This is a genomic window from Curtobacterium sp. VKM Ac-2884, assembly GCF_015350945.1.
Taxonomy (GTDB): Bacteria; Actinomycetota; Actinomycetes; order Actinomycetales; family Microbacteriaceae; genus Curtobacterium.
Genome location: NZ_JADKSA010000002.1, coordinates 651,505 through 708,854, shown reverse-complemented (window position 1 = coordinate 708,854; position 57,350 = coordinate 651,505). Strand labels below are relative to the sequence as shown.

The 57,350-nt window shown below is 70.5% G+C and carries 49 protein-coding genes and 1 tRNA gene (2 of these 50 only partly in view); 23 read left to right on the top strand and 27 right to left on the bottom strand.

What is annotated here, in order from left to right; translation table 11 throughout:
* From ITJ60_RS07990 to ITJ60_RS07975, 4 genes are all read left to right on the top strand, one after another.
* Positions 1 to 391, top strand: the 3' portion of a protein-coding gene (locus tag ITJ60_RS07990) for a helicase-associated domain-containing protein (RefSeq protein ID WP_194647536.1). 1,373 nt of this gene lie to the left of the window's left edge; only the last 391 of its 1,764 coding nucleotides appear in the window; its start codon lies off the left edge, out of view; its stop codon occupies positions 389 to 391.
* Between the two features lie 48 nt (positions 392 to 439).
* On the top strand, positions 440 to 2,137 hold the full coding sequence (locus tag ITJ60_RS07985; RefSeq protein WP_123293312.1) for a DNA repair helicase XPB: 1,698 nt from the start codon (positions 440 to 442) through the stop codon (positions 2,135 to 2,137).
* A gap of 51 nt (positions 2,138 to 2,188) precedes the next feature.
* Positions 2,189 to 2,884, top strand: coding sequence for a response regulator transcription factor (locus ITJ60_RS07980; protein WP_017888045.1), 696 nt, complete (start codon positions 2,189 to 2,191; stop codon positions 2,882 to 2,884).
* A gap of 65 nt (positions 2,885 to 2,949) precedes the next feature.
* A complete protein-coding gene (locus ITJ60_RS07975; protein WP_194647535.1) occupies positions 2,950 to 4,674 on the top strand; it encodes a sensor histidine kinase in 1,725 nt (574 codons plus the stop codon).
* Between the two features lie 547 nt (positions 4,675 to 5,221).
* Here ITJ60_RS07975 and groL read toward each other — a convergent pair.
* The 6 genes from groL to ITJ60_RS07950 form a co-directional block, all read right to left on the bottom strand.
* Positions 5,222 to 6,844 carry a chaperonin GroEL gene (gene groL, locus ITJ60_RS07970; RefSeq protein WP_111085221.1) on the bottom strand — a complete coding sequence of 541 codons (1,623 nt, stop codon included), beginning with the start codon at positions 6,842 to 6,844 and terminating at the stop codon, positions 5,222 to 5,224.
* 261 nt (positions 6,845 to 7,105) lie between these two features.
* Positions 7,106 to 7,309 (bottom strand): cold-shock protein, encoded by a 204-nt coding sequence (locus tag ITJ60_RS07965; protein ID WP_111085222.1) that lies wholly within the window; start codon positions 7,307 to 7,309, stop codon positions 7,106 to 7,108.
* A gap of 181 nt (positions 7,310 to 7,490) precedes the next feature.
* Complete coding sequence (locus tag ITJ60_RS07960; protein ID WP_194647534.1) at positions 7,491 to 8,093, bottom strand: LytR C-terminal domain-containing protein; 603 nt, start codon at positions 8,091 to 8,093, stop codon at positions 7,491 to 7,493.
* Positions 8,090 to 8,431 (bottom strand): DUF3263 domain-containing protein, encoded by a 342-nt coding sequence (locus ITJ60_RS18830; RefSeq protein ID WP_123341001.1) that lies wholly within the window; start codon positions 8,429 to 8,431, stop codon positions 8,090 to 8,092. Before ITJ60_RS18830 ends, ITJ60_RS07960 begins: the two co-directional genes overlap by 4 nt.
* 97 nt (positions 8,432 to 8,528) lie before the next feature.
* Entirely contained in the window at positions 8,529 to 9,608 is a 1,080-nt protein-coding gene (locus ITJ60_RS18825; RefSeq protein WP_228509888.1) for a DUF2332 family protein, read from the bottom strand.
* A complete protein-coding gene (locus ITJ60_RS07950) occupies positions 9,608 to 10,081 on the bottom strand; it encodes a GNAT family N-acetyltransferase (RefSeq protein ID WP_194647532.1) in 474 nt (157 codons plus the stop codon). The genes ITJ60_RS18825 and ITJ60_RS07950 overlap by 1 nt, the downstream gene beginning before the upstream one ends.
* Before the next feature lie 65 nt (positions 10,082 to 10,146).
* On the opposite strand from ITJ60_RS07950, the gene msrB reads away from it, so the two are divergent.
* Together msrB and ITJ60_RS07940 are read left to right on the top strand one after the other, a co-directional pair.
* Complete coding sequence (msrB, locus tag ITJ60_RS07945) at positions 10,147 to 10,554, top strand: peptide-methionine (R)-S-oxide reductase MsrB (protein ID WP_194647531.1); 408 nt, start codon at positions 10,147 to 10,149, stop codon at positions 10,552 to 10,554.
* 37 nt (positions 10,555 to 10,591) lie between these two features.
* A tRNA-Thr gene (locus ITJ60_RS07940) sits at positions 10,592 to 10,667 on the top strand.
* 199 nt (positions 10,668 to 10,866) lie between these two features.
* Here ITJ60_RS07940 and ITJ60_RS07935 read toward each other — a convergent pair.
* Positions 10,867 to 11,898, bottom strand: a complete 1,032-nt coding sequence (locus tag ITJ60_RS07935; RefSeq protein WP_194647530.1) for an aldo/keto reductase — start codon at positions 11,896 to 11,898, stop codon at positions 10,867 to 10,869.
* Positions 11,899 to 11,979: 81 nt separating this feature from the next.
* On the bottom strand, positions 11,980 to 12,759 hold the full coding sequence (locus ITJ60_RS07930; protein WP_111085229.1) for an alpha/beta fold hydrolase: 780 nt from the start codon (positions 12,757 to 12,759) through the stop codon (positions 11,980 to 11,982).
* Positions 12,760 to 12,793: 34 nt separating this feature from the next.
* Between ITJ60_RS07930 and ITJ60_RS07925 the strand changes: the two genes are divergently transcribed.
* Positions 12,794 to 13,492, top strand: a complete 699-nt coding sequence (locus ITJ60_RS07925) for an NAD(P)H-hydrate epimerase (protein WP_194647529.1) — start codon at positions 12,794 to 12,796, stop codon at positions 13,490 to 13,492.
* A gap of 26 nt (positions 13,493 to 13,518) precedes the next feature.
* On the opposite strand, the gene ITJ60_RS07920 is transcribed toward ITJ60_RS07925, so the two are convergent.
* Positions 13,519 to 14,661, bottom strand: coding sequence for a glycerol dehydrogenase (locus ITJ60_RS07920; RefSeq protein WP_131921918.1), 1,143 nt, complete (start codon positions 14,659 to 14,661; stop codon positions 13,519 to 13,521).
* Positions 14,662 to 14,772: 111 nt separating this feature from the next.
* Here ITJ60_RS07920 and ITJ60_RS07915 point away from each other — a divergent pair, with 111 nt between their 5' ends.
* On the top strand, positions 14,773 to 15,666 hold the full coding sequence (locus ITJ60_RS07915) for a neutral zinc metallopeptidase (protein WP_194647528.1): 894 nt from the start codon (positions 14,773 to 14,775) through the stop codon (positions 15,664 to 15,666).
* A gap of 3 nt (positions 15,667 to 15,669) precedes the next feature.
* Here the strand turns inward: ITJ60_RS07915 and ITJ60_RS07910 are convergent, their stop codons facing one another.
* Positions 15,670 to 16,620: a DsbA family protein gene (locus tag ITJ60_RS07910; RefSeq protein WP_194647527.1), complete on the bottom strand. Its 951-nt coding sequence runs from the start codon at positions 16,618 to 16,620 to the stop codon at positions 15,670 to 15,672.
* A gap of 264 nt (positions 16,621 to 16,884) precedes the next feature.
* Here ITJ60_RS07910 and ITJ60_RS07905 point away from each other — a divergent pair, with 264 nt between their 5' ends.
* Both ITJ60_RS07905 and ITJ60_RS07900 read left to right on the top strand, forming a co-directional pair.
* A complete protein-coding gene (locus ITJ60_RS07905; protein WP_123293301.1) occupies positions 16,885 to 17,985 on the top strand; it encodes an ABC transporter ATP-binding protein in 1,101 nt (366 codons plus the stop codon).
* An 88-nt stretch (positions 17,986 to 18,073) separates the two neighbouring features.
* On the top strand, positions 18,074 to 19,384 hold the full coding sequence (locus tag ITJ60_RS07900) for a DUF4032 domain-containing protein (RefSeq protein ID WP_123671506.1): 1,311 nt from the start codon (positions 18,074 to 18,076) through the stop codon (positions 19,382 to 19,384).
* A gap of 261 nt (positions 19,385 to 19,645) precedes the next feature.
* On the opposite strand, the gene rlmB is transcribed toward ITJ60_RS07900, so the two are convergent.
* Genes rlmB through ITJ60_RS07880 form a run of 4 tightly spaced genes read right to left on the bottom strand, consistent with a single transcriptional unit; the run spans position 19,646 to position 23,827 of the window.
* Complete coding sequence (rlmB, locus tag ITJ60_RS07895; RefSeq protein WP_194647526.1) at positions 19,646 to 20,656, bottom strand: 23S rRNA (guanosine(2251)-2'-O)-methyltransferase RlmB; 1,011 nt, start codon at positions 20,654 to 20,656, stop codon at positions 19,646 to 19,648.
* A gap of 28 nt (positions 20,657 to 20,684) precedes the next feature.
* Positions 20,685 to 22,094 (bottom strand): cysteine--tRNA ligase, encoded by a 1,410-nt coding sequence (gene cysS / locus ITJ60_RS07890; protein WP_194647525.1) that lies wholly within the window; start codon positions 22,092 to 22,094, stop codon positions 20,685 to 20,687.
* 18 nt (positions 22,095 to 22,112) lie between these two features.
* Positions 22,113 to 23,303 carry a 2-C-methyl-D-erythritol 4-phosphate cytidylyltransferase gene (gene ispD / locus ITJ60_RS07885; RefSeq protein ID WP_194647524.1) on the bottom strand — a complete coding sequence of 397 codons (1,191 nt, stop codon included), beginning with the start codon at positions 23,301 to 23,303 and terminating at the stop codon, positions 22,113 to 22,115.
* 41 nt (positions 23,304 to 23,344) lie between these two features.
* The gene (locus ITJ60_RS07880) at positions 23,345 to 23,827 is read right to left on the bottom strand and encodes a CarD family transcriptional regulator (RefSeq protein WP_017888066.1); all 483 of its coding nucleotides are present in this window, start codon (positions 23,825 to 23,827) and stop codon (positions 23,345 to 23,347) included.
* A gap of 209 nt (positions 23,828 to 24,036) precedes the next feature.
* Between ITJ60_RS07880 and ITJ60_RS07875 the strand changes: the two genes are divergently transcribed.
* Positions 24,037 to 24,501: a hypothetical protein gene (locus ITJ60_RS07875; RefSeq protein WP_148086805.1), complete on the top strand. Its 465-nt coding sequence runs from the start codon at positions 24,037 to 24,039 to the stop codon at positions 24,499 to 24,501.
* A gap of 91 nt (positions 24,502 to 24,592) precedes the next feature.
* Here ITJ60_RS07875 and ITJ60_RS07870 read toward each other — a convergent pair whose 3' ends face one another.
* Both ITJ60_RS07870 and ITJ60_RS07865 read right to left on the bottom strand, forming a co-directional pair.
* Complete coding sequence (locus ITJ60_RS07870) at positions 24,593 to 25,273, bottom strand: response regulator transcription factor (RefSeq protein ID WP_111085241.1); 681 nt, start codon at positions 25,271 to 25,273, stop codon at positions 24,593 to 24,595.
* A complete protein-coding gene (locus tag ITJ60_RS07865; RefSeq protein WP_111085243.1) occupies positions 25,270 to 26,436 on the bottom strand; it encodes a sensor histidine kinase in 1,167 nt (388 codons plus the stop codon). Before ITJ60_RS07865 ends, ITJ60_RS07870 begins: the two co-directional genes overlap by 4 nt.
* A 146-nt stretch (positions 26,437 to 26,582) precedes the next feature.
* On the opposite strand from ITJ60_RS07865, the gene phoU reads away from it, so the two are divergent.
* Positions 26,583 to 27,251, top strand: a complete 669-nt coding sequence (phoU, locus tag ITJ60_RS07860) for a phosphate signaling complex protein PhoU (protein WP_123293296.1) — start codon at positions 26,583 to 26,585, stop codon at positions 27,249 to 27,251.
* 31 nt (positions 27,252 to 27,282) lie between these two features.
* Positions 27,283 to 27,822 carry an AAA family ATPase gene (locus ITJ60_RS07855; RefSeq protein WP_194647523.1) on the top strand — a complete coding sequence of 180 codons (540 nt, stop codon included), beginning with the start codon at positions 27,283 to 27,285 and terminating at the stop codon, positions 27,820 to 27,822.
* A gap of 188 nt (positions 27,823 to 28,010) precedes the next feature.
* On the opposite strand, the gene ITJ60_RS07850 is transcribed toward ITJ60_RS07855, so the two are convergent.
* Positions 28,011 to 28,757 (bottom strand): phosphoglyceromutase, encoded by a 747-nt coding sequence (locus tag ITJ60_RS07850; protein ID WP_194647522.1) that lies wholly within the window; start codon positions 28,755 to 28,757, stop codon positions 28,011 to 28,013.
* 45 nt (positions 28,758 to 28,802) lie between these two features.
* Here ITJ60_RS07850 and ITJ60_RS07845 point away from each other — a divergent pair, with 45 nt between their 5' ends.
* A complete protein-coding gene (locus ITJ60_RS07845) occupies positions 28,803 to 29,579 on the top strand; it encodes a class I SAM-dependent methyltransferase (protein ID WP_123340904.1) in 777 nt (258 codons plus the stop codon).
* 100 nt (positions 29,580 to 29,679) lie between these two features.
* Here the strand turns inward: ITJ60_RS07845 and ITJ60_RS07840 are convergent, their stop codons facing one another.
* The 3 genes from ITJ60_RS07840 to ITJ60_RS07830 all read right to left on the bottom strand — a co-directional run bounded on the left by ITJ60_RS07840 (position 29,680) and on the right by ITJ60_RS07830 (position 31,786).
* Positions 29,680 to 30,765, bottom strand: coding sequence for a YgfZ/GcvT domain-containing protein (locus ITJ60_RS07840; RefSeq protein ID WP_194647521.1), 1,086 nt, complete (start codon positions 30,763 to 30,765; stop codon positions 29,680 to 29,682).
* Positions 30,765 to 31,367 carry an FABP family protein gene (locus ITJ60_RS07835; protein WP_123293291.1) on the bottom strand — a complete coding sequence of 201 codons (603 nt, stop codon included), beginning with the start codon at positions 31,365 to 31,367 and terminating at the stop codon, positions 30,765 to 30,767. Before ITJ60_RS07835 ends, ITJ60_RS07840 begins: the two co-directional genes overlap by 1 nt.
* A gap of 137 nt (positions 31,368 to 31,504) precedes the next feature.
* Positions 31,505 to 31,786: a hypothetical protein gene (locus tag ITJ60_RS07830; RefSeq protein ID WP_131877491.1), complete on the bottom strand. Its 282-nt coding sequence runs from the start codon at positions 31,784 to 31,786 to the stop codon at positions 31,505 to 31,507.
* 150 nt (positions 31,787 to 31,936) lie between these two features.
* On the opposite strand from ITJ60_RS07830, the gene ITJ60_RS07825 reads away from it, so the two are divergent.
* The 3 genes from ITJ60_RS07825 to ITJ60_RS07815 are packed head-to-tail and all read left to right on the top strand — an operon-like array spanning position 31,937 to position 35,519.
* Positions 31,937 to 32,620: a winged helix-turn-helix domain-containing protein gene (locus tag ITJ60_RS07825; RefSeq protein ID WP_123293289.1), complete on the top strand. Its 684-nt coding sequence runs from the start codon at positions 31,937 to 31,939 to the stop codon at positions 32,618 to 32,620.
* Positions 32,620 to 33,459, top strand: coding sequence for a mycothiol synthase (gene mshD / locus ITJ60_RS07820; protein ID WP_194647520.1), 840 nt, complete (start codon positions 32,620 to 32,622; stop codon positions 33,457 to 33,459). Before ITJ60_RS07825 ends, mshD begins: the two co-directional genes overlap by 1 nt.
* Before the next feature lie 56 nt (positions 33,460 to 33,515).
* Entirely contained in the window at positions 33,516 to 35,519 is a 2,004-nt protein-coding gene (locus ITJ60_RS07815; RefSeq protein WP_194647519.1) for a serine/threonine-protein kinase, read from the top strand.
* 90 nt (positions 35,520 to 35,609) lie between these two features.
* Here the strand turns inward: ITJ60_RS07815 and ITJ60_RS07810 are convergent, their stop codons facing one another.
* Genes ITJ60_RS07810 through ITJ60_RS07800 form a run of 3 tightly spaced genes read right to left on the bottom strand, consistent with a single transcriptional unit; the run spans position 35,610 to position 44,061 of the window.
* A complete protein-coding gene (locus ITJ60_RS07810) occupies positions 35,610 to 39,863 on the bottom strand; it encodes an FtsK/SpoIIIE domain-containing protein (protein ID WP_194647518.1) in 4,254 nt (1,417 codons plus the stop codon).
* A gap of 32 nt (positions 39,864 to 39,895) precedes the next feature.
* Entirely contained in the window at positions 39,896 to 41,308 is a 1,413-nt protein-coding gene (locus tag ITJ60_RS07805; protein WP_194647517.1) for a hypothetical protein, read from the bottom strand.
* Positions 41,305 to 44,061 carry a hypothetical protein gene (locus tag ITJ60_RS07800; protein ID WP_194647516.1) on the bottom strand — a complete coding sequence of 919 codons (2,757 nt, stop codon included), beginning with the start codon at positions 44,059 to 44,061 and terminating at the stop codon, positions 41,305 to 41,307. Before ITJ60_RS07800 ends, ITJ60_RS07805 begins: the two co-directional genes overlap by 4 nt.
* A gap of 252 nt (positions 44,062 to 44,313) precedes the next feature.
* Between ITJ60_RS07800 and ITJ60_RS07795 the strand changes: the two genes are divergently transcribed.
* Complete coding sequence (locus ITJ60_RS07795; protein WP_194647515.1) at positions 44,314 to 44,907, top strand: hypothetical protein; 594 nt, start codon at positions 44,314 to 44,316, stop codon at positions 44,905 to 44,907.
* A gap of 18 nt (positions 44,908 to 44,925) precedes the next feature.
* On the opposite strand, the gene ITJ60_RS07790 is transcribed toward ITJ60_RS07795, so the two are convergent.
* Positions 44,926 to 45,273, bottom strand: coding sequence for a hypothetical protein (locus ITJ60_RS07790; protein WP_194647514.1), 348 nt, complete (start codon positions 45,271 to 45,273; stop codon positions 44,926 to 44,928).
* Between the two features lie 179 nt (positions 45,274 to 45,452).
* Here ITJ60_RS07790 and ITJ60_RS07785 point away from each other — a divergent pair, with 179 nt between their 5' ends.
* A complete protein-coding gene (locus tag ITJ60_RS07785; RefSeq protein ID WP_194647513.1) occupies positions 45,453 to 45,866 on the top strand; it encodes a hypothetical protein in 414 nt (137 codons plus the stop codon).
* Between the two features lie 89 nt (positions 45,867 to 45,955).
* Here ITJ60_RS07785 and ITJ60_RS07780 read toward each other — a convergent pair whose 3' ends face one another.
* From ITJ60_RS07780 to ITJ60_RS07770, 3 genes are all read right to left on the bottom strand, one after another.
* A complete protein-coding gene (locus ITJ60_RS07780) occupies positions 45,956 to 46,324 on the bottom strand; it encodes a hypothetical protein (protein WP_194647512.1) in 369 nt (122 codons plus the stop codon).
* Positions 46,325 to 46,344: 20 nt separating this feature from the next.
* Complete coding sequence (locus ITJ60_RS07775; RefSeq protein WP_194647511.1) at positions 46,345 to 51,738, bottom strand: DUF6531 domain-containing protein; 5,394 nt, start codon at positions 51,736 to 51,738, stop codon at positions 46,345 to 46,347.
* A gap of 106 nt (positions 51,739 to 51,844) precedes the next feature.
* Positions 51,845 to 52,126, bottom strand: a complete 282-nt coding sequence (locus tag ITJ60_RS07770) for a hypothetical protein (protein WP_027466625.1) — start codon at positions 52,124 to 52,126, stop codon at positions 51,845 to 51,847.
* A gap of 207 nt (positions 52,127 to 52,333) precedes the next feature.
* Between ITJ60_RS07770 and ITJ60_RS07765 the strand changes: the two genes are divergently transcribed.
* The 4 genes from ITJ60_RS07765 to pstC form a co-directional block, all read left to right on the top strand.
* On the top strand, positions 52,334 to 54,499 hold the full coding sequence (locus ITJ60_RS07765) for an RNA degradosome polyphosphate kinase (RefSeq protein WP_123293277.1): 2,166 nt from the start codon (positions 52,334 to 52,336) through the stop codon (positions 54,497 to 54,499).
* Positions 54,496 to 55,443, top strand: coding sequence for an NUDIX hydrolase (locus tag ITJ60_RS19290; RefSeq protein ID WP_123671493.1), 948 nt, complete (start codon positions 54,496 to 54,498; stop codon positions 55,441 to 55,443). Before ITJ60_RS07765 ends, ITJ60_RS19290 begins: the two co-directional genes overlap by 4 nt.
* 210 nt (positions 55,444 to 55,653) lie before the next feature.
* The gene (gene pstS, locus ITJ60_RS07755; RefSeq protein ID WP_123340918.1) at positions 55,654 to 56,757 is read left to right on the top strand and encodes a phosphate ABC transporter substrate-binding protein PstS; all 1,104 of its coding nucleotides are present in this window, start codon (positions 55,654 to 55,656) and stop codon (positions 56,755 to 56,757) included.
* Positions 56,758 to 56,930: 173 nt separating this feature from the next.
* Positions 56,931 to 57,350: the start of a phosphate ABC transporter permease subunit PstC gene (pstC, locus tag ITJ60_RS07750; protein WP_123340919.1), read on the top strand. 531 nt of this gene lie beyond the right edge of the window; the window shows 420 of its 951 coding nt (coding positions 1-420); its start codon is at positions 56,931 to 56,933; the stop codon falls past the right edge of the window.

Genomic DNA, 57,350 nt, shown 5'->3' with positions numbered 1-57,350 from the left:
CGTGCACACCGCGCTCGAGGACCAGCGCTACCCGGCCGTGCTCGCGACCGGCGCCCGCCCCGAGACGCACCACGGGCCTCCCGGTCGGCGCAGCCCCACCGGACGCTCGCCGGAGCAGGCGGCGCACGCACTCGTGGAACGGCTCCGCCTGACCACCCAGCGCGGCGATGCGGAACCCGAGCAGGAGTGGCTCGGGCGGCAGATCGACCTGGCCGTGCGCGGTCGCACGCCGATCCGGCTGACGGTGCGGATGCCGGACGGCTCCGAACGGCCGTTCTCGATCATCCCGACCTCCGTCGCCGCCGGACGCGTCCGAGGGCGCGACACCAGCGTCGACGTCGAGCGCACGCTGCCGCTGTCGCTCGTCGTGGCGGTCGAGAGCGACGCCTGACGGCCACGGTCACCCGAACGCAGGTGACGACGGCTAGGCTGGCAGGTCATGAACGGACCGCTGATCGTGCAGAGCGACCGCACCGTGCTCCTCGAGGTCGCACACCCCGACGCCGAGGACGCACGCCACGAGCTCGCGGCCTTCGCCGAACTCGAACGCGCCCCCGAGCACGTGCACACCTACCGCATCACCCGCCTCGGCCTGTGGAACGCACGGGCCGCCGGACACGACGCCGAGGCGATGATCGCCACCCTTGAGCGCTTCGCCAAGTTCCCGGTCCCGCAGAGCGTCACCGTGGACATCCGCGACACGGTGTCCCGCTACGGCCGACTCGTCATCCGGCGTGAGGAACGCGAGGACGCCCCGGTCATCGCGAACTCCCCCGCCGAGGAACTCGAGCGCCTGCCCGTCCTGCTCCTGACCGCTGAGGACCCGTCCGTGCTGGCCGAGGTCATCCGGTCGAAGCGGATCAAGCCACTGCTCGGCGACATGCGGACGCCCTCCGAGGTCGAGCTGCAGCCGTGGGCACGCGGGCAGATCAAGCAGGAACTCGTGAAGCTCGGCTGGCCGGCCGAGGACCTGGCGGGCTACACCCCCGGGCAGCCGCACCCGATCGACCTCGACACGGCCGAGTGGCACATGCGCCCGTACCAGGAGCAGGCCGTCGACACGTTCTTCGCGCAGGGGTCCGGTGTCGTCGTGCTGCCCTGCGGCGCCGGCAAGACCCTGGTCGGTGCCGGCGCGATGGCGACCGTCAAGGCGACCACGCTCATCCTCGTGACGAACACCGTGTCCGCACGGCAGTGGCGCAGCGAACTCCTGAAGCGCACGACCCTGAAGGCCGAGGACATCGGCGAGTACTCGGGCAGCGTCAAGGAGATCCGCCCGGTCACGATCGCGACCTACCAGATCCTGACCGCCCGTCGGAAGGGCGAGTACACGCACCTGTCGTTGCTCGACGCCCTCGACTGGGGCCTCATCGTCTACGACGAGGTCCACCTGCTGCCGGCCCCGGTCTTCAAGCTGACCGCCGACCTGCAGGCTCGCCGACGCCTGGGCCTGACCGCGACGCTCGTGCGCGAGGACGGCCGCGAGGGGGACGTGTTCTCGCTCATCGGCCCGAAGCGCTACGACGCTCCGTGGAAGGAGATCGAGGCGCAGGGCTACATCTCCCCGGCCGAGTGCTACGAGGTGCGCATCGACCTGCCGCACCAGGAGCGCCTGGAGTACGCGGCCTCGAGCGACGACGAGCGGTACCGGCTCGCCGCCACCTCGCCCGCGAAGACCCCGGTCGTCCGCGAGCTCATCGAGAAGCACCGCGGCGAGCAGATCCTGGTGATCGGGCAGTACATCGACCAGCTCGACGCACTGGCCTCGTCCCTCGACGCCGCCGAGATCACGGGTGCGACACCCGTCGACGAACGCGAACGGCTGTACGACGCGTTCCGTGCCGGCGAGGTGGACGTGCTCGTGGTGTCGAAGGTCGCGAACTTCTCGATCGACCTGCCCGACGCCACCGTCGCGATCCAGGTCTCCGGGTCGTTCGGGTCACGGCAAGAAGAGGCGCAGCGCCTCGGTCGGCTGCTCCGTCCGAACAAGGACGGCCTGCCGGCGTCGTTCTACACGCTCGTCGCGCGGGACACCGTCGACCAGGACTTCGCGCAGAACCGGCAGCGCTTCCTCGCGGAGCAGGGGTACTCCTACACGATCCTGGATGCCGACCAGGTCCAGGCGCCCGTGGGCTGACGTACGCACCGCTCTCAGGAAACCATTAGGGAACGGTCAGAAGATAGGACCATGAGCGATGGCCCCAAGATCCTGATCGTCGACGACGAGCCGAACATCCGCGACCTCCTGACGACCTCGTTGCGCTTCGCCGGGTTCGCCGTCCGTGCCGTCGGCAACGGCGCACAGGCGATCTCGGCCGTGCTCGAGGAAGAACCCGACCTGATCATCCTCGACGTGATGCTCCCCGACATGAACGGCTTCGGCGTCACCAAGCGCCTGCGGTCGTCGGGCTACACCTCGCCGATCCTGTTCCTCACCGCGAAGGACGACACCGAGGACAAGATCACCGGCCTCACCGTCGGCGGCGACGACTACGTCACCAAGCCGTTCTCGCTCGACGAGATCGTCGCCCGCATCAAGGCCATCCTGCGTCGCACCATGAACGACGAGGAAGACGCGATCATCCGCGCCGGCGAGCTCACCATGGACCAGGACACGCACGAGGTCACGATCGGCGACGCGCAGATCGAGCTCTCCCCCACCGAGTTCAAGCTGCTCCGCTACCTGATGCTCAACCCGAACCGCGTGCTGTCGAAGGCGCAGATCCTCGACCACGTCTGGGAGTACGACTTCAACGGCGACGCCGGCATCGTCGAGAGCTACATCTCGTACCTGCGTCGCAAGCTCGACCAGTACTCGGCCGAGCCGATCATCCAGACCAAGCGCGGGTTCGGGTACATGCTCAAGGCGTCCAAGGCCTCGTAGCACCTCCGTTCTTCACGGCGGTCGTCCGGTTTCACCGGGCGGCCGCTGTCTATCGTTGGGGCAGCATGCACACGCGAATGAGCCGCTGGTGGGACGGGATCTCCCTGCGCACCAAGATCACCGGGATCACGGTGCTCCTGGTCGCGCTCGGCCTGCTCGTCGCCGGGCTCGGCACGATGACCGTCCTGTCGACGTACCTGATGGCGCAGCTCGACAACAACGTCAAGGGCACCACGGAGCAGCTCGAGGGTCAGAACATCAGCGACGGCGAGCAGTACTGCAAGCTGTCGGTCGTGCTGTCGCAGAGCGCCTACGTGGCCGCGTACGACGCCGACGGCGACCAGATCTGCCAGACGAAGGCATCGAGCCGTCCGGACATCCGCGAACTGGACTTCTCCGCAGCGGCGCAGAACGGCGCGCGCTTCTCGCTCTACGACAGCCAGCACAACCACGAGTGGCGCGCTCAGGTCATCCCGGCGTCACTGCAGAACCAGACGAGCGGTTCCACCGAGACCGGCTTCGTGCTCGTCGCGGTGTCGAGCGCCGACACCGACCAGACCATCGCCCGGTTCACCGTCATCTTCCTGGGCTTCGGCATCTCGGTGATCCTGCTCGGCGCCATGCTCACGCGGCTGCTCGTCACCGCCACGTTCGACCCGTTGCGCGACGTCGAGGACACCGCTGCACGCTTCGCCGCCGGGGACTTCAACCAGCGCCTCGAGGCCGACACCCCGAACACCGAGGTCGGGCGCCTGAACCGCTCCCTGAACGTCATGCTCGAGCGCATCGACACCGCGTTCGAGGACCGCCAGCGCACCATCGACCAGATGCGGCGGTTCGTCGGCGACGCCTCGCACGAACTCCGCACCCCGCTGGTGTCCCTGCGCGGGTACGCCGAGCTGTACCGGATGGGCGCCCTGCGCAAGGAAGAAGACGTCGCCCAGGCGATGGAACGCATCGAGAAAGAGGCGAAGCGGATGGGCCTGCTCGTGCAGGACCTGCTCCAGCTCGCCCGCATCGACGAGTCCAAGCCGCTCGAGCTCGGCCCGGTCGACCTCGTCGCGATCGCCCGCGACTCGGCGCTCGACACCATGGCCTCCAACCCGGACCGCGAGATCCAGGTCCTGGTCGAGGACGCCATGACGGGCGAGAGCGTGCCCCAGGCCGTACGCCCGCCCGCATCGTCGTCCTCGCTCTCGTCGGGGTCGTCGGACTCGTCGGGCTCCTTGTCCGACACGGGCGAGGTCCCCCCGGCATGGCCCACGTCGGCGAACACCACGGGTCCCATCGCGTTCTCGCGGCAGACGATCGCGCGGCTGCGTGCTCGGCGGACCCGGGCGATGGACATCGAGGCCGGTGCCGCCCCCACTGACGAGACGACGCCACTGCCGACGGTCGTCATGCCCAAGCGTCCCCCGATCGTCCTGGCGGAGGAGAACAAGATCCGCCAGATCGTCACGAACCTGATGGGCAACGCCATGCGGTTCACCGAGCACGACGACCCGATCGAGATCGGCGTCGGGGTGGACGACGACCGCGGCATGGCCCACATCGACGTCATCGACCACGGTGAGGGGATCCCGGCGCAGCTGCGCGACAAGATCTTCCAGCGGTTCTGGCGTGCCGACACCTCGCGCGCGCGGGACACCGGCGGCTCGGGCCTCGGGCTCGCCATCGTGTCGGGCATCGTCGCGGCACACCACGGCTCGGTCGAGGTCTTCGACACCGAGGGCGGCGGCGCGACCTTCCGCGTCTGGCTGCCGCTGCTGCCGCGCGACTACGCCGCCTGACGCGGGCGCGCGCGGGTGCGCCCGGGCGCGTCCGTCCGCGCGCCCGCTCGCGCGCTCTTCTCGCGCGCCCGTCCGTTCGTCTCGCGCGCCCGTTCGTCTCGCCCGAGGTTCCAAAATCTTGGCATCTCGCGCCACATCGCGCCCGGGTTCGGAACCTCGGCGTCCCGCACACGGCGAGTCGTGGAACCTCGACGGGGCAGGTCGACCGGGTAGCCACCCCGTACGGAGCCGCGTCCCAACGATCCGCGAGGGCGTTCCTCGACCAGAGCCGCGCGATACCCTCGCCCCGACCGGAGCATCGCGCACGAGACGCCGAGCCCGGCCACGCTCGGACATCACTGCGGAGAACGACGCTGGACGGGCCTCCAGTCCGACCCGACTGGATCGGTGAGGTTCCACAACATGCCGCACGTTGACCGCCGAGGTTCCAGACCTCGACGAACGGGGCGCCGAGATGCCGAGATTTCGGAACCTCGGAGGACGCCCGCCCCCCGCACGCGGAAGGGCCCCGCACGCGCAGCGTGCGGGGCCCTTCGAACAGGACTGCTCAGAAGTCCATGCCACCCGTCGGGTCGCCGGCCGGAGCGGCCGCGGCGCGCTCGGGCTTGTCGGCGACGACGACCTCGGTCGTCAGGAACAGACCAGCGATCGACGCAGCATTCTGCAGCGCCGAGCGCGTGACCTTGGCCGGGTCGATGATGCCCGCGGCGATGAGGTCGACGTACTCGCCGGTCGCGGCGTTGAGGCCCCAACCTGCTTCGAGCTCGCGGACCTTGGCGGCCACGACACCCGGCTCGAGACCGGCGTTCAGCGCGATCTGCTTGAGCGGTGCGTCGATCGCGACGCGGACGATGTTCGCACCGGTCGCCTCGTCACCCTCGAGGGTGAGTGCGTCGAGCGCGACCTTGCCGGCCTGGATGAGGGCGACGCCACCACCGGCGACGATGCCCTCTTCGACGGCAGCCTTCGCGTTGCGGACGGCGTCCTCGATGCGGTGCTTGCGCTCCTTGAGCTCGACCTCGGTCGCGGCACCCGCCTTGATGACGGCGACGCCACCGGCGAGCTTCGCGAGGCGCTCCTGGAGCTTCTCGCGGTCGTAGTCGGAGTCGGTCGCGTCGATCTCGGCGCGGATCTGACGGACACGGCCGGCGATCTGCTCGGCGTCGCCAGCACCCTCGACGATCGTGGTCTCGTCCTTGGTGATGACGACCTTGCGGGCACGACCGAGCAGGTCGAGCGTCGCGTTCTCGAGCTTGAGGCCGACCTCTTCGGAGATGACCTGGCCACCGGTCAGGATCGCGATGTCCTGCAGCATGGCCTTGCGGCGGTCTCCGAAGCCCGGGGCCTTGACGGCGACGGACTTGAAGATGCCGCGGATCTTGTTCACGACGAGCGTGGCCAGGGCCTCGCCGTCGACGTCCTCGGCGATGATCAGGAGCTGCTTGCCCGCCTGGATCACCTTGTCGACGACCGGCAGGAGGTCCTTGATGTTCGAGATCTTCGAGTTGACGATCAGGATGTAGGCGTCCTCGAAGACGGCTTCCTGACGCTCGGGGTCGGTGACGAAGTACTGCGACAGGTAGCCCTTGTCGAAGCGCATGCCCTCGGTCAGCTCGAGCTCGGTGCCGAAGGTGTTCGACTCCTCGACGGTGACGACACCTTCCTTGCCGACCTTGTCGATGGCCTCGGCGATGAGCGCGCCGATGGTCGGGTCTGCAGCCGAGATCGACGCGGTCGCGGCGATCTGGTCCTTGGTCTCGATGTCCTTCGCGTTGGCGAGGAGCTGGTCGGAGACGGCGGAGACGGCCTTCTCGATGCCGCGCTTGAGCGACACGGGGTCGGCGCCTGCGGCGACGTTGCGGAGGCCCTCGCGGACGAGTGCCTGGGCGAGGACGGTCGCGGTGGTCGTGCCGTCACCGGCGACGTCGTCGGTCTTCTTGGCGACCTCCTTGACGAGCTCCGCACCGATCTTCTCGTACGGGTCGTCGAGCTCGATCTCCTTGGCGATGGAGACACCGTCGTTCGTGATCGTGGGGGCGCCCCACTTCTTCTCGAGGACGACGTTGCGGCCGCGCGGGCCGAGCGTCACCTTCACGGCGTCGGCCAGCTGGTTCAGGCCGCGCTCGAGGCCACGGCGGGCCTCCTCGTCGAAAGCAATGATCTTAGCCATGTGAGTTCTCGTCCCTCCCGGACGTCGTGGGGTCGTGCTGGCACTCAACGTGAGCGAGTGCCAACGCCGATTCTGGCACTCGCCCGGTGCGAGTGCAACACGATCGGGAGGCTCGTCACGTCTTCCCAGGACACGCTCCGCCAACAGCGCACCCCGACCACCGCCGCGGACCGCCCACGACGCACGTCATGCAGCGCGGGCCGCGCACGACGAACGCGCCGCCCCTGACGGGACGGCGCGTTCGCGATGAGTGTCGTGCGTTCAGGCCGGTCGGACTGCCTCCGCCTGCGGGCCCTTCGACCCGGTGCCGACGTCGAACACCACTGCCTGGCCCTCCTCGAGGACCTTGTAACCCGACATGTCGATGGCCGAGTAGTGCACGAACACGTCCTGGCCTCCTCCATCGACGGTGATGAAGCCGAAGCCCTTTTCAGCGTTGAACCACTTCACGGTTCCGTTGGCCATGATCTCTTGCTCCCTGGTACTGCTGTGCGAACGACGTGTTCGCCGTCTGCAAGGGACTCTGCTCGAAGCGCGCCGATCAGGCAAGAGGTGTGACGTTGTTTCACGTCGATTCCGTCAGAAATCAACGTGCCCGAAACACGACCGTCACAAATGCGGGCGGAGAGCGCCCGCGGAATGCGGATCAGCCGGTGTAGTCGGCTCCGAGCACGACGCTCACGTCGGCGTTCGGGAACGCCGTCGACTGCTGCACGGCGGTGACCCCGAGCTGCTTCGCGATGCCCTGCGCGACCGCTGCCTGTGCGGCCTGCTGGTAGTACACGATCGTCGAGGTCGACCCGGTCGTGCCCGCGTCCCCGGTCGAGGCGACTCCCCAACCGGCACCGGTCAGCGCCGCACTGGCCCGGGCAGCGAGGCCGGAGGTGGTCGTGCCGTTCAGGACGACGACGGTGGTCGTACCCTGCTCGGCCGGTGTCGCTGCAGCAGCGCCGGCGTCGCCGGCACCGGTTCCTGCCGACGAGGACGGCGAGGCCGACGCGGACGGCTTCGCGGTCGCCGACGACGTCGCCGACGCCGATCCCGAGGGCGAGTCCGACCCGCTGAACGAGTAGCTGCCGTTCAGGAGCGCGAGGACGAGCACGCCGATGCCGACGAGCACACCGGTGGCGAGTGCCGCCCAGGCGAACGCGATCCAGCCACGGCCGCGGCGCTGGGCACCGCGGTGTGCGCCGACCCGGGGGCCGTCGGCGACGTCGTCGAACCGGTCACGGGGGAATCTGGTGCTCATCGTTCCTCTTCACGTCCTTCGGGAGCAGCACCGGGCGCGACGAAGCTGCGCGTCGCCCGGGCGCTGGTGCGCGCGTGCCGGAGCCGCTGCAGCCTGGTGACGAGCTGCGGGTCGTACGCGAGTGCCGCGGGCGAGTCGATGACGCGGTTCAGCACCTGGTAGTAGCGCGCCGCCGACATCTCGAACTCGACCCGGATCTCCGCTTCCTTCGTGCGATCGTGCCGTGCCCGGTCGTGCTCGAACGACAGCACACGCTGCGCGAGCTCGCTGAGCTGGTCAGCGCGGTGCTGGTCAGCGCGGTGCTCGTCAGCGCGGTGCTCGTCGGTGGGGCTGGTCACGGCGGTTCCGATCACGTATCGGGGAACGGGTCTCGCACATCGTAGGGGCGGAGCGCATCCGGACCCTGGCACGGCGCTGGACTGTCGCGAAGACCGGTCACAGGTTCGGGTCGCGGAACCAGCGCACGCGGGTGCCGAACGGGTCCGAGACGGCGACCGCGGTGCCGTCCATCGAGACCGTGGCGAAGGCGTCCGGATCCGCCGGGTCGACGTCGTCGGGCAGCGTCGCCGCCACATCGCGCAGGATCCCGGTGCGTTCGAGCGCGATCCAGTGCACGCCGCGTTCGCGGACGCGGTCCACGAACCGCTGGCGCTCGGCACCCGGCACGTAGACCAGGGTGCCGGTGGTCAGTACGACCGGCTCCACGTCGTCCGGCAGGGCGTCCAGTGCACGGTCGAGGTCACCCGGCAGCGTGCCCCGGATCCGCACGGGAGGCACGGCGAGCGTCGCGCGCGCCGCCTCGCGCATCAGGGTGATCCGGTCCGTCGCCTCGGGCGGGACGGCCTCCACCAACCGGTCGAACGCGCCGGGTGCGGCGAGGTCGATCGGGTTCGGGTCGAGGGCGATCCGCGCGCCGATCCGGATCGGTTTGCTCGCCGGAGCCGGAAGGACCCCGGAGACGTCCGCGACGAGATGGACCGCGGGTTCGCCGACCGCCGTGTGCATCCGGACGAGCTCGGTGCGCACCCCGCCGTGGTCGTCGCGCCCCGAGGAGTCGGGGCGCGACGACAGCACGGGGGCGCGTTCCGCCGGCACCCGGGACTCCGACGTCCGGTGGTCGAGCGTCACCCGGTCCGGGATCGAGCACAGCGACGCCGCCGCGCCGGCGTCGACGAGGCCGAGCGGCCGCGAGGCCCGCCCGGCGAGCGCCGCGAACAGCGGGACGACGGGACCGAGCCGCCGCGGGTCGTTGGCCTGCACCGTGGCGGAGGCGAGCGCTGCGACCAGGGCGGGGCGGGCCTCCCGACCGATCGCACGCAGCGCACCGGGGTCCGACGGGTCCGCACCCAGCCGCCGCGCGACCGCGAAGAAGAGTTCCGGCTGCCGCTGCTGCTCGGCGACCTCGTCGAGGAGCGCGACCAACGCAGGGTCGAGCGACCGCGCCCAGGCGGCGTAGGACGGGGACACGGTCTCGATGCGGTCGGCGTAGGCGGCGTAGCGACCGAGGGTGTCCATCAGCGCCCCGGGCGGTGCATGCCGACGTGCCGGATGCCGGCTTCGTCGTAGGGCGCCCCGAACCGGACGAAGCCGTGGCGTTCGTAGAGCGCGGCGACGTACTCCTGGGCGTGCAGGACGACGGGTTCGTGCCCGTGGGCCGCGAGCACGGCGGCGACGAGCCGACCGGCGATGCCCTGCCCACGATGGTCGGGGTGCGTCGCGACCCGGCCGATCACCCAGGACGGCGGCGGTGCGTCGGCCGGGTGCTCCTCGTCGGCAGCCGGTCGGATCAGGCGCAGGTACCCAACCGCTCCGGTGTCCGTACCGAACCACCAGTGCTCGGTCTCGGGCTCGCGGTCACGGCCGTCGAAGTCCTCGGCCGTCACCCGTTGTTCGAGTGCGAAGACGCGGTTCCGGAGCACCACGATGCCGTACAGTTCGTCCGTCGTCAGACGGGTCCAGCGGGCGTGGTGCACGGAATGCTCGGACATCGTCGCGAGTTTACTGAAGTGGTCGGGAGTGCCCGGAAGAACCCGACCGGAAGCAGGAGGAAACAATGGCATACAACGTCGACAAGTCCGACGCCCAGTGGCGCGAGGACCTCTCCCCGGACCAGTACGCCGTCCTGCGTCAGGCGGGGACCGAACGGCCGTGGACCGGTGAACTCCTCGACGAGGAGCGTGCTGGCGTCTACACCTGTGCGGCCTGCGGCGCGGAGCTGTTCAAGAGCGGCACGAAGTTCGACTCCGGCTGCGGCTGGCCGTCGTTCTACGAGTCGGTGAACCCCGACGCCGTGCAGCTGATCGACGACAAGTCGCTCGGCATGATGCGCACCGAGGTCCGTTGCGCGAACTGCGGTTCGCACCTGGGCCACGTGTTCCCCGACGGCTTCGGCACCCCCACCGGCGACCGGTACTGCATGAACTCGATCTCGCTGAACTTCGCGGAGAAGCCGGCCGAGTGAGACCCCGACGCCCTCACCGGTAAGATGAGCGGCGTCAGCCGGCATGGCGCAATTGGTAGCGCACCGTACTTGTAATACGGGGGTTGCGGGTTCAAGTCCCGCTGCCGGCCCCACAGCCGCCGTCAGGCGGAACGATGCCCCGGGTGATCACTCACCCGGGGCATCGGCGCGTGTGGAACACGGATCAGGGAGTGTTCCGGGCGCTGGACGCGGTAACCAGCCGGTCGTGCGACGAGGATGACACCTCACCGAACCGTGCGTCCACACCCGGACCCCACATCAGCGCGAATCCGCACGAACGTGCACGGATCTTCAGCGTCCGCCGGTGATCTTGCGCTCTCGCTGGGCGACACCCGCGGTGCCGTACGGGTAGTCGTCGATGCGCGGCGCGCTGGCGTCGGTGAGCTGCGTGAGCTCCGCGTCGGTCAGCACGAGGTCAGCCGCACCGAGGTTGTCCTCGAGCTGGGACACGGTCCGGGCGCCGAGGATCACGCTCGTCACCGCCGGCCGGGCGAGCAGCCAGGCGAGGGCGACCTGCGACCGCGAGGCGCCGTGCGCGTCGGCGACCGCGGACACCGCGTCGAGGACGGCCCAGGTGCGCTCGTCACCGTTCCGCGCCTCCCAGGCCTCCATGCCGCGCGACGGGTTCTCGCCGAGGCGGGTGGAGCCGGTGGGGGCTTCGTCGCGCTGGTACTTGCCGGACAGCCAGCCGCCGGCCAGGGGCGACCAGGGCAGCAGGCCGATCCCGGCGTCGAGGCTGGCGGGCACGATCTCGTGCTCGATGTCGCGGACGAGCAGGTTGTACTGCGGCTGCAGGGTGACCGGCGGCGCCCACCCGTGCGCCTTGGCCTCGTACACGGCCTTCGTGATCTGGTAGCCGAGGTAGTTGGAGAACCCGTACGAGCCGATCTTGCCGGCGGAGACCGCGTCGTCGAGGAACCGGAGCGTCTCCTCGATCGGCGTCAGGGCGTCCCAGGCGTGCATCTGGTACAGGTCGATGTGGTCCACGCCGAGGCGCTCGAGCGAGGCGTCGAGGGCGACCCGGAGGTGCCGGCGCGACAGGCCGACGTCGTTCGGGCCGTCGCCCTGCGGGAAGCGGCCCTTGGTGGCGAGCACGACCTGCTGCGCCTCGGTGGGGTGTGCCGCGAGCCAGCGGCCGATGATCCGCTCGGACTCGTTGCCCGAGTAGACGTCGGCCGTGTCGATCAGGGTGCCGCCGGCCGCGACGAACGTGTCGATGATGGTGTGGGAGGTGGGTTCGTCGGCTTCGCTGCCGAACGTCATGGTGCCGAGGGTCAGCGTCGACACCGATGTCCCGCTGTTGCCGAGGAGTCTGTAGTCCATGGCGGGGACGGTACGCGCGGTCTCCGGCGACAGCGAGGACCCACGAGTACCCCTCAGCGCGGGGCGGACAACGCGCCGCGGTCAGGAACGCAGGAACGCCAGCGCGGCTTCGCGGAACGCCCGCGACGTCGGCGCGTTGAAGTGGTTGCGCCCCGGGATCTCGAAGAACGACGCGTCCGGGGCCGCCTGCGCCAACCGCACGGCACTGTCGCGGATGCCGTCCTCGCTGCCGGCCGCCATCAGGATCGGCTGCGCGGGGGCGTTGTCGGGCGTCGGCTCGATGCTGTTCCGCATCCCCTCGACCATCGCCACGAGCGCCGCGAGGTCGTTCCCCTCGACGTTCCCCGCCATGGTCAGGTAGCCGTTGGTCACGCGGTCCTCGATCGGTGTGCCGTCCGCCAGGTATGCCTTCGCCTGGTCGACCCGCACGCGGCGCATCGGGTCGGCGTCGGGGATCCCGCCGAACACCGCGCGGGTGATGCGGTCCGGCAGCCGCTCGGCGGTGTGCCAGCCGACGCGGGCGCCGAGCGAGTACCCGAGGAACGCCACCTCGTCGAGCAGGTACGTGTCGATGACGGTCGTGACGTCCGCGACGAGCAGGTCCATCGAGTACGCACCGGGGTCGCGCGGCTTCGCGCTCGCGCCGTGCCCGCGCTGGTCGAACGCCAGCACGCGGTACCCGGCGCGGACGAGGTCACGCGTCCAGCCGGAGGCGTGCCAGTTCAGCACCGCACCTGAGGCGAACCCGTGCACCGCGACGACCGCAGGGGCGTCGGGATCGCCGAAGTCGTAGGTCGCGATCCGGAGGCCGTCGGGCGACATCACGATGCGGGGACGGGGCGCTTCGGGGACGAGTGACATGTCCCCTCCAGGGTAGCGGGGCACTGTGGTCGCCATGGACGGCTACGGCGGTGACCAGATCCGGGCGGCAGAGCGGCCGCACCTCGACGCGGGTGAGCCCCTCATGCAACGAGCGGCCGACGGGCTGGCCCGCATCGTCGGCGACCTGCTCGACGATCCGGCCGTCCGGCCGGGCGACGGACCAGGGTCCGTCCTGCTGCTGGTGGGCAGCGGCGACAACGGTGGCGACGCCCTGTTCGCGGGTGCGCGGCTGGCGGCGGCCGGGAGGCACGTGGCGGTCCTGCGCGTCGGCTCACGCGTGCACGAGGCGGGCCTGGCAGCGGCGCTGGACGCCGGGGCGCGCCTCCTTGATGATCCTGCCGGACCGGAGGCGGTGGTGACGGACGCCGCGCTCGACGCCGACCTGGTGCTCGACGCGATCCTCGGGATCGGGGTGCGCGGGCCTGCGGCCCTCCGCTCCCCCGCCCGCGAGGTCGTCGACGCCATCCGTGAACTCGCCCGCGACCAGCGCGCACCGTTCGTCGTCGCCGTCGACGTGCCGAGCGGCATCGACGTCGACACCGGCGGGATCGCGGACGACCACGTCCTGCACGCCGATGTCACGGTCACGTTCGGCGGGGTGAAGGCCGGGTTGCTGACGGGGCCGGCCGCCACCCTCGCGGGACGGATCGAGCTGGTGGACGTCGGGATCGGTACGGACCTGGCGACGATGGAGCCGCTGGTCCGCACCTGACCCCGCTCCGTCAGCGCAGCCGTCCCTCAGTGGTGCTGGTACAGGACCGGCTCCGGCAGGCCGTGCTCGGCGCGGATGCTGCGCGCGATGCCCTCGACGGCGATGAGTGCGTCCACCACGAGCTCCGGCGTGACCGGGAACGGCATGTTGTGGATGGTCTCGCCCTCGACGGTCGCGGCCTCGGCCACGGCGCGGAGCTCCGTCGTGTCGTCGACGGTCAGGCCGATCTCGGTCAGGGTGTTCGGCAGGCCGACCTTCGTGGTGAAGACGACGAAGTCCTCGATCTCCTCGGCCGGTGCGCCCTCGAGCACGAGCTGCGCGATCGTGCCGATGTTGACCTTCTGCCCGTGCGCCAGACCGTGCGCCTGCGGAGCGGCGGTCAGTCCGTTGTGGATCGCGTGCGCTGCCGCCAGTCCGCCGGACTCGAACCCGAGGCCCGACAGCAGGGTGTTCGCCTCGACGACCTTCTCGAGGGCGGGCGTCACGACCTTGGCCTTCACGGCCTCGATGGCCTGCAGGGCGTTCTCGTGCAGCAGCTTCCAGGACAGCTCGGCGAGCGCGACACCGGTCTCGGTCTGCAAACCGCCGGCCATGGTGTCGGCGTTCGCACGCTTGGCGGCACGGGCCTCGACCCAGGTGGCCAGGGCGTCGCCGATGCCCGCGACCAGGAACTGGACGGGAGCGTTCGCGACGAGCTTCGTGTCGATGAGGACGAGGTCGGGGTTGTGCGGGAAGAACCGGTACTCGATGAACTCGCCTTCCTCGGAGTAGATCACCGCGAGTGCCGAGGTCGGGGCGTCGGTGCTCGCCGCTGTCGGGACGCTCGCCCAGCGGATGCCGGCCAGGTGTCCGGAGGCCTTGGCCGCGTCGATCGCTGAACCGCCGCCGAGCCCGACGATGACGTCCGCGTCGGTCGACCGGATCTGCTCGACGAGGTCGTCGACCGCCTTCGGAGTGGCGAAGCGACCGAAGCCGACGCGCTCGACCCGCAGGTCGGCCGCCTGGAAGCTCGTCGTCACCGCGGCCTCGACGATGCCCCACACGACGTCGTCGGCGACGATCAGGGGGCGCTTGCCGATGGGGGCGACGAACTCGCCGACGCGGGTGATCGCGTCCTTGCCCTGCACGTAGCGGGCGGGGCTCATCACGGTGCTGATGGGAGTGGCCATGGTGTGGTTCCTTCCGGTTGTACGACACGTGTCGGGGTCGCCGACGTCCCAGACGGTACGCGCGGGGCATGCGTGCGGCGTGCGAGTCCCGTGGGCCGTACATTCGGGGGCATGACGTTCAACGACGATTCGCAGCTCAAGGGCGGCAGGGTGAAGCGCCGGGGTCGGACGGCCGCGGTCGGCGGCGGTGCCGTCGGCGTCACGGCGATCGTCGTCTTCCTGATCGCGCAGTTCACGGGCTTCGACCTCAGCGGGTTCGTCGACGGCGGCAGCGGCACGACGCAGATCCAGCAGCAGGGCGAGACCGTGGACGCCGCCCCGGAGTGCCGCACCGGGCGAGACGCCAACCTGAAGGTCGAGTGCCGGATGGAGGGCGCCGCGGAGTCGCTCGACGGCTACTGGGCAGCCGAGGCCCGGAAACTCGGAGTCTCGTACACGGCGCCGGACTTCTTCCTGTTCGACGGCTCGACGGACACGTCGTGCGGTCAGGCGTCCGCTGCAACCGGGCCCTTCTACTGCCCGCCGGACCGCGCGATCTACCTCGACACCGCGTTCTACGACGACCTGCAGTCGAAGTACGGGTCGTCGGGCGGGCCGCTCGCGCAGATGTACGTCGTCGCGCACGAGTGGGGCCACCACATCCAGCAGCTGCAGGGTGCCTTCGCGAGCACGGACCGTTCGGGCACCGGGGCGTCGTCCGGCAGTGTCCGCGTCGAGCTGCAGGCCGACTGCTACGCCGGCGCCTGGGTCGGCGACGCGGCGAACACCGAGGACGCGAACGGCGAGACCTTCTTCGAGCCGATCAGCCGGTCCGAGATCGCCGATGCCCTGTCCGCCGCGAGCGCCGTGGGTGACGACAGCATCCAGGAGCGCTCGAGCGGCCGGGTCGACCCGGACTCGTTCACGCACGGCTCGAGTGAGCAGCGCCAGAAGTGGTTCGTCCGCGGCTACCAGCAGGGCGCGACGAGCTGCGACACGTTCAGCGTCCCCGGGTCGTCGCTGTAGCGATCAGCCCTTCGTCGGCGTGGGCGTCGGTGTCGCGCTCCGCGTGCGGGACGGCGTCGCGGTCGGCGTGGGGGTCGGGGTGGGCGTCGCCTCGGTGGCACCGGCCGCGGTGACCACGAAGGTGCGGAAGTCGTCGTTCGTGATCGGCGACGTGAGCTCGTACCGCTGCCCGTTGACGAGCACCAGTGGCGTGCCCGGGAAGTCGCTCAGTGTCGACCCGGGGATGTCCCCGCCGGACACCGCGGTGGTCTGCTCGTCGACCCACTTGCTGTAGTCCTGGTCGGCGATGCAGCTCGTGACGGCCCGGCGGTCCTGCAGGCCGGAGACCCCGGTGACGACCTTGGTGAGCTGCGCGTCGGTGAGCCCGGGTGTGCCTTCTTCCGGCTGCTCGGCGAAGAGCGCCTTGTTGACCGCGTAGAACTGGTCCGGCGAGTGCTCGGCGACGCAGGCCGCAGCGTTCGCCGCGCGGAGCGAGTACTTCGTGCCCTGCGAGCGGTTCGACAGGATCGCGACGGGGTGGATGTCGACGGTGGCGGCCCCGGAGTCGACGAGGCTCTCGATGTAGTCGCCGTTGGCCTGCTCGAACTCGCCGCAGGTCGGGCAGAGGTAGTCGACGTACAGCGTGATGCGCACCGTGCCCGCACCGGCCGTGGTCGAGGCGCTCGGCGATGCACTGCTCGTCGCGGTCACGGGCTTGAGCCCCTCACCGAGGGTGATGCCGCCCTGCGACATGGTCGAGGGTCCGGGGCCGGCTGGCTTCACGGAGTCGACCAGGACGAGCGTGACGACGGCGGCCGCTGCGAGCAGGACGACACCGAGTCCGATCTGGAGTCCGAGCCGGGTTCCGCGCTGGCGGCGCTTCTGCTGTGTCCTGTGGCGCTGCGCTCGCTGTCGGGCGGCTTCGCGGCGCTCGTTCCGCGCGGCGCGGGCGTCACCCTCGGGGCGGTTGGTCATCGGTGCGTCGTCCTCCTGATCGGCGTCCGCACGACCTACCCCCGCTCGGCGGACGGACCCGGCGATTGTAGTGGGCCGCTCTGGGAACCACCCAACCACGCTCTGGGAACCGACCGGCCAGGTGGAAAACACTGGCGCACCCGCGAGAACTCGTGTTGTATGAACCTCGATGGTCGACGACGACCATCCGGGGCCCTCGCGGGCTGACCGCTTCACTCGGATCGTCCGGCACGTACCTGCCGGTGAAGAAAGGACCGAACGCTCATGGCGTCCGTCACCTATGACAAGGCAACCCGTCTCTACCCCGGAGGCAACCGTCCCGCGGTCGACTCCCTCGACCTGGACGTCGCCGACGGCGAGTTCCTCGTCCTCGTCGGCCCCTCGGGTTGTGGCAAGTCCACCTCGCTCCGCATGCTGGCCGGCCTCGAAGAGGTCAACTCCGGTCAGATCCGCATCGGCGACCGCGACGTCACGGACGTCCCGCCGAAGGACCGCGACATCGCGATGGTGTTCCAGAACTACGCGCTGTACCCGCACATGACCGTCGCCGAGAACATGGGCTTCGCGCTCAAGATCGCCGGTGTCGGCAAGGACGAGCGCGCCACCCGCGTGCAGGAGGCCGCCAAGCTCCTCGACCTCGAGGACTACCTCGGCCGCAAGCCGAAGGCGCTCTCCGGTGGTCAGCGTCAGCGCGTCGCGATGGGCCGTGCGATCGTCCGTCAGCCGCAGGTGTTCCTCATGGACGAGCCGCTGTCGAACCTCGACGCCAAGCTCCGCGTCCAGACCCGTACGCAGATCGCGTCGCTCCAGCGTCGTCTCGGCGTCACCACGGTCTACGTCACGCACGACCAGACCGAGGCACTGACCATGGGTGACCGCATCGCGGTGCTCAAGGACGGCATCCTGCAGCAGGTCGGCACGCCGCGTGACCTGTACGAGAAGCCGAACAACGTCTTCGTCGCGGGCTTCATCGGCTCGCCGGCGATGAACCTGCTGCCGGCCGACGTCGTCGAGGGCGGCATCAAGTTCGGCACGCTCAACCACGCGATCGACCGCGACACGCTCTCCAACGCGCGTTCCGCCCAGATCACCGTGGGCATCCGCCCCGAGGACGTCGTCGTGGCGCAGTCGGGCGAGGGCCTGCCGGTCACGGTCGACGTGGTCGAGGAACTCGGCGCCGACGGCTACCTCTACGGTCACGCCGACGTCAAGGGCACGCGCGTCGACATCGTCGCCCGCGTGGACGGCCGTTCGCACCCGTCGATCGGTGACACCATCGTGGTGACGCCGAAGTCGGGCCACGTGCACGCCTTCGACACCGAGTCGGGCGAGCGCCTGGACGACAAGGCCGTCGTCAGCGCGTAACCGAAGCGCACTCCCCGAGAGCCCGCGCCGCCTCACAAGGGCGGGTCGCGGGCTCTCGGCTGTCCCCCACGACACCGAAGGATCCACCGTGCCCGACTCGATGTCCATCACCGCAGCCACCGTCGACCCCGGCCTGCTCGACCTGCCGTGGGACCTGCCGCTGGCGGACTGGCCGGACGAGACCATCGTGGCCCTGCCGAAGGGCATCTCGCGGCACCTCGTGCGCTTCGTGCACCTGAGCGGGTACGTCGCCGCCGTGAAGGAGACCGGCGAGGAGATCGCGCGCTCCGAGTACGAGATGCTCCGCACGCTGCAGCGCATGGACGTGCCGTGCGTCGACCCCGTCGCCGTCATCACGGGTCGGGTCGACGCGGACGGCGAGCAGCTGCACCCCGTGCTCGTGACGCGGCACCTGCGCTTCTCGCTGCCGTACCGCGCGCTGTACTCGCAGACCCTGCGCCCGGAGACCGCGACCCGTCTCGTCGACGCCCTCGCGCTGCTGCTCGTCCGGCTGCACGTCATCGGCTTCTACTGGGGCGACGTGTCGCTCTCGAACACGCTCTTCCGTCGCGACGCGGGCTCGTTCGCCGCGTACCTGGTCGATGCCGAGACCGGCAAGCTCTACCCCGGTGGTCTGTCGAACGGGCAGCGCGAGAACGACCTCGAGGTCGCGCGCGTGAACATCGCCGGCGAGCTCCTCGACCTCGAGGCGGGCGGCCGGCTCGACGAGAACGCCGACCCCGTCGACGTCTCCAACCGGATCGTGGCGCAGTACCGGACGCTCTGGACCGAGCTCACGGGCACCGAGCAGTTCGACATCAAGGAACGCTGGCGCATCAACGACCGCGTCGAGCGGCTCAACGAGCTCGGCTTCGACATCGAGGAGCTCTCGATCCACACGACCGAGGGCGGTTCGCAGGTGCGGATCCAGCCGAAGGTCGTCGACGCCGGTCACCACCAGCGACGGCTGCTGCGGCTGACCGGCCTGGACGCCGGCGAGAACCAGGCCCGACGCCTGCTCAACGACCTCGACTCGTACCGGGCACGCAACGGCCGCGACGAACTCGACGAGGAGATGGTGGCGCACGAGTGGGTCTCGCGGGTCTTCGAACCCGTGGTCCGCTCGATCCCCCGTGACCTGCGCGGTCGCCTCGAGCCGGCCGAGGTCTTCCACGAACTGCTCGAGCACCGCTGGTTCATGTCACAGGAAGAGGAGCGGTCGGTCTCGCTGCCCGAGGCCACCACGGCGTACATCAACGACGTGCTGCGCCACCGCCGCGACGAGCGCCTGCTCATCAACCCGCCGACGTCGTCGATGACGCTGCCGATCCCCGTGGTCGACGACGCCGACCCCGCAGACGACGACGCCGACGTCCAGGACTGGCGCACCACCGTCTGACCCGCCCGCGCCCGCCCCGCGCGCCCGTCCCACCCCGTTCCGCCGAGGTTCCGAAATCTCGGAACCTCGGCACGCAAGACGGCCGTCTGTGGAACCTCGGCGCAACGCACGCGGCGAGTCGTGGAACCTCGACACGACGCACGCGGCGCGTCGCGGAACCCCACGGACGCACTGGAGGCCCGGTGCCGGTCTCGCGGACCGGCACCGGGCCTTCAGGCAGTGCCGTCGACGGCCCGCAGCGGCCGCGGACCGCCGGTGCGGCTACTCGGCGCGACGGCGCCGGGCGACCTCCCACAGGGTGACGCTCGCGGCGATGCCGGCGTTGAGCGACTCGGTCGCGCTCGAGATCGGGATCGACACGATCGCGTCGCAGGTCTCGGTGACCAGGCGCGACAGGCCCTTGCCCTCGGAACCGACGACGATCACGATCGGGCGGTCGGCGAGCGCGAGGCCGTCGAGCTCCACGTCGCCGTCGCCGTCCAGACCGAGGACGAACAGGCCCATCGACTTGAGGGACTTCAGCGTTTGGGTGAGGTTCGGGGCCATCGCGACGGGCGTGCGGGCCGCGGCGCCGGCCGAGGTCTTCCACGCCGACGCGGTGACGCCGACCGAGCGACGCTGCGGCACGATGACGCCGTGTCCGCCGAACGCGGCGGTCGATCGGATGATCGCACCGAGGTTGCGCGGGTCGGTGATGCCGTCGAGCGCGACGAGCAGCGGGACCTGGTCGCGCGAGAAGGCCTGCTCGACGATGTCCTCGGAAACGGCGTACTCGTACGCCGGCACCTTGAGCGCGACGCCCTGGTGCACGCTGTCGTGGCCGGTGATGCGGTCGAGCTCGGGGCGCATGAGCTCGATGATCGGCACGCTGCGGTGGTTCGCGAGCGTCAGGATCTCCTTGACGCGGTCGTCGACCTCGATGCGCGACGCGATGTAGAGCGTCGTCGACGGGGTCTTCGTGCGCAGCGCCTCGAGCACGGAGTTGCGTCCGGTCACGAGCTCGGAGTCATCGGTCTTCCGGGCCGGCGGGCGACCGGTGCGGCCCTGCGGGCTGCTCGAGGAACCGTGACGGCCCTTGGCTGCCTCGAAGCGGTCCTTCGCTGCCTTGCGCTTGCCGGCGGGGTGGTACGGCCGGTCCTCGGCCTTCGGGGTCGGCTTGCGACCCTCGAGCGCCTGGGCACCCTGACCACCGGAACCGACCTGCTTGTTGCCCTTGCGACCGGTGCGGACGGCGCCGGGCCGACCCTTCTTGCTTCCCGAGACGTTCTTCATGCGTAGCTCCTGTTCGGCACTGCCGTGTTCAGGCGATGCTCCAGCGTGTTCCGGACGGCGTGTCCTCGATCGTGATGCCCGCGGCGGCGAGGTCGTCGCGCACGCGGTCGGCCGCAGCGAAGTCCCGTGCTGCCCTGGCGTCCGCGCGCTCCTGCACGAGGCGTTCGACGAGAGCGGCGAGCGGGCCTGCCGAGGTGTCCTGACCGCCCCCCGACCAGTGGGCGGCTCGCGGGTCGATGCCGAGGACCTCTACCATGGCGGCCACCTGATGGTACGCGACCCCGAGCGTTTCCGCATCGTCGGCGTCCAGGGCGGCATTGCCGGTGCGCACGGTCTCGTGCAGGACGGCCAGCGCCTGGGGCACTGCGAGGTCGTCGTCCATCGCGGCGGCGAAGGCATCCGGCACGGCGGGGGCATCGGCGAGGTGCACGCCTTCGAGCCGCACCTCGGCCCGCTGCAGGAACCCGTCGATGCGGTCGTACGCGGCCTCGGCCTCGGCCAACGAGCCGTCGTGGTGGTCGATCGAGGAACGGTAGTGCGCAGCGCCGAGGAAGTACCGCACCACGGCCGGACGGGCAGCGGCGAGGAAGTCGGCGGCGAAGATCGAATTGCCGAGCGACTTCGACATCTTCTGGCCCTCGACCGTGACGAGCCCGTTGTGCAACCAGTACGACGCGAACGGGTCGCCCGCGGCGGTGGACTGCGCGAGCTCGTTCTCGTGGTGCGGGAACCGCAGGTCGAGTCCGCCGCCGTGGATGTCGAACGCCGGACCGAGGTACCGCCGCGACATGGCGGAGCACTCGATGTGCCAGCCCGGACGGCCGGGACCCCACGGGGAGTCCCACGACGCGGTCGGCGGCTCGCCGGGCTTCGCACCCTTCCAGAGCGCGAAGTCGCGGGCGTCGCGCTTGCCACGGGGGTCGGCGTCGGCGGCTTCGACCATGTCCTCGCGGCGCTGCCGGGTCAGGGCACCGTAGGACGGCCAGCTGCCGGTGTCGAAGTAGACGTCGCCCGAGTCGTCGGCGGCGACGTACGCGTGACCGAGCTCGATGAGCTTCGTGATGATGTCGTGCATCTGCGGCACGCTCGCGGTTGCCCGCGGCTCGTACGTCGGGGGCAGGATGCCGAGGGCGTTGTACGCAGCGGTGAACTCGAGCTCGACGCGGTAGGCGCGGGCGAACCACGCTTCGTCGGTGCCTGCGGCCAGGTCGAGCACCTTGTCGTCGATGTCGGTGACGTTCCGCACGAGGGTGACGCGCAGACCGCGGTACGTCAGCCAGCGGCGCCAGATGTCGTAGACCAGGGCCGAGCGCAGGTGCCCGATGTGCGGCGACGACTGCACCGTCGGACCGCAGACGTAGACGCTGACCTGTCCGTCGACCAGGGGGACGAGGTCGACGACGGCTGCGGCGCGGGAGTCGTAGAGGCGAACGGTCACGATCCCAAGCCTAGGACGTCAGGCCGGTCGGGTGACGGCCGTGGCGATCGCGGCGAGCCCCTCGCCCCGGCCGGTGAAGCCGAGGCCGTCGGTCGTGGTGCCGGACACCGCGACGGGGGCGCCGACGACGGCGGACAGGGCGTCCTGCATCTCGGCGCGACGGGCCCCGATGCGCGGCCGGTTCCCGATGACCTGCACCGTGACCGACACGGGGACGAGGCCGGCGTCGGCGAGCAGCCCGACGGCTCCGCGGATGAAGACGTCCCCCGCGGCACCGGCGTAGGCGGGGTCGGCGGTGCCGAACGTCCCGCCGATGTCACCGAGGCCACCCGCGGAGAGCAGGGCGTCGCACACCGCGTGTGCCACGGCGTCACCGTCGCTGTGCCCGGAGAGGCCGGGTTCGCCGGGGAAGTCGAGCAGGCCGACGCGGCACGGCGACTCGACGTCGAACGCGTGCACGTCGACCCCGAGCCCGAGCCGGACCGCCGAGGCATCCGGGACACCCGGGGCCGTCGCGCGTGACCGGACGATCGACTCTGCTCGTCCGAGGTCCCACGGCGTCGTGATCTTGAAGGCATCGGCGTCGCCCGGGACGAAGCGCACCGTTCCACCGGCCGCCTGGAACACGCCCGCGTCGTCGGTCTCGGACTGCGTCGACACCGCGTATGCCCGGCGGAGTGCGTCGAGCGGGAAGCCCTGCGGCGTCTGGACCCCGACGAGCGCGGACCGGTCGACGGTCTCGACGACCACGTCGCCGGACACCCGCTTGACCGTGTCGGTGACGGGCAGCGCGGGGACGACGCCGCCCCCAGTGCCGGTCGCGACCGAACCCTCGACCGCGTCGAACACCCGGTCGAACTGCGCAGCCGGCGTGAGGCACCGCGCCGCGTCGTGGACCAGCACCGCGGTGACGGAGTCCGGCAGCACGCGCAGGCCGGCCTGGACCGAGCCGTGGCGATCCGTGCCTCCGGCGACGACCGCCGTGTACACGACCGCAGCACCCGCGACCGAGGCGACCACCTGACGGCAGTCCTCGAGCAGCGCCGACGGCGCGACCACGACGACCAGCGTCGGGGACGACAGCGTGAACAGCGGCTCGAGCGCCCGCGCGAGCATGAGCTGGCCCGCGACGGGCACGAACGCCTTCGCGGTGCCGATGCCGAGCCGGGTTCCGGACCCGGCTGCAACGACGACGACCGCCCGGTCCACCCCTGCGGGGAACCGTGCGGTCGTCGTGGTGTGCAGTGTGCTCAGGACGCGAGGACTTCGTCGAGGACGGTCGATGCCTTGTCCTCGTCGGTCTTCTCGGCCAGGGCCAGCTCGGAGATCAGGATCTGCCGCGCCTTGGCCAGCATCCGCTTCTCGCCCGCGGACAGGCCGCGGTCCTGATCGCGTCGCCAGAGGTCGCGGACGACCTCGGAGACCTTGATGACGTCCCCGGAAGCGAGCTTCTCGAGGTTCGCCTTGTACCGGCGCGACCAGTTGGTGGGCTCTTCGGTGAACGGCGCCCGGAGGACCTCGAACACCTTGTCGAGCCCTTCCTTGCCGATCACGTCGCGGACTCCGACCAGGTCGACGTTGTCCGCCGGTACCTCGATCGTCAGGTCACCCTGCGTGACCCGCAGTTTCAGGTAGACCTTTTCCTCGCCCTTGATGACGCGCGTCTTGACTTCAGAGATGGTTGCCGCCCCGTGGTGGGGGTAGACGACGGTCTCGCCGACCTCGAATTGCATGTATCAGGCTCCGTTCCCAGACTTCCAGTTTACCACAAGGGGTGTTCGGGTAAGGGGACCCTCAGCACTGGGCCTTCCCGGTGATCGCTAAGATGGAGCGGGACCGTCTGGTCCTCATCGACTTACGGAGGAATCTCTTGCGAGCTCGGGTACTCGTGTCCGTCGCCGTTGCGGCAACCATCGCGCTGGGCGCCACCGGGTGCGAGTTCATGTCGCCTGCGCACACCGTCGACATCAAGCAGATCACCGACGGCGTGAACGTCTCGACCGGCAAGGTCGACGTGCGGAACGCCATCCTCATCTCGGACGACGGCGAGGGCGCGCGGTTCATCGGCACGCTGGTGAACAACTCCGACACCGACGGCATCACCGTGTCGGTCGAGATCGGTGGCGACACCGAGACCGTGCTGGTGCCGGCGAACTCGCACGTCGACCTGGCGAACGACTCGCAGCACGACACCCTCGACTTCGACAGCGCGGACGCGAAGCCCGGTTCGCTCGTCAAGGTGTACTTCTCGTACCCCGACGCCGAGGGCGTCTCGGCCAACGTGCCGGTGCTGACCACCTCGCAAGAGGAGTACGCCACCCTCGCGCCGACCTCGACCCCCGAGCCGTCCAGCCAGATCACGCTGCCGGTCGAGACCCCGTCGGCCACGCCGACGGACGGCGAGTAGCCGCACCGCGCACGCGCGAGCGCACGCGCTTCAGACCGGGAGGCCCGGTGCGAGTCCCACGGACTCGCACCGGGCCTCCTGTCCGTCCGTCTCAGGCCTCGATGCGGTACCCGAGACCGCGGACCGTCACCAGGATCTCCGGGGTCGACGGCACGCGCTCGATCTTCGAGCGGATGCGCTTGATGTGCACGTCGAGCGTCTTCGTGTCGCCGAAGTAGTCGGAGCCCCACACCCGGTCGATGAGCTGGCCGCGGGTGAGCACCCGGCCGGCGTTCCGGAGCAGCAGCTCGAGCAGCTCGAACTCCTTGAGCGGCATCGCCGTCTCCGACCCGTCCACCGACACCGTGTGCCGCTCGACGTCCATCCGGATGCCCCCGACCTGCAGGATCCCGCTGTCCGCCGGGTCGTCCTCGGTGCGGCGGCGCAGGACCGCACGGATGCGGGCCAGCAGCTCGCGCGTCGAGTACGGCTTCGTCACGTAGTCGTCCGCGCCGAGCTCGAGCCCGACGACGATGTCGACCTCGGAGTCCTTCGCCGTCAGCATGATGATCGGTGCGTTCGACCGGGTCCGGATCTGGCGGCAGACCTCGGTGCCGGAGAGTCCCGGCAGCATGAGGTCGAGGAGCACCAGGTCCGGGTTCTCCGAGTCGAACTTCGACAGCGCGGTCACGCCGTCGGCCGCGACGGAGGTCTCGTACCCCTCACGCTGCAGCAGGAACTCCAGGGGCTCGCTCAGGGCCGGCTCGTCGTCGACGATGAGGATCTTGGTCACGATGGCTGCTCTTCCAGTTGCTCTTCGAGTGCGGTGGTCAGTTCGGTGTCCGCCTCGGGCAGGCGGATGGTGAAGGTCGAGCCCTTGCCGGGCTGCGACCAGACACGGACGTCGCCGCCGTGGTTGCCGACGACGTGCTTGACGATGGCGAGCCCCAGGCCGGTGCCGCCGGTGGCCCGTGACCGTGCTGGGTCGACACGGTAGAACCGTTCGAACACGCGGTCCAGGTCGGCCTCGGGGATGCCGACGCCCTGGTCGGTGATCGCGATCTCGACGAAGCCCTTCGCGGACCGGACGCCTACGCCGACGCGGGTACCGTCGGGCGAGTACTTCACCGCGTTGGCGATGAGGTTCGAGACGGCGACCTGCAGCAGGCCCGGGTCGCCCATCACCCGGAGCTTCGACTTCTTCGCCCGGATGATCTCGATCGAGCGGGCGCGCGCGACGACCTCGTTCGCGTCGACTGCGGCCTGCACGATCTTGTCGACACCCGTCTCCTCGCTGTTCTCCAACGCGTCGACCGACTGCAGCCGGGACAGCTCGATGATGTCCTTCGTCAGGGCGCCGAGCCGCTCGGACTCGGTGATGAGCTGCGCCGCGAACTTCTTCACGTGCTCCGGGTCGTCGGCCGCGATCACGAGGGTCTCGGACAGCAGGCCGATGGCGCCGATCGGGGTCTTCAGCTCATGCGAGATGTTGGCGACGAAGTCACGGCGGACCTCGTCGATGCGCCGGCTCTCGGTCAGGTCGTCGGCCGTGATGAGCACGTACCGGTTGCCGAGCTGCGCGGCCCGGAAGCTGAGGTAGCCGATGAGCTCCCCGTGCCGTCCGCGCGGGAGCTCGAGGTCCTCCGCCCCCATCTCGCCGCTCTTGCGCACCCGGTCGACCAGGTCGAGGAGTTCCTGGTGCACGAGCCGGCGCCGCACGACGAGTCCGACGGTCAGCGCCTGGGGCGATGCGGCCACGACCGTGTTCGACGGGTCGATGACCACCGCCGGGTTGTGCATCGTCGCGATCACCGCTGCGACACCGTCCGGCAGGGTGCGTTCCGCCACGTCTGCTGCACGAGCCGTGCGCTCGGCGGTGATGATCAGCACCACGACGCCCGCGCCGAAGACCCCGCCGAGGAGCATCGACAGTGGCACGAGCCACGCGTTGTCCATGCCGCCAGTGTAGGGATGGTCATGCGGGGTTCCGGTACCGTTCACCCGTCCCGGAAGGCCGGATCGCGAAGCGTTCAGCCCCACGTCACCGTTCGTTCACCTGGGCTGACGACACTCGTCCGGTACGCAGAGAGAGGTACTCCCCCATGCGCGAAGTCTTCCAGCAGGAACTCCAGGACGTCCAGGAGCGACTGACCGAGATCGCAGGACTCGTCGAGTCCGCCATCACCCGGGCCACCCAGGCCTTCAGCGACTCCGACGTCGCCCTCGCCGAGGAGGTGATCGCCGACGACCAGAAGATCGACGAGGCCGCCAACAGCCTCGACGAGATCGCCATCGACATCCTCGCCCGCCAGGCACCGGTCGCCCGCGACCTGCGCGTCGTCGTCACCGCCCTGCGCGTGAGCTCCTCGCTCGAGCGCATGGGCGACATGGCCGAGCACATCGCGCAGCTCGCCCGCCAGCGCTTCCCCGAGAAGGTCGTGCCGAAGGGCCTCCGCGGCACCTTCAAGGAGATGGGCAAGCACGACGTCGCGATGTCGCAGAAGCTCACGCGGCTGCTCGCGACCGAGGACATCGCCCTGGCCGCGGAGATCCGCGACGAGGACGACGCCGTCGACGAACTGCACGCGAGCGTGTTCGACTTCGTGCTCGGCGAGGCGTGGAAGGGCGGACCGATCGACACCGTCGACGCCACCCTGGCCTCCCGCTACCACGAGCGCTTCGCCGATCACGCGGTGTCGATCGCCAAGAAGGTCGAGTACCTGGCGACCGGCGACTGGACCGGCGCCTCGAGTTCGACCGCCGCGGTCTGAGCACACCTGCGCGGTCTGCGAGGATCGAGGCATGGCTCAGGTCGCGATCATCGTCAACGGCATGCCCGGTTCCGGCAAGAGCACGATCGGCGCTGCGCTGGCCGAGGTGCTCGGCTGCCCGTTCCTGTCGAAGGACCGGATCAAGGAGCCCCTCGCCGACATCGTCGGGCCGATGATCGCGTCGCGGCCGCTCGGTGGCATCGCGATGGACACCGTGTGGGCGATGGCCGGCGCGGTCGAGAACGGGGTCGTCCTGGACGCCGTCTGGGTCACCCCGGAGAGCCGTGACTTCCTCACCGCCGGGCTCCTGACGGCCGGTTCGCCCCGTGCCGTCGAGGTCTGGTGCCACGTCGACCGCGCCACGGCCGACGAACGCCTGCGCGACCGCTACGAGCCGGACGCTCCGATCCGGCACGAGGTCCACGGCGACCTGGCGTCGATCATCGACACCTGGGACACCCTCGGCCCCACCGCGGGGCCGACCGGGCTGCTCCCCGTCGTCCGCGTCGACACGACGAAGCCCTACGACGTCGGTGCCCTCGTGCAGGAGATCGCGTCGCACTTCGTCTGACCAGCCGAGGCTCGAGGAGCCGACCGCCCTGCCGAAGCGACACGTCGTCGGTGCGGTGATCCGTTCCTCCCGGCAGAGCGACAGGAGTCGGCGGAACGTCCGCGGCACCCTGTCGCTTTCGCGAACCCACCAGGTCGAACGACGAACGCCCCGCCCGGAGACCGGGCGGGGCGTTCGTGTGTGCGGTGCTACTTCTTGGCGCCCTGGGCGGCCACGGCGGCAGCGCCGGCGGCAGCGGCCTCGGGGTCGAGGTAGTACGCCGGCTTCGTCGGGCGGAAGTCGTCGTCGAGCTCGTACACCAGCGGGATGCCCGTCGGGATGTTCAGCCCGGCGATGTCGTCGTCGGAGATGTCGTCGAGGTGCTTGACGAGCGCGCGGAGCGAGTTGCCGTGCGCGGTGACCAGCACGGTCTTGCCCTCGGCCAGGTCCTCCGTGATGTCCGACTCCCAGTAGGGCAGCAGGCGGTCGATCACGAGCTTGAGCGACTCGGTGCGCGGCAGCTGGTCGCCGAGGTCGGCGTAGCGGCGGTCACCGGCCTGCGACCACTCGGCGCCGTCGGCGATGGGGGGCGGCGGGACGTCGAACGACCGGCGCCACTCCATGAACTGCTGCTCGCCGTACTCGGCCAGCGTCTGGGCCTTGTCCTTGCCCTGCAGGTCGCCGTAGTGGCGTTCGTTGAGGCGCCAGTCGCGCTTGACCGGCAGCCATGCCAGGTCGGCCTGGAGCAGCGCGATGTCGGCCGTCTGGATCGCGCGGGTGAGGAGCGAGGTGTACAGGACGTCGGGGACGATGCCGGACTCGGCGATGAGGTCGCCGGCGCGCTTCGCCTCCTTCTCGCCCAGCTCGCTGAGCCGGACGTCGACCCAACCGGTGAACAGGTTCTTCTGGTTCCAGTCACTGTTTCCGTGACGGAGCAGGACGAGCGTGGAGGTCATGCTGCCGAGTCTACCGAGCGTCGGCAGGCCCGTACCCTTGACGTCATGCCCATCGGGAACGTGACGCGCGGGACGACCGGGTACAACCGGCTCCGCCGTGTCGACCGGTGGATCGCGTCGCTGCCGGCGCTCCGCAAGGCCGACGACCCGCTGGTCGCCGACGTCGGGTACGGGGCCTCGCCGACGACGACGCTCGAGCTGCGCGACCGTCTGGCCCTGGTGCGTCCGGACGTCGAGGTCACCGGCATCGAGATCGAACCGGCGCGCGTGGCGTTCGCGAACGCGGGCACCCGCGACGGTGTGACGTTCCGGCTCGGGGGCTTCGAGACCCCCACCCCCGGGCAGCGTCGACCGGCCGTGATCCGGGCGTTCAACGTGCTGCGGCAGTACGACGAGTCCGCCGTGGTGGCGTCGTGGCGGATCATGCAGGACCGCCTGCAGCCCGGCGGCGCGCTGGTCGAGGGGACGTGCAACGAGGTCGGGCGGGTGGCTTCCTGGGTGACGCTCGACGAGCACGCGCCGGTGTCGTTCACGGTGTCGCTGCGGCTCGCCGGACTCGACGTGCCGTCGATCGTCGCCGAACGGCTGCCGAAGGCGCTCATCCACCGGAACGTGCCGGGTGAGCGGGTGCACGCGTTCCTGCGCGACCTCGACCTGTCGTGGGCGGTCGCGGCGCCGCTCGGAACGTACGGGCCCCGGCAGCGGTGGATCGCCACGGTCCGGGGCATGCGCGATCGCGGGTGGCCGGTGCTGCACGGGCCGACCCGGTGGCGGCTCGGCGAGCTCAGCGTGCCGTGGGCCGCGGTCGAGCCCGCCACCTGAGGGGAGGCGAGTCTCGCGCTCAGCGACTGATCTCGCGCTCCGGGGCCCGAGATGTGTCGCTCAGGCCGAGTCTCGCGCCAGCATCGACCCCGGACGGAGCCTAGGACCGCTTGACGGCTCCGAGCCGGGGCAGCCGCGGGACGTTCGCCGTGGCGCCGGCCTCCGGCGGGACGATGGTCTCCTGCGCCGCCGTCACCACGACGTCGTCGGCGGTGAGGGTCAGCGTCGCGGTGGGATCCAGCGAGCGCTTGACCACGGCCAGTCCGATCGGGCCGAGCTCGTGGTGGACCGCCGAGGCCGACAGCCGCCCGACCTGCTTGTCGCCGAGCATGACCGGCGTGCCCGGGGTCGGCAGCACGGCGTCGGAGCCGTCGAGGTGCAGCTGCACGATCCGACGCGGCGGGTGCCCGAGGTTGTGCACCTTCGCGACGGTCTCCTGCCCGCGGTAGCAGCCCTTCGTCAGGTGCACGGCGGAGCGGAGCCAGTCGAGCTCGTGCGGGATGGTGCGCTCGTCGGCGTCGGACAGCGTCGGACGCCAGGCGGCGATCCGCAGCGCCTCGTACGCGAGCAGCCCCGCGACGGGTTCGTCCGACGCAGCGATCGCGGCCGAGGTGCCGGGCGTGACCACGGCAATGCGGAGGGTCCAGTCGGAGCCGGGGTGGGCCTCCTGGTCGGCGTAGCTCCACCCACCGGGCGTGACGGCCGCCCACGGGTCGATCCACTCGACGACGGGCGGGTCCGGCAGGACGGTCGACGCGAACGGGGCGGCCTCGCCGAACCAGCCGAGGGTCGCGAAGTCGGCCGAACGGTCGGCGACCTCGACCCGGAGCATGAAGCGCATCGAGTCGAGCCAGGCGGCGAGCGGCGCGGCGTCCTGCGGTTCGGTGAGGAGCCACACGACCGCACCGTCGTCGACCACGCGGGCGGCGTGCTCGACGCGGCCGGACTGGTCGAGCACGAGGGTCTCGGTGCTGACGCCGGTCGGCAGACCGGTCAGCTGCTGCGAGGTGATCGAGTTGAGCCACGACAGGCGGTCCGGGCCGGAGACGTTGACGACACCGAGGCCGAGATCGACGACCGCGCGGCCACGGGCCAGCAGCCGCTGCTCGCCCAGGGGGTTGCCGAAGTGCGCAGCAGGGCCCAGCGCTGACGCGACGAAGCCGTCGCGCACCGCGAACGCCGACATCAGTCGACCTTCGCGAGCTGCCCCGAGGCGTGCGAGGTGAGTTCGCGACCGAGGGCGGCGATGTCCCACGCCCAGAACAACTTGCCCTCGACCAGGCCGTACAGGCGGGTCGCGGCGGAGTAGTCCTTCGCGTTCGGCGAGCGCATCACGGCGTCGGTGGCCAGGTCGATCCGCCCCTTGAGGACGCGTCCGACGTAGAGCTCGTTGACGCCCGTCGGGTGCACGATCGCGGCTTCGACGTCGAAGCCGTCGGTGGTGTTGCGCAGCGCCTCGACGCTCTCGACGGTGGTGAACGGGGTCGGCCCCTCGCCCAGGAGCATCGCGGGGCCGCGGTCACCGGGTTCGGTCGGACGGTCGATCCGCCAGTAGCCCATCTCGGCGGCGAGCGGGGTGTGGTCGTCGTCGAGCAGCCACGTGGTGGACGAGTAGTTGAGGTACGGCAGTCCGTCGTGGCTGAAGCTCACGCGCTGGCCGAACTCGTAGGTGCGGGGCGCCTCTTCGTCACCGACGGGGTACTCCACGACGCCGGTGCCCTCCCAGACGCCGACGAGCCACGACAACGGGACCAGTTCGGGCGCCAGGCCCTCGGGGAGCTCGATCAACGCTGACCCTTGAACAGCTTCACGACGACGACGACCGAGATGAACGCGATCGCGAGCGACGCCAGACCGAGGAGGCCCACGTAGAACAGCTCGAGCGCAAGCAGCGAATCCATGCCCCGGAGTCTACGCGGCTCGGCTCAACGCGCCAGGAGCACCACCGCGGTGACGAGCACCACGACGAAGGCACCGGACGACGCGATGCTGATCCGTTCGACCAGTCCGTCCTTCGTCGCGGTGATGAGCTGGAGCACGAAGCTCACCATCACGCAGGCGACGAACACGAGCAGCAGCCAGGCGAAGGCGTCGCGCTCGGCGAGCGTCAGGACGAGCACCGCCCCGGCGACGCTGAGGATCCAGACCGGCAGGACGGACGTCAGCTTGAGGCGCCGCTGGTCGGTGGGCTGCACTGGCTGGGTCACGCGTTCCATCATGACAGGGGTGACGCCCGGCGCGCAGGCGCAGCCCCGCGCCCGGCGCTTGCGGCTTCACGCGCAAACCGTCCGGCCGGATGAGGACTTCCCGAGCATCACTAGGATGTGTCCACGACGTCATCCACCTGCGGAGGTCCTGTGGCACAGCTCCTGGTACTCACCTCGACCGCGCCCGGCGACGTCCTGCCGAGCCTCGGTCTCCTGAGCCACAGGATCCGTCACGTGCCGGCCGAGGCCGCACAGCTGGTCAACGCGCCGCAGAGCGACCTGATGTTCGTGGACGCCCGCACCGACCTGGTCAGCGCGAAGGCCCTGTGCAAGATCCTCGCCTCGTCCGGGTCGACGACGCCCATCGTGCTCGTGGTCACCGAGGGCGGCCTGACCGCCGTCAACAGCGAGTGGAACGTCGACGACGTGGTGCTCGAGAGCGCGGGCCCCGCCGAGATCGACGCCCGCATCCGGCTGTCCGCGGGCCGTGCGGCCAAGGGGCAGTCCAGCTCGAAGATCCAGGCGTCGGGTGTCGTCATCGACGAGGCCAGCTACTCGGCGAAGGTCCGCGGCCGGCCGCTCGACCTGACGTTCAAGGAGTTCGAGCTCCTGCGCTTCTTCGCCACGCACCCGTCCCGGGTCTTCACGCGCGAGCAGCTGCTCAGCGAGGTCTGGGGCTACGACTACTTCGGTGGCACCCGCACGGTCGACGTGCACGTCCGACGTCTCCGCGCCAAGCTCGGCGACCTCGAGTCGCTCATCGGCACCGTCCGCAACGTCGGGTACCGCTTCAACGTCTACGACGACGAGGCCGAGCGCCTGATGGGCCAGTAGTGCCGGACCTCGCACGGTTCGTCGTGCCCGGTGAAGCACCGCCGTTCTCGGACCAGACCCTGGTCGACGTCCGCGCCGGGCGCGCGACCGTCCTCGCCGTCGACGACGGGGTCGCCGTGGTCCGCGACGGCGAGCTGGAACTCGTGGTCGACCGGGAGGCCCGTGGCCGCGGCACCGGCACCGCCCTCGTCACGCAGGCGCTCGCGCTGGGCGGCGGGGCCGCTCCCGTGCTCGCCTGGGCACACGGGGACCACCCCGCAGCGCGGGCCCTGGCCGATCGGTTCGGCTGGCGCGCGGTCCGGACGCTGCTGCAGCTCCGGGCGCCGATCGACGGAGCCGGGCCTTCTCCGGACGCGGCTCCTGCCGACGTGCCGGCCGGGTACAGCCTGTCCGCGTTCCGACCCGGAACCGAGGACGAGGCCGACTGGCTCGCCCTGAACGCCGCGGCCTTCGCGCACCACCCTGAGCAGGGCCGCATGACGCTCGACGACCTGCACGCCCGCGAGTCGGACGCCTGGTTCTCCGGCGAGGACCTACTGCTGCTCCGCGACGCCTCCGGGCAGCTGGCCGGCTCGTGCTGGCTCAAGGTCGAGGACGGCATCGGCGAGTTCTACGCCGTCGCCGTCCGCCCCGACCTGCAGGGACAACGGCTCGGCGGGGTGCTCATGCGTGCCGGGACTGCTCGGCTGACCGGGCGCGGGCTGACCGCCGCCGCACTGTACGTCGAGGGGGACAACGAGCCCGCGCTGGCGCTGTACCGGCGGTCGGGGTTCGTGCAGCACGCGATCGACGTGCAGTACGCGGCACCGGAGCACGCGGAGGCGACGACCGGCCGGTAACATTGCGTGGTCGGCGAGGGGTCGACCATCGGGGGAATCGGGAAGACGGGGACGCAGTGGCGCAGTACGGTCAGGGTGAGCCGCTCGGTGCGTCGTACCGGCTCGTGGAACTGCTCGGGACCGGTGCCACCGGCGAGGTCTGGCGGACCGAGCACACCGCGACCGGAGAACACTTCGCCGCGAAGCTGCTCCGTGCCGAGCTCGCCGCCGACCCGCAGATCGTCGAACGCTTCGTCCGCGAGCGCTCGGTGCTCCTCGCGCTGCAGCACCCCTCGATCGTGCGGGTGCGGGACCTGGTCGTCGAGGGCGACCGGCTCGCGATCGTCATGGACCTGGTGCCGGGCGGGTCCGCGCGCGATCTGCTGGCATCGAACGGGCCGCTGACCCCGCGGGACGCCCTGACGATCACCGCCGAGACCCTCGACGCCCTCGCCGCGGCACACGAGCAGGACGTCACCCACCGCGACGTCAAACCCGACAACGTGCTGCTCCAGACCCCCTGGGTCGCCGGCGCGACGGGCGACGTCCGGGTCACCGACTTCGGCATCGCGTCGGTGGTCGCCGAGCGGGAGCGCACCACCACCGGCCTCCTCGGCACGCCGCAGTACATGGCTCCCGAGTCGATCAGCCACGGCCGCGCCGGTCCCGCTGCTGACGTCTACGGCGCCGGCGTGATGCTGTACGAGCTGCTGTCCGGCCGCACGCCCTTCGCCGGGCCCGGCACGGACTTCGCCGTCGCGTACCGGCACGTCACCTCGAACCCACCGCCGATCGACGTGCCCGATGCGCTGTGGTCCGCGGTGTCCGCCCTGCTGACGAAGGACCCGAACAGCCGTCCGGCAGCAGCGGACGCCGCGGCGACCCTGCGCCGCCTCGCCCGGTCCCTCGCTTCGGCCCCTGCGATGCCCGCGGCGAGCGACCCGGATGCGTTCGACGAGGTCGAACGGCCCGCCACCGTGGTCCGCGGGGTCCGCCCCGATGGCGACGTCGACCGGGGCGGCACCGGGGTCCCGGAAGACGCCGCGGTGGCCGGGCCGGCTCCGGAACTCGGCCCCGCCGGGTCGCAGACCGTCATCCGGCCGATGGCCCGACAGCCGCTGCCCACCGCCCCCGCTGCCGAGCCGGTACCGACGCGTCGGTTCGCTCGTCCCGAGTGGCTGACGAACCGTGCGCTCTTGTTCGGGGGCATCGGCGTCGTGCTCGTGGCCGCGCTCGTCGTCGGCGGGGTCGTCTGGCTGCCCGGTGCGCTGCGGAAGACGCCGGGTAGGGGCACGGCGACCGCCCAGGCCGCCAACGCGTACCAGCAGGACCGCCCACTGCCCACGGGCCTCGCGACCACCCGCCGTGCCACCGTCGACCCGGCGAAGGGAACCGTCGACCTGCGCGTCACGTACGCGGCGCAGGCATCGGCCCTGACCGGTCCGTTCCTCGAAGTCGTGCCGGGCTCCCGCTCGGGGGCGTCCTGTCCCGCGGCCACCTGGAGCGGCGAAGGGATCACGGCGAAACGCAACCAACCCTCGCTGACGGGTGTCGACACCGCGTGCGCCTGGGCCCTGTCCGGCGTCGAGGTCCCCGCCGGCGGTGACGTCACGGTCGAGGCCTCGGTGCCGCTCGCATCCGTCACGGACGGCGCGGCGCTGCAGACGTGGCTCGACGGCGTGGGCGAGGCGACCACCACTGCCCTGACCGACGACTCCGTGCGGGGGACCGCGTACCCGGTGCAGCGGTTGCAGGGCATCGAGGTCCGGACGCCCGACCGCACGGTCAGCCAGACAGCGCTGCCGGTCACACTCGTGCCGGTGTGGCCGAGCGGCGCCGACGAGCTCAACCCGCTCTACCGCAGTCCCGCCACCGGGCGTCCGTCGCAGATGCTCGTCGACGTGGCCGGCGGGGAGTCCGGCGTGCGGTTCGCCGACGGCTGCTCGGGCGCGTTGGCCGTGTCGTCCGACGGGCTCGTGGTCACCGCGCTGTCCGTCGCCCCGTCGTGCACGGTCCGGGCGACGGTGGGGAACTTCACGAACCTCGAGAGCTCGCCCTTCGGGATCACGACGCGCGACTGAGCGCGCTCTGGTCGTGACTGCGGGTCGACCCTGCGGTCCGTGGCGGACGCGGCCACGGGCCTCCAGGCCGACGGTCTCGGTGTCTCTCGGTCAGTTGCCGGCGGATGCGGTCTGCACGAGGCGGACGGCGCCGCCGGAAGACGCGTACCCGCGACCCGCGGTCAGCGCCACCGGTGCGCGGCGCGGGAGCGTAACCCCGAGCAGCTCGCCGTCGTAGTCGACGTCCGGCTGCAGGAGTACGCCGCATCGCGACTTGCGGACCGCTCGGGTCCAGTGGCTGTAGAGCGACCGGAGGTCCGCGGAGCGGCCAGCCGCCACGACGCAGAGTCCGGGGCGCTCGGTCGTGAGCAGCGTCGCGATGGCCTGGTCGCCGTCCTCGAAGCGTTCGGCGTCGTCGATCAACAGCAGCACCGGTCCACGCTCGAGCCGCAGCCCGGCCAACAGGGCCGGGACCTCGTCCGGGCCCACGGCGATCCGGTCGAACGAACCCGAGGCGAGCGGCGACCGGCGGTCGCAGATCGCCCAGACCGCCGGACGGACGCCCTCGGCTGTCCGCGCGAGCTCGGCGACGGCGAGGAGCACGCTGGACTTGCCGGACCGTGCCGGCCCGGCGACGAGCACGTGTTCGCCGTCGTAGACCTCGACGGACGCCGGCTGCAGGTCGTCCTCCGCGATGCCGATCGGGATCCGCCAGGGCTCACCCGCGAACACCGCTCCGGTGCCGAGTTCGCCCACCAGTACGGCGTCTGGTAGCCGGCCGACCGCACTCGCCTTCTTCGTACCATCCGACCGGGTCTCCGCGATCCGTGCGACGGCCTGCGCGAGCGGGACGTCCGGTGTCGCGACGTGCGACTGCAGCCGCCTGGTCGAGTCGATGAAGCGGCCGGGCACCGGCGGCGGGACGTCCTTTGGGCGGACCCCGATGGACGCGTAGTCGTACGGGTCAGCGAGGCGGAACATCCACTTCTGCGTGGTGACCTCGTCCATCGCCGACGGCACGGCCTTCGCGCGGGTCGTCGAGACCGCGAAGGAGATGCCGAGCGCGGGACCCTCGGCGTACACCCGGTAGAGCGCGTCGAGCAGCTGCTGCCCCTCGAAGTCCTGGTACTCGTCACGCAGGGCGGCGAGGCCGTCGATGAGCACCACGGCACGGCGCCCACCGGGTGCCGCACGACGACGCTCGAGCTCGACGCGGAGGTGCCGCAGGAACCGCGTCTGCAGCTCCCCCGCACCCGCACCGGAGCCGACGTAGGCCGTCGTGTGCGGCAGCTGCGCGAGTGGAGCGAGGTCCCCCGGGCCCATGTCGAGCACCAGGAGGTCGAGCTCGTCGGGGCTCGACGACGCGGCGAGCTGCAGCGCGATCGTCGCGAGGGCGGTGCTCGTCCCGCTGCCCGGGATGCCCATGAGCATGAGGTTGCCCTCGTCGAGGTCCCAGCCGCTGGTGACCTGGCGCTGGTGGTCCGGGTCGTCGGCGAGGGCGACGGGCACCGTCGCGGGGCGCGGGTCGGTGCCCGGGCCTGGGGCGGTTCCCGGGCCTGGGGCGGTGAGGGCCGCCAGTTCGACGCGGTCGCCGAGCGCCTCGGGCCAGATCGGACGCGGTGGGGCGTACCCGGCTGCCTCGTTGGCCTGCCCGATCGCCTCGATGAGCTGGTCGAGGTCGGTGACGTCCGACGCGGTCGGCGCCGGTGCCGGCATCGGAGCGGGAACGCCGAACACGTCGGTCGGCCGGACCGAGACCGGCTGCTCGGCACGCTCGTCACGGGCCCGGCCGGTGACGAGGGCGGTCTGCACCGGGGTGATGTCGTCCTGCCCGAGCTTCACGTAGGCGCGGCCGGTCTGCTGTCGACCGATCCCGGCTGCGGCGGGGACACCGATGACGTTCGTCGAGTCCTCACGGCTCTGCACCCGCAGGGCGACCCGCATGTTCGTGTTCGCGAGGATGTCCTCGCTCACCACACCGGCCGGCCGCTGGGTCGCCAGGATCATGTGGACGCCGAGCGTTCGGCCGACGGCCGCGATGCTGACGAGCGACGTCAGGACGTCCGGGAAGTCCTTCGCGAGCATCGCGAACTCGTCGACGACCAGCAGCAGCCGCGGCATCGGCTCGACCGGCTTCGTCGCCAGGTAGGCATCGAGGTTGTCGATGTCGGCTCCGGCTGCGGCGAACACCCGCTGGCGTCGTTCGAGTTCGGCTTCGAGTGCCCGGATCGCACGGTCGGCGAGCTGTTCGTCGAGGTTGCTGATCGTGCCGATGGTGTGCGGGAGGCGCTCACACGCTGCGAAGGCCGCACCGCCCTTGAAGTCGACGAGCAGGAAGTTCAGGCGCGTCGGGTCGTTCCGCGCGGCGAGCCCGGCCACGAGGGACCGGAGGAACTCGCTCTTGCCGGAACCGGTGGTGCCGCCGACCAGGCCGTGGGGGCCGTCGCGGACCAGGTCGATCTCGAGCACACCGCTCTCGGACGAGCCGATCGGGGTCGAGAAGCCGGTGCGGGCGTCCCACGCGGTGCGGATCCCCTCGCTCGACAACAGCTCGGGCAGGCGGACGAGCGACGGCAACGAGGCACCGGGCACCGTGAGCTCGGGGTCGTCGAAGTGGGCGACGCTCCGGGCACTGCGCTCGGCGGTCTCGACGCTGAGGCCGGCGAGCACGACGTCCTCGACACGGGTCCGGTCTTCTGGTCGGTAGACCGTGGCGGCGGCATCGGCACCGACCGTGATGATCGACGTGCAGGCGGCGGGGAGCTGCTGCTCGTTCGTCGCGATGACGATCCCGCTCACCCGGCGTGGTCGCTCCCCCGGGCGCAGGGACTGCCCGGGCACCGAGCGGCCCTGGCCGAGCAGGTTGCGGGCAGGGGCATCCCGTCCCTCGGTGAGCACCTCGGAGTCGACCACGACGAGCAGGTTCGGCGTCGGCAGCTCGTCGAGCGACTCCCGCAGGCCACGGAGCATCGCCGCGCTCTGGTCGCGCTGCGCCGACATCCAGCGGGCGCCGGTACTGCTCCCCGCCACACGCGCGTGCGGCAGCCAGGAGGCCCACCCCCAGTCCTCCGCGCGGCCCGCGTCGCAGAAGACGCCCACCGTCAGGTCCGCGGGACCGCAGTGCACGGTGGCCTGCGTGAGCAGGCTTCGCGCCAGGGCGAGGGCGCCCTGGCGGTCGCCGACGATCCCGACGACGCCGGCGTCGGACAGGTCGGCCACCACCGGAGCGGCCGTCAGGCGACTGTCGGCGATGGCGGCCTTCGCCTCGTCCTCGAGCTTCGCGGTCGCTGCACGCTGGTCGACCTCGGGCCGCCAGGGAGCGTCTCCGGTGCCGGCGTGCAGTCTCAGGAAGTCCTCGTCGTCCGAGCGACGCTGCCACAGCAGTGTGGTCGGCACTTCGGCTCGCCGCACCACGGTCGCCGGGTCGGGCACGAGCTCCTGGCGGCGGGCAGCCTCGACGGCCGCGGCTTCGGAGATCTCACCGCGGAAGGACTCCACGGCCTCGGCGAAGCGGGTGTCCTCTTCTTTGAGGTTCTTCGCGCGGCGGTGCTTCTGCTCGAACCACATCCCGATCGCGGTGACCGGAGAGAGCAGGGCGAAGAGCGCGAACCGTGCGTCGCCGAGCAGGAGCACCATCGCCCCGGCGAGCACCAGGGGCGCAGCGACGGTGATCCAGCTGAACTTCGACGCCGGTGGCACGTCCTTGCGTCCGGGGGGCACGACCGTCTCGGCGTCGGAGGTCCGTCCGGCGCGCGGCGGTCGGTTGAACGGCGCCGTCGCCGCCGGGGTCAGGTTCGCCAGCGAGCCGGCCGCGGGCACGGGCACCTCGTCGAGCGCCGGCCGGACGAGCAGCACGGCCCCGCCCACGATGACGCTCGTCGTCCCGGTGAGCAGGACGCCCTCGGCATCGATGCGTTCCCCGGCGATGACGGTGCCGTTCGTCGAACCGGCGTCACGCACCCGGACTCCGTCGTCCTCGCGCTCGATCGTGCAGTGCTCCCACGAAGCGCTCTCGGTGGGCAGCACGACGTCGGCCTGCGGAGCCCGGCCCACGACGAGCTTCCGGCTGCGCGGGACCGGTACGACGAGACCCGCGTCGAGTCCCCCGACGAGGGTGACGCTCCACCCGTCGATCGTCTGCGGCCGCTCCTGCGGTGCGCGGCCGATGCGGGAGCCCTCGAGCAGGACGAGGTCGCGCAGCGGGGTCGCCGCACTGGTGCGGTGACCGTCGACCGCGAGGGTCGTCTCGGCGTCGAGTTCGACGCCGATAGCCGCCGCGATGAGCTCCCCCAGCGAGGACGCGCCGGACCACCCGTCGACCTCGACCGCTTCACGTCGGTCGTCGAGCTCGATCAGCAGGCGCATGCTCGCGTTCCTCTTCCGGGTCGGTGGGTGGGTCAGTCCGTGCTGGAGTCGTCGAACCAGACGAGCGACGCGGTCTGGGCAGCGTCGGTTCCGCTGCCGGTGCCGTCGCCGGACGCGGTGCTGGCCGGACGGAGACCGAGCTGCTGCGCCGACGCCGCGAGCACCGTCGCGGGCGTCCCGAGTGCCTGCTGCTGCGTGAAGTCGAGCGCCGGACCGGCGATGCCCGCATCGGTGTCGAGGTCGAGCGCGGCGAGGGCGTCGGTGACGTCCGCCGGCTCGACGCTCCGCGCCGTGCCGACGGCGCGGACCAGGGCGATGACGGCGTCGTGGCTGCGCGAGTCCGCCGCGCCCGCGACCGCCGAGAACGGCTGGTCACCGGTCAGGTTCTCGGCGTCGTGGTCCCCGGCGAGCACCCGGACACCACCGAGGAACGCGGACATCGCCCGGCCCCCGGAGTCGGAGGCGAGCGCTCGAGCGTCGTCGGTGGCGACACCCACGGTCCGGAAGGAACCGCTCAGGCTGCCGCCGGCCTCGACGAGTGCGGCACCGAACGCCGGGCTCGTCGCATCCGGCGTCAGGACGACCGGCACCGTGACGTTCTCGGCCTGGAGCGCGGCGACGAAGGCACCCTGGCGTTCCGCGGAGCCGCTGACGACGACGGCGTCGGAGTCCGGCGTCGGGGTCTTCGCGTCGGCATCGGCGTCTGCGTCCGCGTCATGCTCGTTGCTCGTCGCGCCGGTGCGCTCGGCGACGGTCGTGGCGAGCGCTGCGGTGTCCGCGGTGTCGTCACCGTCCAGGACGTGCGCCACCCGCAGGTCCGCCGGAGCACCGCCGCCCAGGTCGACCAGCAGTGGAGCGTCGGCGTCGCCGAGCGCCGTGGTCATCGCCTTGCTGATCGCCCCGGCGGCCGGCGCCGTCGACCAGGAGTCCTTCTCCGCCGGTGCGTAGGGCAGGACGACCGGGATGCCCTTCGCCGCCGCCGCGGTGAGAGCGCCGGACACGTGGCTGCCCGACGAGGCGACGACGATGCCGGCGACGCCGCTCTTCGCCAGAGCGTCGACCGCAGCCTTCCCCCCGGCGGCGGTCCCGCCGTCGTTCTTCGTGACGAGCGCGACGTCGGCGCCACCGAGTGCGAGCCGACGCTCCGCCACCAGCGCGCCCTGAGCCGCTTCGTTCCACTCGGATCCCTCACCGTCGCCGAGCGTGACGATGATGCCGATCTTCGTCTTCGCCGGGACGTGCGCCACCGTGATCTCCACCGGCACGGTCGCCGACACCGCTTCGGCCGGGGTGCTGCTGCCGAACGCCCGGAACGTCAGGACGGCGGCGACCACCGCGGCCACGAGGAGCACCGCGATGCCGACGAAGAGCAGCGGACGGCGGCTGCGCGGACGCGTTCCGTCAGCGCCCTCGGACGCAGTGGCTTCGGTCGTCTGGTCACTCATCGGTCGGCCCCGATCCGGAAGGTGTACAGCGTGGTCGACGTCGCGCTGGCGGGGACCTTCAGCTGGAACGCCGGCAGCGTCGTCGCCGCATCGAGCGATGCACGGAACTGCTCCTGCTGGAGCAGGATGCCGGCGACGTCCTCTGCTCGGACGTTCGCGTAGCCCGCGGCGTTCTGCGACGCCAGGGCGAGCTGGTAGTCGGCGGAGTCGGACTTCGCCGCGCTCGTGGCCATGGCGCCGAGGATGCCGGAGCCGTTCACCTTGCGGTCGCCCAGGTCGAGCATCACCCGGTTGAGGTCACCGGTCAGCAGCGTCGAAGCACCCTGCACGTCACGCGTCGAGGCGCTCGTGCTCGCCGCGATGCGCTCGAGGCTGGACGCCGTCTGCCGGTCGACCGCGGAGGAGAGCTCCGAACCCTCTTGCACGAGCGTGCTCTTCTGCTCGTCGATCGTGCCCTTCGAGTCCTTCGTGACCTCGTCAGCGGTGGACCGCAGGCCCGAGATCGACTTGTCGAAGGCGTCGCGGACGGCCTGGTTGCTCTCGGACGCCGTGGTCGAGACCTTCCGCACCTGTGCGTCGATGGCCTTCTTGAAGGTCTCCGACGACTGGTCGGAAGCGTCCTTGAAGGTCTTCTCGACCTCGGCCGCGAGGTCGATCTGCGTCTGGCGGACCGTCCCGAGCTGCGTCGCGATGACCGCCTGCGAACGGTCGGCGTCCGCGACTGCTGCGCGAAGGCGTTCGATCGTGGAACCCACGTCGTCGCTCCCACCACGGACGGCGTCACGGACAGCGCGGATGCTGTTGTCGAGCGCGTCCAGATCGGTCCGCAGGCCGGCGATCGCGCTGCCGATGGTGCCCTCGGTCGTCGCGTCGGCGCTGGTCGAGTCGACGACGTCCTGCCAGCGCGCCGTCTGGTCGTCCAGTCGTTCGTCCATCGGGTCGGTGAACCCGAGACCGGGCTGGAGCACGGTCCCCTCAGGCGCACCGGCGCAGGGCTCGGCCGTCAGGTAGCCGCGGAGGCGATCAGCGTCGGCCTGGTCGAGCTGTCCGAGCGTCGCGAGGGTGCAGAGTTGGTCCGCGACCGCCGAGTTCTGACGCTGCATCGACAGCGGGAACCCTGCGCCGTCGACCAGGTCACGTGCCGCCTCGGCACGGTCGTGCGTGGTCTGCACGGCCGTCGCCAGTGCGTCGAGCCGCGTGCCGATCTGGTCCGCACTCGTCGACAGTGCGCGGAGGGCGTCCCCGGTGCCACCGTCCCCGCCGTTCTCGTACTCGTCCAGGGCATCGGAGATGCTGGTCAGCTGCTCGTCCAGGTCGGCGGCGCTCGCGATGGCGTCGTCGACCGTCTCCGGCTGCAACCGCGCAGCGAGCGCCTGCCCGGTGCTCACCAGTCCGATCAGCGAACCGTTGATCGCGGTGGACGACTCGTAGAGCGTGCAGGTCAGCGAGTCTCGCGCGTCCGTCGCGGCGCAGGTCGTCGCGTCCGGGGCCGTCGGGCCGACGGCAGCGGACAGCTGCGCACTGACCTGCTGCTTGCACGCCTCGCTCGCGTCGGCGTAGCCCTTGAGCTGGGACGAGACGCGGAGCAGGTTGCCGTAGACGCTGCCGCCCGCGGTCGAGGTCTTCGGCGTCGCCGCGCACCCGTTGCCGTCGAGCACCGTGGCCGGTGCCGTCGCCGAAGTGTCGCCGAGCAGGCTGTCGAGACTCGTCGTGGTCTGCTGGAGCTGCTGCAGCACGGTGGACTGCGTCGCCTTGACGGTCGTGCCGAGGTCGCCGTTCAGGGAGCCGAGCTCGCCGGACAGGGACCGCATGGTGCCCGCCAGGGACGAGCTGCTCTCCGTGAGCCGCTCGGCCGTGCTGACGCCGAGGGTCTTCGACGTGGTCTCGAGGTTGGACCGGACCTCGGTGATCGTGCCGCCCGCTCGTGCGAGCACCTCGTTCACCTGCGAGATGAGGTCGATGGTGCGGCGCTGGAGCGCGAGTTCGGAGTCGCTGTCGGACCCGAACGCCGCGTTCACCACGCCGGTCGAGGACAGGTCCGTGGACAGCCCGGGCTGCGCGGCGACGTCGAACGTCGGTGCCGTGAAGTCCTTGACGTCGGCGACGAGGTGCAGCGTGCTGCTCGCGCCGGATGTCGGCGGTGCCAGCAGGCGGCCCCACTGGACGACGGCGTCCCCGTCCTCGTTCGTGCTGACGACGCCGTCCGTGGACGACCCTGCGCCAGCGGCATCGGTGACGATGCGGTCGGCCGCGGTGCCGGTGAGGACGGTCGAGGCCGCGACGCTGAACGGTGCACCCACGAGCGCCGGTGTCGAGCGAGAGGTCCCGGCGACGTCGTAGGTCAGGTTCTTCGACGTGACCGTGAGGTTCTCGATCGTCAGGTCGATCGCGATCCGGCCCGAGTACCCGTCGAGGTCGGCAAGGTCGGTACCGGTCTTCTTCGACGTCGAGTACTGCGTCGTGATGCGGAGCGGGAGGTCACCAGCCGCCTTCGCGGGGTCGTGGTCGGTCGTCGCTGACGAGGAGTCCTTGCCCGCGACCGAGATCGCGGTGTCGGAGATCGACGTGATCGAGCCGTCCGCGGCCAGACGCGTGTCGACCGTCTGCAGGATCCGTGACGGGTCAGCCACCGGCTTGTCGTCGGACGTGCACCCGGCGAGCACCAGCGCGGCGATGCCGGTGACGGCGACCGCCCCCACGAGCCGGCGAGTGGTGCTTCGTGCTCCGGTGTTCCCGGCGCGCTGGTTGATCACGGTCTTCCCCCCAAGAGAATCGTCGAGCACATCGATGCTAGTTGCTCGATGGCGTCGGGTCCGCGTCGATCGGCCGCCCTGGCCGCCCCCGTTCGGGCCACACGCTCCGACTGGAATACAACGTATCGCATCCAGCGAGTTGCGCCTTCGCCGTCCACAACCGCGCTGATACTCTGCACGCATGATCCAGGGGGACCAGGGCTCCGGGCCCATCGAACGACGACGTCCGCACGCGCGAACGGGGGCAGATCGGTGACACTCAACCTCTCGCCGGTCCTCATCGCGCTGCTCGCGATGATCGCGATCCCGGCCGCCGTCAGCGCGCTCGTCCGCCGCAGCGATCGCAAGCGACCACCGTCCACCGTCGTCGGCGACGAGGCCTACGGCGTGCTCTTCACCGTCCGCGCACGCCGGTGGAACTACCTGCTGCTCCGGATCATCGGGATCGTGTTCATCGTCGTGGGAGGGTTCTTCTTCCTCGCCACGCTCACGCTGCTCGACGACCCCGACGCGATCGGGATGCTCATTGCCGGCGTCGGCATGGTGCTGTTCGGGCTGCTGTTCGTCTACCTCGGCGTCGGGCAGAAGCGCCGTCGCGTCGAGGCGTACGACTCGCAGCTGGTGGTCACCCCGATGTTCCGCGCCCCGCGGACCGTCGACCCGGCGGCGATCAAGCACATCCGACCCACCACGAACCGCTTCGGTGGGCTCGACATCAAGGTGCACGGCCAACGGGGTGTGATCAGCGTCCTGTCGATCGATGCCGCCTACCCGGAACTGTGCGCATGGCTCGAGCAGCGTGCGCCGGCGCAGTGGAACGAATTCGTCCGGGTCTTCGGGCACTGACGAGCGCCTCAGCCGCCCTCAGGCCAGCTCGAAGCTGTTGACGTAGACGGCTTGTCGAATCGTGTTGAGGAAGCTCCGAATGCTGAAGGAGGCCGCGCCGACGTCGAACTCGTAGCGCTCGCCCGGGACGATGCTCTCGGCGAGGTCGTCCTCGTTGTCGCGGGTGACGCCCCGCTGCAGAACGAGTGTTCCGCAGTCCGAAGTCTCGAACACGATCTGCGCCATCGACGAACCGATCCCCTTCAGCGAGTGGGACGATCCGGCGCTGCTGTGGGCAGAAGTGACGGTACAGACTGCATGCACCCGGTGTCCTGCGTCGTACACCTTCAACGTGATCGGCCCGACGAAGAAGCCCAGCAGGGGCACGAGGACAACGACAGCGAGGACGATCGATGCCGCGACCCTGTCCCGCCGCACGCGCCTTCTCCGCGCGATGATGGAGCCGTCTCCGTTGGACGTCGATCTGACCGGTTTCATCGGGGTCTGCGAGGGCCTTCCTGCTCGCGGGCGGCCCGCCCAGCAGCACACGTCAGTAGCATTTCGGCATGTTCGAAAAGCGTGCCTCCAGGGCGGGAGCGATCCAGATGCCGTCACCGTCGACGTGGGATTCCGGCGGTCTTCGGATCACAGCTTCCGCCGAACCCCGCGGCTTGACCCGTCGCCTCCAGCTCATCGTGACAATGGAGATTGCGAGCGTCGTCGCCGTCTTTCGTGGCGAAGAGCTCTCGAGCCTTGTCAACCGTCGGGTGCAACAGATCGAGTCTGATTCGACTCCGACCGCATTCCTGTTCTTCGGCGGAGAACAGGTGACGGGAGCACCCATCGATGCGGCGCGACAGAACGTGCCGGGCGACGCAATCGCTCTCGTCATCACGCCGAACGTCGAGGCCGTCGCGCACACGCTCACGGCGGTCGAAGTTGAGCGACTGCATTCTTGGCTACGAAAATGTGCGCGCTGACCCACCGCCCCGCCGACTCCGCAACGGACACCGCTTGTCTGCACCAAGCAGCTCACACAGGATTGACCAAGCAGCTCACACAGGATTGGTCAGCGCTCGATCCTCGGTTGCGCAGTTCCCCGGAGCTTTACGCTCACGCGATCGCCGACCGCTGCGCCACTGATCAGACCGGCAAAGGCGGTGAGCAGCCACAACCATTGAAGACCCGCAAACGGCCGAGCAGCGCCGACGAGGCCGATGAAGACCAAGACCACAACCACCATCAGCGCGGCCAGTACCACCGGGCGACGATCGTTCAGCTTCGACCAGCATCCGACGGCGCTCCCGTAGCCGAGAGCAACGGCACCGACAATGATCGCCGCGGGGACGTTGATGTCCTGGGGACCACTCCGCAAGCGCCACCAGGCGATTACCAGGCAAGCGAGGGCTGCAACAGCATCGACGAACCAAGGTCGCATTCGACGGCTTGATCGACTCGTCATCCGAAAAGACCTCCCACGACCGAACCGCCGACGGCCGATCCCCACAAGGTGCTCGTGTTCTTCTGCAAGAAGTTGAACGCGCCGGAGGGGGTTCGCGGGTGGAAGTAGGGCATCTGCGCAAGGGTATCCACTCCGTGCTGACCCGGGAGGATCCTCCCGCTGACGTACGTGCCCGCCATACCCGTGGCTCCGTTCTGCGCCACAGTGCCGAGATCCACTCCGTCCCCGCTGATCACCTGACTGACTGCCGTCCCGGCCGCCGTTGATGCGCCGCTCAGCACCAGGGACGTCCCCTGAGCGAGCGCTCCGGACGCTGAGTACCCGATTTCCTTCGCGATCGTGCCTCCGGCCGGACCAGCCATTCCTCCGGCAGCACCGGACACCCCACCGCCGACGACGTCCCCCGCAAACTCCCACCCGTTGCGGATCTGCCAGCCGTTCTTCTGAAGGTTGGTCACACCACCACTCACAGCACCGACCCCTCCGTTGACACCCATGTTGACCGCGACGGCTCGCGCCGCTTGGCCTGCAGGTGCGCCTGCCATGGCAGCCTTGCCGAACATCATTGCTCCGCCACCGGCTGCACCGAGCACGCCGCCCACAGCAGTGTCGACTCCGACTCTGCCCCAATCTACTTTTCCGGTCTGTGCTTTCTGCGACGCCACCGAGACGCCCCCGCTGAGCAACGCCCCAGACGCAGCCATGAGCGCGATTCCAGCAGGGCCGCCGACCCCGGTGAACATGAGCGCGACACCCAGTCCAATCGCAGCACCTGCGGCGACGTACTCCCAGTTGTCGTTCCACCAGCTCCCGGCAGCCGCGATCGCCCCCTGGTGCGCATCCCGGTACGCCTGCAGGTCCTTGTCCGTCGCCGGCCGCAACCCGAGCGGGTCGACGGCCTGCAACGGGTCGTTGCCGGCGTACGAGTAGGGGTTCCCCGACCACGCCGCACCCAGGATCGGCGCGAGCGGATCGACCGACAGGAAGCCCCGCGCCGCCGGGTCGTACACACGGGCGCCGAGCCACTCCAGCCCCGCGACGGACACCCCACCGGAACCGGTCAGTGCCACCCCCGCGGGCAGTCCGACGTCGGTGACGGCAGCGAGCGCCGCCCAAGGGTCGGCAGCGTCGGTTGCGCGAGCACTGCGCCACGCGGGCTGCGCGACGACATCGCCGATCGCGGTGACACCCCCCGGCAGGTCGAGCAACGACGTGTCGGCGATGCTGATGAGCGACGGAACGACCGCGGCGGAGTCCCACCACGCGGCGACCCCGCCGACCTCGGCGAGCTCACCGAGGGCATCGACCCAGACGTCGAGCCGATCGGTCTCGGCGTACGCGGCGTCGCGGTCGACGACGGCAGCGAGGTACCCCAGGTCGGACCACGCGTACTCGGTGGTCGAACCGTCGGCGGTGGTCCGCCGGATGCGTCGGCCGAGACCGTCGTGGACGTACTCGGTCCGGCCGGCCTCGGTGATCGTCGCGACCAGCTGTCCGGCAGCGTCGTACTGGTGGCGCGTTTCGACACCGCCGACGGTCTCGGCGACGACTCGCCCACCGTCGTCGTAGGCCCACGTCGAGTCCCCGGCACGGACGAGCTGGCCGGCAGCGTCGTACTCGTACGACACCACTCCGGACGGTCCGTCGACCGCGGTGATCCGCGCGTCGACATCGCGCTCGATCCGCGTGCTGGTGGCACCGTCGAGCGTCGTCGAGGTGTGCGCGACGAGTGCGCCACCCTCGTACGACCACGACTGCACCAGTTCGCCCGTGGCCGCCTGGACGATCCGACCCGAGGCGTCGTACGAGAACGTGCCGGTAGGGGCGCCGTCCCGTTCCACCCCGACGACGCGGCCGACGGCATCGCGACGGTAGGTGGTGCGGGTGCCGTTCGGGTCGACGCGAGCCGTGCGGTTGCCGTCGGCGTCGTACTCCCACGTGACGGATTGGTCGCCCCGGGCTCGGCGGACGAGCAGGCCCCGGCGGTCGTGCTGGAGCTCGTGCTCGATCGTCCGACCGGCACCACGGGTGTGGTCCGACACGACGATCGTGCGGTGGACGGCGTCGCGGGAGATCTCCGACTGCACCGCACCGTCGACGAGCACGGCCCGCTGTCGGCCGGCCGCGTCGTACGTCCACTCGGTCGTTCGTCCCTCGGCATCCGTTTGCCGGACTTGACGGCCGGCGGCGTCGTAGGCCGCGGTGGTAGTCCGGCCGAGCGGGTCGGTGACCGCGACCACACGGTCGGCGGCGTCGTACTCGCGTCGAGTGGTCCCGCCGGCAGGGTCGGTGATCGTCACCAGGCGCCCGCGCTCGTCGTACTCGAACGAGGTGGCCCCGTCGAGACCGTTGACGACCTGGATCAGCTGCCCGGCTGCGTCGTAGCGGAACCGACGACGGCCGAAGCGTGCGTCGTGGCTGGAGACGAGCCTCCCGGCCTGGTCGTAGCGGAACCGCGCGGTGCCGGACCCCGGAGTCGTCTGCGTGACCACGCGCCCGACGGCGTCGTACGTGATCTCCTCGACCTCGCCGGTGGGCAGGGTCCGGGCCACGACACGGGAGTCCGCGTCGTAGGTGAGCGTCGTCCGCGCCCCCGCGGCGTCGGTGGCTGCGGCGGGACGCCCGCAGGGGTCGTACTCGTACGTGGAGCGCGCGCCCGAGGGGGCGACCAACGCGACGACGCGACCGGCGAGGTCGCGCTCGAGTCGGGTCAGTCCGCCTTCGCCGTCGACGAGTTCGACGGGGCGACCGGCGGCGTCGTAGGTGATGAGTTCGGAACCGGTCTCGTCAGACGTGGACTCGACGGGTCGGCCGTACTCGTCGAACCGGACGGTCGCCGAGTCGAAGGCGTCACGCAGGGTCGCGACGCCCGTCGCGACGTCGTCCGAGAACTCCTGGCGGACGCCCGTCGGGTCGATGGTCGCCGTCAGCTCGCCGACGACGTCGTACTCACGACGCCAGGTCGCGCCGGCGGGGTCGGTGACGGCTTGGAGGCGCGACAACGCGTCGTGCGCGAACGTCCAGACCGCGTCGCCCGGCAATGCGAGCTCCGCCAGGTTCCCCTGGTCGTCGAACGTCCGCGAGACACGCCGACCCAGCGGGTCGGTGGTCGTCGCGAGCTCGCCGTTCGGGGCGTAGTCGAACGTGGTCCGAGCGCCGAGCGGGTCCACGACTGCTGCGATGCGTGAGCCGGCGCCGTACTCGAAGCGCCAGACGGCTCCGTCGGCGTCACGTCGTTCGACGAGGAGCCCCGCTGCGTCGTAGCGGTACTCGCTCCGTGCGCCGGAGGGGCTGACCGCGGCAACCGGGTGACCGGCCGGATCGCGCTCGATGCGAGCGGTGTCGCCGACGGCGTTCGTGGTCGCGACGAGCTCGCCGAACGCGTCGTGGTCGAAGGTCAGGACCACGCCGGTCGGGTCGACGACGTGGGTGAGGGCGCCGTCTTCCCAGGTCAACTCAGTCCGACCGCCGATCGGGTCGGTGATGACCGACGGATCGCGGTCGTCGCCCACGTACTCGTACGCGACGACGGCGCCGGCTTCGGTGACGACGGTCGTGACGCGGTCCTGCTCGTCGTACCCGTAGGTCAGGTCACCGCCGGACGGCGTGACGGTGCGGGTCTTCCGGCCGCGGTCGTCGTACGCGTGCACGGTGACGGACCCGTCGCGCTCGGTCGCCGACACGAGGTTGCCGTGCCGGTCGTAGCTCATCGACTGGCGGCGGTCGTCGGAGTCGATGACCCCGACGAGACGCCCCTTGGCGTCGGCGATGTAGGAGTTCGACCGCGAGCCGTCGAGGTCGGACACCACTGTGACCCGGCCGGGCAGGTACGCGAACCGCACTGTTCGGCCGTGCGGACTGACCTGCTCGACGACGCGGCGCTGGTCGTCGTAGGCGTTGTCGACCTCGACGACACCGGCTGCGCTCGTGACCGTGGTGATCAGGTCGTCGTCGTTCCAGCCGTAGGTCCGGGTACCGACGGCATCGGTCGCCGTGACGAGGCGGCCCCGGTCGTCGTACCCGTACTCGACCCGGCGGCCGTCGGACGCGCGGAGCACCGCGACCCGGCCGTCGACGTGGTCGACGTCGATCGAGCGTCCGCGCTCGTGCACCAGACGCACGACGACGTCGTCACTGTCCCGTTCGACGCGGACCGCAGTACCGGCGCCGCCCCGCTGCCCGAGCCACTGCCCGGACGGCGAGAACTCGATGCGCTCGCCCTGGTTGTCGCGGACGACGAGCCGGTCGCCCTCGGCCGCGAGCCAGCGGTTCTCGCCGACTCCGCGCGCCCAGCCCTCGCCGTCGCGCGGGAACCGGACCTGACGGCCGTCGGCCCCGACGAAGGATGCGCCCTCGTCGTCGAGGAGCAACCGGGTCTCGAGGATCGACGCCCACCCCGGACCGAAGAGCCCGACGTGCTGGTCGAGGGAGTTGTACATGCGCGTGACCTGCAGCGCTGCGGCTGCACCGGTGAACCCGAGGTCGAGCTCGGGTTCGAGGAAGTTGCCCGTCGTGGTGTTGACCGGGTCCATCGAGTAGCCGGTCGTCGGCTGGGCCCCGTAGGCCGACGGCGGATCGAACTGCAGGTCGGTGCGGGACTGCGAGACCCCCGCGGCGGCCAGGGCTGCGGCGAGCGCGGCGTCCGAGACCGTGGAGACGGCGCCTTCACCGCCGGCAGCAGCGAACGCGTCAGCGATGGTGTTCGCCCACGCGACGTCCTGGCCGTTGGCGGCGAGCCACTTGTCGAACGCCGACACGAGCCCGTCGGCGTTGATCGTGCCCCACGAGCACTTGGTCGCGAAGTCGTCGAGCTTGCCGCGGAGCCCCGCGGGCTTGCCGGCGAGGTCGCTGTTGAGCGACGTCGATCCGGTGGCGAAGGAACGCAGGTCCTCCGGTTTCGCCGACGACGTCCCGCCACCACCGCCACCACCGGCGCCGGGGTTGGGCGTCTGACGCGTCGTCGATTTTGCGCTGGCAGGCGCGAAGGTCGGAGCATCCTCGTGCTTGACCTCGGGCGGGTTGTCGTTACCGCTGGCCCAGTCGACGGCGACCTCGATGAAGTTGCGGTTCTCGTGGTGTTCGTACCAGTCGCTCGCCGTCTTGCGGCGAGCGTTCTCGCTCTTGGCGGCTTCCTTCATCTGGTCGACCCAGCCCGCAACCGTGCGCAGGTTCGTGGCGATGTCCTCGGCGTCGCTCTTCGCGGTGCCGGCGTTCTGCGCGAAGAGCTCGGAGAAGTGCCCGCGGAACTCTTGCGACGCGGTGGTGACGTAGGACTGCCGCGAGCCGGCCTGCCCCTCGATCGACTCGGCTGCGCCGTTCAGCGCCGTGCGGAGTGCGTCGGCCGTCGTGTTGTCGAACTTGACCGGATCGTTGCCGTGCAGGTCAGCCATGGTTCATCCCCCGAAGTCGTACTGGTCGTGCTGGTCACGCGGCCCCACCGACCGCGAACGCCCGGACCGCCGCGAGTGCGACGGTCCGGGCGGAACGAGTGGCTGCTTACGCGCCGCCACCCGCGGTGAAGATGTCCTGCGAGATCTTGTCGAGCTGCGTGCGGAGCTGCTCGAGTTCGGTCTTCGCCTTGTCGAGGGCGGCCTTGGTCTCCGGCCAGGTCGACCCACGGAAGGTCGCCGCGAGCGGGCCGTCCCAGACGTTCGAGTCGGACAGGATCCGGCCCTGGGCGTCGAGCTGAGAGATCTGGTCGGTGAAACCACCGTTGATGATCGACTGGACCTGACGGATGGCGGTCTTGGCCTGCTCGGTCGAAAGGACACGCGACATGATGAACCTCTTTCATTCGTAGCTGCACCCCCGCGCAGTGGAATCCCCCCGGAGGCTCTGACGGGACCCACCATACCCACAAACCGGCGCAGATGTCACCGTTCGTATATCGCGATTGTTCCTCCACAAACGGTTCGTTCACCGCGGGTTTTCACAGGCGACACCGAAGCCCCTCCGGCCACGAGGCCCGGGTGGCAGGATGTGGACATGGACACCGAACCGCAGCTCGACGGCGAATCCGTCGCACCCGACCTCGACGACTTCGACGAGGTCGTCGAGATCGAGCACGAGTCGCTGCCGTCGGACCGCTACTTCGACCGCGAGCTGAGCTGGCTGCGCTTCAACCAGCGGGTGCTCGAGCTGGGCGAGGACCGCACGCAGCCCCTGCTCGAGCGTGCGAACTTCCTGGCGATCTTCGCGTCCAACCTCGACGAGTTCTTCATGGTCCGGGTCGCGGGCCTGAAGCGCCGCATCGACACCGGCATCGCCGTGCCCACCAACGTCGGCCGCGCACCGAGCGACGTCCTGCGCGACATCGCGAAGAAGGCACACGAGCTGCAGGACCGCCACGCCCAGGCGTTCATCGGGTCGCTCAAGCCCGACCTCGACGCCGCCGGCATCCACGTCGAGCACTGGTCCGACCTGGACGAGGCCGACCGGCTCCGGATGCGCGAGTACTTCAACGAGCAGATCTTCCCGGTGCTCATGCCCCTGGCGGTCGACCCGGCGCACCCGTTCCCCTACATCTCCGGGCTCTCGCTCAACCTGGCCGTCCGGGTCCGCAACCCGAAGTCGCAGCGGCAGGAGTTCGCGCGCCTCAAGGTGCCGCAGAACTTCTCCCGCTTCATCAAGCTGCCGGACGACAACTCCGGCCGCATGCGCTTCATCCCCCTCGAAGACCTCATCGCGAACCACCTCGACGACCTGTTCCCGGGGATGGAGGTGCTCGAGCACCACGTGTTCCGGGTCACCCGCAACGAGGACGTCGAGATCGAGGAGGACGAGGCCGAGAACCTCATCCAGGCCCTCGAGCGCGAGCTGCTGCGTCGCCGGTTCGGTCCGCCCATCCGCCTCGAGATCACCGAGGACATGGACCCGGTGACCCTCGACCTGCTCGTGCGCGAACTCGACATCACCGAGCAGGAGGTCTTCCGGCTGCCGTCGCCGCTCGACCTCGGTGGCCTGTTCGAGCTCTCGAAGATCAACCGCCCGGACCTGCACTACCCGAAGCACGTGCCGACGACCCCGGTGCAGTTCCAGCCCGGTGAGCCGAACACGAAGCCCGACCTGTTCCGTGCGATCAAGGCGAACGACGTCCTCGTGCACCACCCGTACGAGTCCTTCGCGACGAGCGTGCAGGCGTTCCTCGAGCAGGCCGCGGCCGACCCGCACGTGCTCGCGATCAAGCAGACGCTGTACCGCACCTCGGGTGACAGCCCCATCGTCGAGGCCCTGATCGACGCGGCCGCCGCGGGCAAGCAGGTCCTGGCGCTCGTCGAGATCAAGGCGCGCTTCGACGAGCAGAACAACATCACGTGGGCCCGCAAGCTCGAGAAGGCCGGCGTGCACGTCGTCTACGGCCTGGTCGGGCTGAAGACGCACTCGAAGCTCGTGCTCGTCATCCGGCAAGAGGGCGGCACGCTCAAGCACTACAGCCACATCGGCACGGGCAACTACAACCCGAAGACCTCGCGCATCTACGAGGACATGGGCCTCTTCACCGCGGACGACACCGTGGGCAAGGACCTGACGCGCCTGTTCAACGAGCTGTCCGGCTACGCGATCGAGAAGAAGTTCAAGCGGCTGCTCGTCGCGCCGTTGCACCTGCGCAAGGGGCTGCTCAAGCGGATCCAGACCGAGTCCGACAACGCCCGTGCCGGCAAGCCGTCCGGCATCCGGATCAAGGTCAACTCGATGGTCGACGAGCAGATCATCGACGCCCTGTACCTGGCCAGCCAGGCCGGCGTGCCGGTGGACGTCTGGGTGCGCGGCATCTGCTCGCTCAAGCCGGGGATGGAAGGCGTGAGCGACACCATCCGCGTGCGGAGCATCGTCGGGCGGTACCTCGAGCACTCCCGTGCGTTCGCGTTCCACAACGACGGCGACCCGGCGGTCTTCATCGGCAGCGCCGACATGATGCACCGCAACCTCGACCGCCGCGTCGAGGCCCTCGTCCGGCTGACGGCACCGGACCACATCGACGAGGTGCTCGCGATGTTCGACCTGGCGATGGCCGACACCGCGAGCTCGTGGCACCTCGAGTCCGACGGTGAGTGGACCCGCCACTCGACCGACGATGACGGTCGCCCGCTCGAAGACGTGCAGAATGTGACGATGCGGAAGATCTCGGCTCGGAAGCGCTCCACTCGGTGAGCGGCGGTCCCTCGGGCCCCGTCCTCGCCGCCGGCGCAGTCGTCTGGCGCGAACAGGACGGCACGCCCCTCGTGCTGCTCATCCACCGCGACCACCACAAGGACGTCTCGCTGCCCAAGGGCAAGGTGGACCCGGGCGAGGCCGTCCCGACGACCGCCGTGCGCGAGATCGACGAGGAGACCGGGTACCGCGTGCACCTCGGCGCCCCGCTCGGCACCGCGGAGTACGTGCTGCCGAACGGTCGCGACAAGGTCGTGCACTACTGGGCCGCCCGTGTCTCGTCGAAGGAGTACGCCCGCGCGGGTGACTTCACCCCGAACCACGAGGTCGCCGCCCTCGAGTGGGTCACGATCGACGACGCCCGCAACCGTCTGACGTACGAGCGCGACGTGGCGATCCTCGACCGGTTCGCCGAACGCGCCGCCGCCGGCCACCACCGCACGTTCGCCCTGATCGCGCTCCGGCACGCGAAGACCGTGCCCGGCTCCGACTGGAACGGCCCGGACGCCACCCGTCCACTCCTGCCCGTCGGTCGTTCGCAGGCCAAGGCCGCGGCATCGCCCGTGGCCGCGTTCGGCCCGAAGAAGATCGTGAGCAGCACGGCGGCCCGGTGCCTCGCCACCGTCGAACCGCTGTCCGCCACCACGAAGCTCGGCGTCTCGAGCACCCCCGACATCAGCCAGGACGCCCACGACCGCGGCGCCGCCGACGTCAAGGGCGTCGTCCGCCGCCGGCTCGACAAGGGCAAGACCGCGGTGCTGTGCTCGCACGGGCCGGTGGTGCCGGACATCATCGCCCGGATCGCCACCGCGACGGCCGACGACTCCGGCCGGTTCGACCTCCGCCGCGCCGCGATGCTCTCGGTCGGCGACTTCTCGGTGATGCACATCGCCGGCGAGACCCTCGTCGCCGTCGAGACGCACCGCAACACGATCCCGGCGTAGCGACCGCACGCCCTGCACCCGGCCACGTGCCGGGTGTCCGCCGCGCCCGGAACGCGATCCGCGCCTCCCGGTCGGCACAACCCCTCGTTCACCTTCCGTTCACCAACGCGCGTGATCCCCGTCACCTCGCGTCCCTACAGTCGCTCCCGGGTCGGCACCGGCCCAGGGACCGCAGTGGTCCCACTGCACCCCATCCCCGAAGGGACCCCTGTGAACATCAAGCGAATCGGTTCGATCGCAGCAATCGCGATCGCCGGCGCAGTCGTGCTCTCCTCGTGCGCGGCGAACGAGGACGCGGGCAGCACCGAGTCCTCCTCGAGCAACTCCGGCTCCTCGAGCCTCACCGGAACCCTGACCGGCTCCGGCTCGTCCGCCCAGCAGACCGCGCAGGCAACCTGGGCCGCCGGCTTCCAGGACCAGGCCTCGGGCGTCACGGTCAACTACACGCCCGATGGTTCGGGCGCCGGCCGCAAGAACTTCATCTCGGGTGCCGCGGACTTCGCCGGCTCCGATGCAGCACTGAACGACGAGGAGCTCTCGGGCTCCTTCGACCTGTGCAAGGCCGACACCAAGGCCATCGACATCCCGGTCTACATCTCCCCGATCGCGATCGCCTACAAGGTCGACGGCGTCAGCGACCTGACCCTCGACGCGAAGACCATCGCGGGCATCTTCTCGGGCAAGATCACCAAGTGGAACGACTCCGAGATCGCCTCGCTGAACAAGGACGCGAAGCTGCCGGACGCGAACATCACGGTCGTGCACCGCTCCGACGACTCGGGCACCACGCAGAACTTCTCGGAGTACGTCTCCGCGAACGCCGGCGACGTCTGGACCGAAGAGCCGAGCCAGACCTTCCCGTACTCGGTCGGTGACAGCGCGAAGGGCACCTCCGGTGTCGCCTCCGCCATGGGCAGCGCCTCCAACGCGATCACCTACATCGACGACTCCGGCGCGGGTGACCTCGACAAGGCGAAGCTGATGGTCGGCGACAAGGCCACCGAGATCTCGGCCGACGGCGCCGCGCAGGTCGTCGCCGACTCGAAGGTCGCCACCGGCCGCGAGGACAACGACCTCGCGATCGACATCGACCGCAAGGACACCGCTGACGGTGCCTGGCCGCTCGTCCTCGTCTCCTACGCCATCGCGTGCCAGGAGTACAAGGACTCGGACAAGGCCGACCTGGTCAAGGGCTTCCTGAGTTACGTCGTCACCGGCGACGCCCAGGACGCCGCGGCGAAGGAGGCCAAGTCGGCCGCCCTGTCGTCCGACCTGGCCGAGAAGGCCGCTGCCGCGGTCGACTCCATCAAGTAAGACCCCCAAGCGCCCGGACGCCGGTCCCACCCACCTGACCGGCGTCCGGGCCCTTGCTCGTCGCGACGCGAGCAGCCCGGCTCCACCGCCAGCGCCCGTCCGACCAGCACCCCGTTCCACGCTCCACCACCCGAACCCGTCGCCTCCCCCGGCGTTCCTCCGACAGGAGTCCCATGACGACCGCACCGGCCCAGCCAGGGGCCACCGTCACCCCGACCAAGCCGAAGGCCGTCGTCCGCGTCGGTGACCGGGTGTTCTCCGCCGCCTCGGTGATCGCCGGCGGCCTCATCCTGTTCGTGCTCGTGCTCGTCGCCGCGTTCCTCGTCTGGCAGAGCATCCCGGCGTTCGCCGCCAAGGTCGGCGAGCTGCCGAACAACGCCACGAACTTCTGGGACTACGTCGGCCCCCTGGTCTTCGGCACCGTCTGGTCCGCGCTCATCGCGCTCGTGATCGCGGTCCCGCTCGCCCTCGGCATCGCCCTGTTCATCTCGCACTACGCACCGCGACGCCTCGCGCCGGTGCTCGGCTACGTCATCGACCTGCTCGCCGCGGTCCCGTCGGTCGTCTACGGCCTCTGGGGCATCGTGGTGCTG

Bases quoted from the DNA above. Each gene is read 5' to 3' on its own strand.
- ITJ60_RS07765 (WP_123293277.1), top strand. From the start codon at position 52,334: ATGGACACCGAACCGCAGCTCGACGGCGAATCCGTCGCACCCGACCTC.
- ITJ60_RS07770 (WP_027466625.1), bottom strand. From the start codon at position 52,126: ATGTCGCGTGTCCTTTCGACCGAGCAGGCCAAGACCGCCATCCGTCAG.
- ITJ60_RS07930 (WP_111085229.1), bottom strand. From the start codon at position 12,759: ATGTCACTCGTCCCCGAAGCGCCCCGTCCCCGCATCGTGATGTCGCCC.
- ITJ60_RS07960 (WP_194647534.1), bottom strand. From the start codon at position 8,093: ATGAGCACCAGATTCCCCCGTGACCGGTTCGACGACGTCGCCGACGGC.
- ITJ60_RS07910 (WP_194647527.1), bottom strand. From the start codon at position 16,620: ATGACCAACCGCCCCGAGGGTGACGCCCGCGCCGCGCGGAACGAGCGC.
- phoU (WP_123293296.1), top strand. From the start codon at position 26,583: ATGCGCGAAGTCTTCCAGCAGGAACTCCAGGACGTCCAGGAGCGACTG.
- ITJ60_RS07950 (WP_194647532.1), bottom strand. From the start codon at position 10,081: ATGTCCGAGCATTCCGTGCACCACGCCCGCTGGACCCGTCTGACGACG.
- msrB (WP_194647531.1), top strand. From the start codon at position 10,147: ATGGCATACAACGTCGACAAGTCCGACGCCCAGTGGCGCGAGGACCTC.
- ITJ60_RS07915 (WP_194647528.1), top strand. From the start codon at position 14,773: ATGACGTTCAACGACGATTCGCAGCTCAAGGGCGGCAGGGTGAAGCGC.
- ITJ60_RS07985 (WP_123293312.1), top strand. From the start codon at position 440: ATGAACGGACCGCTGATCGTGCAGAGCGACCGCACCGTGCTCCTCGAG.
- rlmB (WP_194647526.1), bottom strand. From the start codon at position 20,656: ATGAAGAACGTCTCGGGAAGCAAGAAGGGTCGGCCCGGCGCCGTCCGC.
- ITJ60_RS07850 (WP_194647522.1), bottom strand. From the start codon at position 28,757: ATGACCTCCACGCTCGTCCTGCTCCGTCACGGAAACAGTGACTGGAAC.
- ITJ60_RS18825 (WP_228509888.1), bottom strand. From the start codon at position 9,608: ATGGACACCCTCGGTCGCTACGCCGCCTACGCCGACCGCATCGAGACC.
- ITJ60_RS07865 (WP_111085243.1), bottom strand. From the start codon at position 26,436: ATGGACAACGCGTGGCTCGTGCCACTGTCGATGCTCCTCGGCGGGGTC.
- ITJ60_RS07880 (WP_017888066.1), bottom strand. From the start codon at position 23,827: ATGCAATTCGAGGTCGGCGAGACCGTCGTCTACCCCCACCACGGGGCG.
- groL (WP_111085221.1), bottom strand. From the start codon at position 6,844: ATGGCTAAGATCATTGCTTTCGACGAGGAGGCCCGCCGTGGCCTCGAG.
- ITJ60_RS07920 (WP_131921918.1), bottom strand. From the start codon at position 14,661: ATGGCCACTCCCATCAGCACCGTGATGAGCCCCGCCCGCTACGTGCAG.
- ITJ60_RS07975 (WP_194647535.1), top strand. From the start codon at position 2,950: ATGCACACGCGAATGAGCCGCTGGTGGGACGGGATCTCCCTGCGCACC.
- ITJ60_RS07855 (WP_194647523.1), top strand. From the start codon at position 27,283: ATGGCTCAGGTCGCGATCATCGTCAACGGCATGCCCGGTTCCGGCAAG.
- ITJ60_RS07925 (WP_194647529.1), top strand. From the start codon at position 12,794: ATGGACGGCTACGGCGGTGACCAGATCCGGGCGGCAGAGCGGCCGCAC.
- ITJ60_RS07810 (WP_194647518.1), bottom strand. From the start codon at position 39,863: ATGCGCCTGCTGATCGAGCTCGACGACCGACGTGAAGCGGTCGAGGTC.
- ITJ60_RS07905 (WP_123293301.1), top strand. From the start codon at position 16,885: ATGGCGTCCGTCACCTATGACAAGGCAACCCGTCTCTACCCCGGAGGC.
- ITJ60_RS07780 (WP_194647512.1), bottom strand. From the start codon at position 46,324: ATGCGACCTTGGTTCGTCGATGCTGTTGCAGCCCTCGCTTGCCTGGTA.
- ITJ60_RS07845 (WP_123340904.1), top strand. From the start codon at position 28,803: ATGCCCATCGGGAACGTGACGCGCGGGACGACCGGGTACAACCGGCTC.
- ITJ60_RS07785 (WP_194647513.1), top strand. From the start codon at position 45,453: ATGTTCGAAAAGCGTGCCTCCAGGGCGGGAGCGATCCAGATGCCGTCA.
- ITJ60_RS07805 (WP_194647517.1), bottom strand. From the start codon at position 41,308: ATGAGTGACCAGACGACCGAAGCCACTGCGTCCGAGGGCGCTGACGGA.
- ITJ60_RS07980 (WP_017888045.1), top strand. From the start codon at position 2,189: ATGAGCGATGGCCCCAAGATCCTGATCGTCGACGACGAGCCGAACATC.
- ITJ60_RS07875 (WP_148086805.1), top strand. From the start codon at position 24,037: ATGTCGCCTGCGCACACCGTCGACATCAAGCAGATCACCGACGGCGTG.
- ITJ60_RS07965 (WP_111085222.1), bottom strand. From the start codon at position 7,309: ATGGCCAACGGAACCGTGAAGTGGTTCAACGCTGAAAAGGGCTTCGGC.
- ITJ60_RS07935 (WP_194647530.1), bottom strand. From the start codon at position 11,898: ATGGACTACAGACTCCTCGGCAACAGCGGGACATCGGTGTCGACGCTG.
- ITJ60_RS07775 (WP_194647511.1), bottom strand. From the start codon at position 51,738: ATGGCTGACCTGCACGGCAACGATCCGGTCAAGTTCGACAACACGACG.
- ITJ60_RS07840 (WP_194647521.1), bottom strand. From the start codon at position 30,765: ATGTCGGCGTTCGCGGTGCGCGACGGCTTCGTCGCGTCAGCGCTGGGC.